The organism is Bacillus spizizenii TU-B-10 (genome assembly GCF_000227465.1).
Classification (GTDB): Bacteria; Bacillota; Bacilli; order Bacillales; family Bacillaceae; genus Bacillus; species Bacillus spizizenii.
Genome location: NC_016047.1, coordinates 3,869,614 through 3,926,402 on the forward strand (window position 1 = coordinate 3,869,614; position 56,789 = coordinate 3,926,402).

The 56,789-nt window shown below is 45.6% G+C and carries 61 protein-coding genes and 1 pseudogene (2 of these 62 only partly in view); 15 read left to right on the forward strand and 47 right to left on the reverse strand.

Translation table 11 applies throughout. The features are described from left to right. From rocG to spsA, 13 genes are all read right to left on the reverse strand, one after another. A protein-coding gene (gene rocG, locus GYO_RS41405; RefSeq protein ID WP_014115588.1) for a glutamate dehydrogenase crosses the window boundary here: on the reverse strand, positions 1–321 show its 5' end (the start). Its footprint begins 954 nt before the window's first position; 321 of the gene's 1,275 nt are visible here — the first part of the coding sequence; its start codon is at positions 319–321; its stop codon lies off the left edge, out of view. A 178-nt stretch (positions 322–499) separates the two neighbouring features. Next, positions 500–964 (reverse strand): biofilm surface layer hydrophobin BslB, encoded by a 465-nt coding sequence (bslB, locus tag GYO_RS41410; protein WP_003222098.1) that lies wholly within the window; start codon positions 962–964, stop codon positions 500–502. 323 nt (positions 965–1,287) lie between these two features. Further along, the gene (locus tag GYO_RS41415; RefSeq protein ID WP_003222100.1) at positions 1,288–1,743 is read right to left on the reverse strand and encodes a dTDP-4-dehydrorhamnose 3,5-epimerase family protein; all 456 of its coding nucleotides are present in this window, start codon (positions 1,741–1,743) and stop codon (positions 1,288–1,290) included. Next, on the reverse strand, positions 1,736–2,587 hold the full coding sequence (gene rfbD, locus GYO_RS41420) for a dTDP-4-dehydrorhamnose reductase (protein WP_041521097.1): 852 nt from the start codon (positions 2,585–2,587) through the stop codon (positions 1,736–1,738). The genes GYO_RS41415 and rfbD overlap by 8 nt, the downstream gene beginning before the upstream one ends. Before the next feature lie 13 nt (positions 2,588–2,600). After that, positions 2,601–3,548: a dTDP-glucose 4,6-dehydratase gene (gene rfbB / locus GYO_RS41425; protein WP_014115589.1), complete on the reverse strand. Its 948-nt coding sequence runs from the start codon at positions 3,546–3,548 to the stop codon at positions 2,601–2,603. Beyond that, entirely contained in the window at positions 3,548–4,288 is a 741-nt protein-coding gene (locus GYO_RS41430) for a sugar phosphate nucleotidyltransferase (protein ID WP_014115590.1), read from the reverse strand. The genes rfbB and GYO_RS41430 overlap by 1 nt, the downstream gene beginning before the upstream one ends. A gap of 24 nt (positions 4,289–4,312) precedes the next feature. After that, positions 4,313–5,332: a PseG/SpsG family protein gene (locus tag GYO_RS41435; protein WP_041521098.1), complete on the reverse strand. Its 1,020-nt coding sequence runs from the start codon at positions 5,330–5,332 to the stop codon at positions 4,313–4,315. A gap of 2 nt (positions 5,333–5,334) precedes the next feature. Beyond that, complete coding sequence (locus GYO_RS41440) at positions 5,335–6,057, reverse strand: glycosyltransferase family protein (protein ID WP_014115591.1); 723 nt, start codon at positions 6,055–6,057, stop codon at positions 5,335–5,337. After that, entirely contained in the window at positions 6,050–7,171 is a 1,122-nt protein-coding gene (locus GYO_RS41445; protein ID WP_014115592.1) for an N-acetylneuraminate synthase family protein, read from the reverse strand. The genes GYO_RS41440 and GYO_RS41445 overlap by 8 nt, the downstream gene beginning before the upstream one ends. Continuing rightward, complete coding sequence (locus tag GYO_RS41450; protein WP_014115593.1) at positions 7,171–8,040, reverse strand: GNAT family N-acetyltransferase; 870 nt, start codon at positions 8,038–8,040, stop codon at positions 7,171–7,173. Before GYO_RS41450 ends, GYO_RS41445 begins: the two co-directional genes overlap by 1 nt. Before the next feature lies 1 nt (position 8,041). Continuing rightward, the gene (locus GYO_RS41455) at positions 8,042–9,211 is read right to left on the reverse strand and encodes a DegT/DnrJ/EryC1/StrS family aminotransferase (protein ID WP_014115594.1); all 1,170 of its coding nucleotides are present in this window, start codon (positions 9,209–9,211) and stop codon (positions 8,042–8,044) included. Positions 9,212–9,232: 21 nt separating this feature from the next. After that, on the reverse strand, positions 9,233–10,657 hold the full coding sequence (locus tag GYO_RS41460) for a CDP-glycerol glycerophosphotransferase family protein (protein ID WP_014115595.1): 1,425 nt from the start codon (positions 10,655–10,657) through the stop codon (positions 9,233–9,235). Positions 10,658–10,661: 4 nt separating this feature from the next. After that, positions 10,662–11,432 (reverse strand): spore coat dTDP-glycosyltransferase SpsA, encoded by a 771-nt coding sequence (spsA, locus tag GYO_RS41465; RefSeq protein ID WP_014115596.1) that lies wholly within the window; start codon positions 11,430–11,432, stop codon positions 10,662–10,664. 319 nt (positions 11,433–11,751) lie between these two features. On the opposite strand from spsA, the gene gerQ reads away from it, so the two are divergent. Beyond that, positions 11,752–12,288, forward strand: a complete 537-nt coding sequence (gene gerQ, locus GYO_RS41475) for a spore coat protein GerQ (protein ID WP_014115597.1) — start codon at positions 11,752–11,754, stop codon at positions 12,286–12,288. 43 nt (positions 12,289–12,331) lie between these two features. On the opposite strand, the gene GYO_RS41480 is transcribed toward gerQ, so the two are convergent. From GYO_RS41480 to GYO_RS41490, 3 genes are all read right to left on the reverse strand, one after another. Continuing rightward, on the reverse strand, positions 12,332–12,703 hold the full coding sequence (locus tag GYO_RS41480) for a DUF423 domain-containing protein (RefSeq protein ID WP_003222123.1): 372 nt from the start codon (positions 12,701–12,703) through the stop codon (positions 12,332–12,334). A 61-nt stretch (positions 12,704–12,764) separates the two neighbouring features. Beyond that, entirely contained in the window at positions 12,765–14,087 is a 1,323-nt protein-coding gene (locus GYO_RS41485) for a purine/pyrimidine permease (protein ID WP_014115598.1), read from the reverse strand. Positions 14,088–14,105: 18 nt separating this feature from the next. After that, complete coding sequence (locus GYO_RS41490) at positions 14,106–14,423, reverse strand: YwdI family protein (RefSeq protein ID WP_014115599.1); 318 nt, start codon at positions 14,421–14,423, stop codon at positions 14,106–14,108. Positions 14,424–14,590: 167 nt separating this feature from the next. On the opposite strand from GYO_RS41490, the gene GYO_RS41495 reads away from it, so the two are divergent. After that, positions 14,591–15,961, forward strand: coding sequence for an aldehyde dehydrogenase (locus tag GYO_RS41495; protein ID WP_041521099.1), 1,371 nt, complete (start codon positions 14,591–14,593; stop codon positions 15,959–15,961). A gap of 27 nt (positions 15,962–15,988) precedes the next feature. On the opposite strand, the gene GYO_RS41500 is transcribed toward GYO_RS41495, so the two are convergent. From GYO_RS41500 to GYO_RS41520, 5 genes are all read right to left on the reverse strand, one after another. Further along, the gene (locus GYO_RS41500; RefSeq protein WP_014115602.1) at positions 15,989–16,666 is read right to left on the reverse strand and encodes a uracil-DNA glycosylase; all 678 of its coding nucleotides are present in this window, start codon (positions 16,664–16,666) and stop codon (positions 15,989–15,991) included. Between the two features lie 14 nt (positions 16,667–16,680). Beyond that, positions 16,681–17,487: a glycosyltransferase family 2 protein gene (locus tag GYO_RS41505; RefSeq protein ID WP_014115603.1), complete on the reverse strand. Its 807-nt coding sequence runs from the start codon at positions 17,485–17,487 to the stop codon at positions 16,681–16,683. An 89-nt stretch (positions 17,488–17,576) separates the two neighbouring features. After that, positions 17,577–18,110, reverse strand: a complete 534-nt coding sequence (locus GYO_RS41510) for a hypothetical protein (protein WP_041521100.1) — start codon at positions 18,108–18,110, stop codon at positions 17,577–17,579. A 47-nt stretch (positions 18,111–18,157) separates the two neighbouring features. Next, positions 18,158–18,793: a permease prefix domain 1-containing protein gene (locus tag GYO_RS41515; protein WP_014115605.1), complete on the reverse strand. Its 636-nt coding sequence runs from the start codon at positions 18,791–18,793 to the stop codon at positions 18,158–18,160. Next, positions 18,786–19,124, reverse strand: a complete 339-nt coding sequence (locus GYO_RS41520) for a PadR family transcriptional regulator (protein WP_014115606.1) — start codon at positions 19,122–19,124, stop codon at positions 18,786–18,788. The genes GYO_RS41515 and GYO_RS41520 overlap by 8 nt, the downstream gene beginning before the upstream one ends. A gap of 143 nt (positions 19,125–19,267) precedes the next feature. Between GYO_RS41520 and GYO_RS41525 the strand changes: the two genes are divergently transcribed. Beyond that, positions 19,268–20,083 (forward strand): bifunctional hydroxymethylpyrimidine kinase/phosphomethylpyrimidine kinase, encoded by an 816-nt coding sequence (locus GYO_RS41525; RefSeq protein WP_041521101.1) that lies wholly within the window; start codon positions 19,268–19,270, stop codon positions 20,081–20,083. An 89-nt stretch (positions 20,084–20,172) separates the two neighbouring features. Here the strand turns inward: GYO_RS41525 and GYO_RS41530 are convergent, their stop codons facing one another. From GYO_RS41530 to scrA, 3 genes are all read right to left on the reverse strand, one after another. Continuing rightward, a complete protein-coding gene (locus GYO_RS41530) occupies positions 20,173–20,421 on the reverse strand; it encodes a hypothetical protein (RefSeq protein ID WP_014115608.1) in 249 nt (82 codons plus the stop codon). A 93-nt stretch (positions 20,422–20,514) separates the two neighbouring features. After that, positions 20,515–21,954, reverse strand: coding sequence for a sucrose-6-phosphate hydrolase (gene sacA / locus GYO_RS41535; RefSeq protein WP_014115609.1), 1,440 nt, complete (start codon positions 21,952–21,954; stop codon positions 20,515–20,517). Next, entirely contained in the window at positions 21,951–23,336 is a 1,386-nt protein-coding gene (gene scrA / locus GYO_RS41540; RefSeq protein WP_014115610.1) for a PTS system sucrose transporter subunit IIBC, read from the reverse strand. The genes sacA and scrA overlap by 4 nt, the downstream gene beginning before the upstream one ends. A 301-nt stretch (positions 23,337–23,637) precedes the next feature. Here scrA and GYO_RS41545 point away from each other — a divergent pair, with 301 nt between their 5' ends. Further along, positions 23,638–24,408, forward strand: coding sequence for a formate/nitrite transporter family protein (locus GYO_RS41545; protein ID WP_014115611.1), 771 nt, complete (start codon positions 23,638–23,640; stop codon positions 24,406–24,408). Positions 24,409–24,446: 38 nt separating this feature from the next. On the opposite strand, the gene sacT is transcribed toward GYO_RS41545, so the two are convergent. After that, positions 24,447–25,277 carry a sac operon transcriptional antiterminator SacT gene (gene sacT / locus GYO_RS41550; RefSeq protein WP_014115612.1) on the reverse strand — a complete coding sequence of 277 codons (831 nt, stop codon included), beginning with the start codon at positions 25,275–25,277 and terminating at the stop codon, positions 24,447–24,449. Positions 25,278–25,316: 39 nt separating this feature from the next. Further along, the gene (locus tag GYO_RS41555; RefSeq protein ID WP_003222155.1) at positions 25,317–25,619 is read right to left on the reverse strand and encodes a hypothetical protein; all 303 of its coding nucleotides are present in this window, start codon (positions 25,617–25,619) and stop codon (positions 25,317–25,319) included. A 528-nt stretch (positions 25,620–26,147) separates the two neighbouring features. On the opposite strand from GYO_RS41555, the gene vpr reads away from it, so the two are divergent. Continuing rightward, positions 26,148–28,568, forward strand: a complete 2,421-nt coding sequence (vpr, locus tag GYO_RS41560; RefSeq protein WP_014115613.1) for a serine protease Vpr — start codon at positions 26,148–26,150, stop codon at positions 28,566–28,568. Positions 28,569–28,605: 37 nt separating this feature from the next. Here the strand turns inward: vpr and GYO_RS41565 are convergent, their stop codons facing one another. From GYO_RS41565 to GYO_RS41580, 4 genes are all read right to left on the reverse strand, one after another. Next, positions 28,606–29,607: an LLM class flavin-dependent oxidoreductase gene (locus GYO_RS41565; RefSeq protein WP_014115614.1), complete on the reverse strand. Its 1,002-nt coding sequence runs from the start codon at positions 29,605–29,607 to the stop codon at positions 28,606–28,608. Positions 29,608–29,782: 175 nt separating this feature from the next. After that, positions 29,783–30,532 (reverse strand): oxygen-insensitive NADPH nitroreductase, encoded by a 750-nt coding sequence (nfsA, locus tag GYO_RS41570; protein ID WP_014115615.1) that lies wholly within the window; start codon positions 30,530–30,532, stop codon positions 29,783–29,785. 105 nt (positions 30,533–30,637) lie between these two features. Next, positions 30,638–31,819, reverse strand: a complete 1,182-nt coding sequence (gene rodA / locus GYO_RS41575; RefSeq protein WP_014115617.1) for a cell shape-determining peptidoglycan glycosyltransferase RodA — start codon at positions 31,817–31,819, stop codon at positions 30,638–30,640. Between the two features lie 210 nt (positions 31,820–32,029). After that, the gene (locus GYO_RS41580) at positions 32,030–33,175 is read right to left on the reverse strand and encodes a GNAT family N-acetyltransferase (protein ID WP_014115618.1); all 1,146 of its coding nucleotides are present in this window, start codon (positions 33,173–33,175) and stop codon (positions 32,030–32,032) included. A gap of 228 nt (positions 33,176–33,403) precedes the next feature. On the opposite strand from GYO_RS41580, the gene ywcE reads away from it, so the two are divergent. Then, positions 33,404–33,667 (forward strand): spore morphogenesis/germination protein YwcE, encoded by a 264-nt coding sequence (ywcE, locus tag GYO_RS41585; protein WP_003227411.1) that lies wholly within the window; start codon positions 33,404–33,406, stop codon positions 33,665–33,667. A gap of 41 nt (positions 33,668–33,708) precedes the next feature. Here the strand turns inward: ywcE and qoxD are convergent, their stop codons facing one another. The 4 genes from qoxD to qoxA are packed head-to-tail and all read right to left on the reverse strand — an operon-like array spanning position 33,709 to position 37,655. Next, the gene (gene qoxD / locus GYO_RS41590) at positions 33,709–34,083 is read right to left on the reverse strand and encodes a cytochrome aa3 quinol oxidase subunit IV (protein ID WP_003222169.1); all 375 of its coding nucleotides are present in this window, start codon (positions 34,081–34,083) and stop codon (positions 33,709–33,711) included. Position 34,084: 1 nt separating this feature from the next. Continuing rightward, on the reverse strand, positions 34,085–34,699 hold the full coding sequence (gene qoxC, locus GYO_RS41595; protein WP_003236031.1) for a cytochrome aa3 quinol oxidase subunit III: 615 nt from the start codon (positions 34,697–34,699) through the stop codon (positions 34,085–34,087). A 13-nt stretch (positions 34,700–34,712) separates the two neighbouring features. Continuing rightward, positions 34,713–36,662 (reverse strand): cytochrome aa3 quinol oxidase subunit I, encoded by a 1,950-nt coding sequence (gene qoxB / locus GYO_RS41600; protein WP_014115619.1) that lies wholly within the window; start codon positions 36,660–36,662, stop codon positions 34,713–34,715. 27 nt (positions 36,663–36,689) lie between these two features. After that, on the reverse strand, positions 36,690–37,655 hold the full coding sequence (gene qoxA, locus GYO_RS41605; protein ID WP_079287695.1) for a cytochrome aa3 quinol oxidase subunit II: 966 nt from the start codon (positions 37,653–37,655) through the stop codon (positions 36,690–36,692). 513 nt (positions 37,656–38,168) lie between these two features. On the opposite strand from qoxA, the gene GYO_RS41610 reads away from it, so the two are divergent. Further along, positions 38,169–38,414, forward strand: coding sequence for a GlsB/YeaQ/YmgE family stress response membrane protein (locus GYO_RS41610; RefSeq protein ID WP_003222176.1), 246 nt, complete (start codon positions 38,169–38,171; stop codon positions 38,412–38,414). Positions 38,415–38,483: 69 nt separating this feature from the next. Here the strand turns inward: GYO_RS41610 and galT are convergent, their stop codons facing one another. The 4 genes from galT to GYO_RS41630 all read right to left on the reverse strand — a co-directional run bounded on the left by galT (position 38,484) and on the right by GYO_RS41630 (position 42,358). Then, entirely contained in the window at positions 38,484–40,025 is a 1,542-nt protein-coding gene (galT, locus tag GYO_RS41615; RefSeq protein WP_014115621.1) for a UDP-glucose--hexose-1-phosphate uridylyltransferase, read from the reverse strand. A 3-nt stretch (positions 40,026–40,028) separates the two neighbouring features. Then, positions 40,029–41,201: a galactokinase gene (locus tag GYO_RS41620; RefSeq protein ID WP_014115622.1), complete on the reverse strand. Its 1,173-nt coding sequence runs from the start codon at positions 41,199–41,201 to the stop codon at positions 40,029–40,031. Positions 41,202–41,285: 84 nt separating this feature from the next. After that, complete coding sequence (locus GYO_RS41625) at positions 41,286–41,669, reverse strand: GtrA family protein (RefSeq protein ID WP_014115623.1); 384 nt, start codon at positions 41,667–41,669, stop codon at positions 41,286–41,288. 17 nt (positions 41,670–41,686) lie between these two features. After that, the gene (locus GYO_RS41630; RefSeq protein ID WP_014115624.1) at positions 41,687–42,358 is read right to left on the reverse strand and encodes a TetR/AcrR family transcriptional regulator; all 672 of its coding nucleotides are present in this window, start codon (positions 42,356–42,358) and stop codon (positions 41,687–41,689) included. 352 nt (positions 42,359–42,710) lie between these two features. Between GYO_RS41630 and slrA the strand changes: the two genes are divergently transcribed. The 3 genes from slrA (at position 42,711) to GYO_RS41645 (ending at position 45,158) form a co-directional block, all read left to right on the forward strand. Continuing rightward, entirely contained in the window at positions 42,711–42,869 is a 159-nt protein-coding gene (gene slrA, locus GYO_RS41635) for a transcriptional regulator SlrA (RefSeq protein WP_014115625.1), read from the forward strand. 442 nt (positions 42,870–43,311) lie between these two features. Continuing rightward, positions 43,312–43,620, forward strand: coding sequence for a DUF485 domain-containing protein (locus GYO_RS41640; protein ID WP_003222190.1), 309 nt, complete (start codon positions 43,312–43,314; stop codon positions 43,618–43,620). Further along, entirely contained in the window at positions 43,617–45,158 is a 1,542-nt protein-coding gene (locus GYO_RS41645) for a solute symporter family protein (RefSeq protein WP_014115626.1), read from the forward strand. Before GYO_RS41640 ends, GYO_RS41645 begins: the two co-directional genes overlap by 4 nt. A 41-nt stretch (positions 45,159–45,199) precedes the next feature. On the opposite strand, the gene GYO_RS41650 is transcribed toward GYO_RS41645, so the two are convergent. The 7 genes from GYO_RS41650 to cidR all read right to left on the reverse strand — a co-directional run bounded on the left by GYO_RS41650 (position 45,200) and on the right by cidR (position 52,311). Next, the gene (locus GYO_RS41650; protein ID WP_014115627.1) at positions 45,200–45,802 is read right to left on the reverse strand and encodes a DsbA family oxidoreductase; all 603 of its coding nucleotides are present in this window, start codon (positions 45,800–45,802) and stop codon (positions 45,200–45,202) included. A gap of 88 nt (positions 45,803–45,890) precedes the next feature. Further along, on the reverse strand, positions 45,891–47,141 hold the full coding sequence (gene efeB, locus GYO_RS41655) for an iron uptake transporter deferrochelatase/peroxidase subunit (protein ID WP_014115628.1): 1,251 nt from the start codon (positions 47,139–47,141) through the stop codon (positions 45,891–45,893). A gap of 18 nt (positions 47,142–47,159) precedes the next feature. Continuing rightward, complete coding sequence (gene efeO / locus GYO_RS41660) at positions 47,160–48,317, reverse strand: iron uptake system protein EfeO (RefSeq protein ID WP_014115629.1); 1,158 nt, start codon at positions 48,315–48,317, stop codon at positions 47,160–47,162. Beyond that, the gene (efeU, locus tag GYO_RS41665) at positions 48,314–49,759 is read right to left on the reverse strand and encodes a ferrous ion permease EfeU (RefSeq protein WP_014115630.1); all 1,446 of its coding nucleotides are present in this window, start codon (positions 49,757–49,759) and stop codon (positions 48,314–48,316) included. Before efeU ends, efeO begins: the two co-directional genes overlap by 4 nt. 155 nt (positions 49,760–49,914) lie before the next feature. Beyond that, positions 49,915–50,583 carry a thiamine phosphate synthase gene (thiE, locus tag GYO_RS41675; RefSeq protein WP_014115632.1) on the reverse strand — a complete coding sequence of 223 codons (669 nt, stop codon included), beginning with the start codon at positions 50,581–50,583 and terminating at the stop codon, positions 49,915–49,917. After that, positions 50,580–51,398, reverse strand: a complete 819-nt coding sequence (gene thiM, locus GYO_RS41680; RefSeq protein ID WP_014115633.1) for a hydroxyethylthiazole kinase — start codon at positions 51,396–51,398, stop codon at positions 50,580–50,582. The genes thiE and thiM overlap by 4 nt, the downstream gene beginning before the upstream one ends. A 7-nt stretch (positions 51,399–51,405) precedes the next feature. Further along, positions 51,406–52,311, reverse strand: coding sequence for a cidABC operon transcriptional activator CidR (cidR, locus tag GYO_RS41685; RefSeq protein WP_014115634.1), 906 nt, complete (start codon positions 52,309–52,311; stop codon positions 51,406–51,408). Between the two features lie 105 nt (positions 52,312–52,416). On the opposite strand from cidR, the gene GYO_RS41690 reads away from it, so the two are divergent. The 4 genes and pseudogenes from GYO_RS41690 to GYO_RS41705 all read left to right on the forward strand — a co-directional run bounded on the left by GYO_RS41690 (position 52,417) and on the right by GYO_RS41705 (position 54,895). Next, the gene (locus GYO_RS41690) at positions 52,417–52,803 is read left to right on the forward strand and encodes a CidA/LrgA family holin-like protein (protein ID WP_003222205.1); all 387 of its coding nucleotides are present in this window, start codon (positions 52,417–52,419) and stop codon (positions 52,801–52,803) included. Continuing rightward, positions 52,785–53,462, forward strand: coding sequence for a CidB/LrgB family autolysis modulator (locus GYO_RS41695; protein WP_014115635.1), 678 nt, complete (start codon positions 52,785–52,787; stop codon positions 53,460–53,462). Before GYO_RS41690 ends, GYO_RS41695 begins: the two co-directional genes overlap by 19 nt. Positions 53,463–53,568: 106 nt before the next feature. Continuing rightward, a pseudogene (locus tag GYO_RS41700) lies at positions 53,569–54,665 on the forward strand (MFS transporter). Positions 54,666–54,697: 32 nt separating this feature from the next. After that, on the forward strand, positions 54,698–54,895 hold the full coding sequence (locus GYO_RS41705; protein ID WP_003222222.1) for a YwbE family protein: 198 nt from the start codon (positions 54,698–54,700) through the stop codon (positions 54,893–54,895). A gap of 28 nt (positions 54,896–54,923) precedes the next feature. Here GYO_RS41705 and GYO_RS41710 read toward each other — a convergent pair whose 3' ends face one another. Beyond that, positions 54,924–56,111 carry a class I SAM-dependent rRNA methyltransferase gene (locus GYO_RS41710; protein WP_014115636.1) on the reverse strand — a complete coding sequence of 396 codons (1,188 nt, stop codon included), beginning with the start codon at positions 56,109–56,111 and terminating at the stop codon, positions 54,924–54,926. A 122-nt stretch (positions 56,112–56,233) separates the two neighbouring features. Here GYO_RS41710 and glxA point away from each other — a divergent pair, with 122 nt between their 5' ends. Continuing rightward, positions 56,234–56,614 carry a glyoxalase GlxA gene (gene glxA / locus GYO_RS41715; RefSeq protein WP_003236077.1) on the forward strand — a complete coding sequence of 127 codons (381 nt, stop codon included), beginning with the start codon at positions 56,234–56,236 and terminating at the stop codon, positions 56,612–56,614. Between the two features lie 37 nt (positions 56,615–56,651). Here the strand turns inward: glxA and GYO_RS41720 are convergent, their stop codons facing one another. Next, positions 56,652–56,789, reverse strand: partial view of a DUF2711 family protein gene (locus GYO_RS41720; protein ID WP_014115637.1) — the end only. Its footprint extends 540 nt past the window's final position; 138 of the gene's 678 nt are visible here — the last part of the coding sequence; its start codon lies beyond the right edge, outside the window — the gene reads right to left on this strand; the stop codon is at positions 56,652–56,654.

Here is a 56,789-nt window from a genome sequence, read left to right on the forward strand (position 1 = left end):
AATCCCGCACTTGAGCGTCATCCATATGGATAATGCCTTGACTTCCTCTTCATTGACTTCAGGATGGAAACGCACGCCTCCCTTTGTCGGACCGACCGCATCATTGTGCTGCGACCGGTAGCCTGTGAACACTTTGACGCTGCCGTTATCCATTTTTACCGGAATGCGGACAGTGAGCATTCTCTGCGGCTCTTTCATAAGTTCATACATATCGCCCGGATAGCCCAGCTTTCGAAGGGCTTCCTTAATGATCGTTTGGGTAGACAGAAATAAATTAAGAGCTTCTTTTTCCTTATCTTTCGAGACTTGCTTTGCTGACATCTTTTTTCACCTCATTGTTTTTTTGACCAGCCAGAAATGTAAGCGCTTTAAAAATTCAACCGGCCAATTCCTTTCTACATTGGATTCACCCTTATTATCATGCAAGATCCGTACCAGTTTTTTTAATCAACAAAAAAAAGAGACTGAAAACATCTCAGTCTCTGATCACATCTATTTATTAACGAGGGTCAATCACCAGCTGCGTTTCAGCATAAAAACTGCCGATTCCCAAACCGTTTACAACATCGCCTTTAATTGTATAAGTGCCTGCGCGCGGAAGGGTTTTACGCACCATGACGAGGTCAAATTCAGTTGCGCCTAACAAATCAAGCGTAAGCGGGAGTCTGACTGTTTTTCCATCGTTTAATATCTGTGTTTCTTTCAGTGTTCTTCCATTCACTGAATCTCTTGTCGTTGCATGAAACCCGTCAGGAAAACGAAATTCTACCGCTCCGAGAGAAAGCACCGCATTTGGTTTATATGTTACCTCAATATCAGAAGTGGTCCACTCTTTTGTGCTGTTGATCGTTTTAGCCTCAATTGATGCAGACTGCGCATGAGCTTGGCCTGAAGGAAGCAAGATTGATAGTAAGACAGCTGAACTGATGAATAATGAAGATACAAATGAAGTTCTTTTTAACATGACATTTCCCCCTCAATTAGTTGTCGGAATTGGCCAGAGCGTCCTCTGCAGAAAAAGTGTTTTGCCATAATTCGCGAATTATCTTACTTTTTCTTAAAAATTAATCTATCATCATTTTCCATGGAAGTAAATGCTTTTTTAGGAATATAAACACTTGGGATTCTTTGAGAATTTCATCCTGTATATACAAGGGTCGAATGGACGATTTACTCTCTTTTTCTAGTCACATCCACCTGTTGATTTCTACCTTTTATCCTATTTTGAAAAAAGGACAAAAAAAAGGCGAAGATGCCTCCGCTCTTCGATTGATCATGTTCCTATCTTTATCTAAATTCGGTATTCCAATTAAAACCGATCGTCTCATCATTCCACGGAATTCTTTTTTCATCAGGCTGATCCGGATTATACGACATGGTGGTGAAGTAGATAATCGTCAGCGGCGTTTCTCCCAGCACTCTGTACCCGTGAGCGACCCCTTTTGGGATCAATAACAGCATCGGGTTGTCTTCGCCCATATAATAGACGTCAGTTTCTCCTTTTGTCTTTGAGTCCTCGCGCAGATCGTAAAGGACAACCTGAGCGTGGCCGGTTGGGAAGAACCAGAGATCATCCTGCTTCTCATGATAATGAAATGCTTTAATCACACCCGGATAGCTTTTCGACCAAGAGGCCTGCCCGAAATGCTCAAGAAGGTTCTCATCATCCCGAACCAGCTCAGCAAAAAAGCCCCTGTCGTCACTATGCTTCGTCAATTTTTTCACCTTGACTCCATCAATCACGCGCACTGCTCCTCTCCTGCAAATACTCCCGTAGCGCTTCCCGCCAATGGCGAGGGCGAATACCGGCTTCTTCAATGGCCCGATGGCTTAGCACAGAGTAAGCCGGACGGGGCGTTTTGTTTCCGTATTCTTCAGTCGTGACAGGCAAAATGACTGTGGCCAGTCCGCTTTCTTCCATAATGGCCTTCGCGAATTCATACCAGCTGCATATGCCTGAATTGCTGACATGATAGATGCCCGGCGGATGGCTGAACAGCTTGATAACCGCTTCTGCTAAATCCTTCGTATAGGTCGGCGAACCCATTTGATCGCTTACAACCCGCAGCTCTTGTTTCGTTTCAGCAAGCCTCAGCATGGTATGAACGAAATTGCTGCCGCCATGTCCGTACACCCACGACGTTCTGATAATCGTGCTGTCTTTTGTTGCTAATCGAATCAGTTCTTCTCCGAGCTTTTTGCTTTTGCCGTAGATGGTGTTCGGATCGAGGGGATCGTCTTCCCTGTATGGCTGGGTTCCTTTCCCGTCAAATACATAGTCCGTGCTGATATGAATATATTGAGCGCCGATGCGGGTTGCCTCCAGCGCTGTATAATAAGCGCCGATTCCGTTAATCGAGTACGCTTTATCAAGTTCTGTCTCGCATTTATCAACCGATGTAAACGCGGCCGTATTGACCACGATATCCGGCTGATAATGGCCAAACGAATGCCGTACTGAGCGCTGGTCAGCAATGTTCATCATCTTCTTTGTTAACGCAATGACCTCATACCCGGCTTGCTTCAGCTGGCGGCACAGTTCCAGGCCAAGCTGTCCTCCCGCACCAGTCACCAATACCTTTGTCAATCGGATCACCTTCTCATCGGTCATTGTCTGTATACCAGCGAATCGTACGCGCAATGCCTTCTTCAAACGGCACTTCCTGCCGCCAGCCCAGTTCGTTTTTCAGCTTTGAAGCATTGATCGCATAGCGCCGGTCATGCCCTTTTCGGTCTTCCACGTGGGCGAACAATTCCTCACAGTCCAGATGCTTCATGATGATGCTCGCCAGCTCTTTATTTGTGCGTTCATTTCCGCCGCCGATGTTATACACCTCGCCGTCGGTTCCTTTTTCTAAAATCAGCTTGATGGCGCGGCAATGGTCCTCCGCAAACAGCCAGTCTCGGATCTGGAGCCCATCGCCGTACAGCGGAACCGGTAGGCCTTGCTTCGCATGACGGATAATCGTCGGAATCATTTTTTCGCTGTGCTGGTAGGGGCCGTAATTGTTGCTGCATCGTGTAATAATGGCTGGTAGCTTGTGGGTTTTTACGTACGATAACACGAGCAAATCAGAGCTTGCTTTGCTGGCTGAGTATGGGTTATTAGGGGAAAGCGGCGTCGTTTCAGTAAATGCGGGATCATCCGCTTCTAAATCCCCATACACCTCATCTGTTGAAATATGAATCAGCTTCTTGGCTTTTCCCTGCAAGACCGCTTCCGCCAATCGGTATGTCCCCATGACATTCGTGGTGATAAACGGCTCCGCTTGGGAAATGCTTCTGTCCACATGCGATTCCGCAGCAAAATGAATCACACCGTCATAGGTCTCATCAAACGCCCGGTCGATATCCTCCTGAACGCTGATATCCCCTTTTACAAAGCGAAATCGGCTGTTTTCCTTTAGTTTTTCCATTTCCTCCGGGTGGCTGGCGTACGTTAGTTTATCTAAAACGGTAATGCGTGCATCCGTTTCCTTCAGCATGAGCTTTGTAAACGTGAGCCCGATGAAGCCGGCTCCGCCCGTAATTAAATATGATTTTGCCATCACTTTTCGTCCTGTCCTTTCTGTAAAGCCTGATGTACAAGCTGAGAGGCGAGATGAAGCGATTCGTGAGTTCCGGCATCGACCCACCAGCCTGATAACACATCATACGTAAGCTGGCTGTTTTCGATGTATAGATTATTCACATCGGTAATTTCCAGCTCGCCGCGCTTCGACGGTGATATTTGTTCAATATACGAAAACACCTCCGCATCATACATATAAATGCCGGTTACACAAAGGTTGGTCGGCGGATGTGCGGGCTTCTCGATAATGGAACGAATCCGCTTGTTTTTCTCATCAATCTCAGCAATCCCGAAGCGTTCCGGATCATCAACTTCTTTCAGCAGCACCTTTGCTCCTTTTCCCTGCTGTTCAAAACGCTCCGTAAAAGGCTTTAATGAATCTTCGAATATATTATCACCTAATAATAAAATGAAAGGCTCTTTTTTCGTAAAGCGTTTTGCATAAGACAGACCATCCGAAATGCCCGATGCGGCAGGCTGGACCTGATAAGTGATTGTGACGCCAAGCTCTTCCCCGTTCCCAAGCAGTTTGAAAAATTGCGGCATATGCTCTTTTTGGCTGATGAGTAAAATGTCTTTTATTCCGGCTTCCTCCAGCTTCATAATCGACCAGTAAATCATCGGATACGGGCCTACAGGAAGCAAATGCTTGTTGACGGCTTTCGTTAAGGGCATAAGGCGTGAGCCGTTTCCTCCGGCTAAAATAACACCTTTCACATTAACACTTCCTTACATGCATTTTTATGCCTTTTGATCATACAAATCTAAAAGAATAGCTGATACCCGTTTGATGCCTTTGCCATCCACGAGCAGCCTTCCTCCTTTGTGCAATGAAAGGCGAAGAGGATAGCTGCTGATGATTCGTGACATCTGATAGATAAGCGTCTCATCCGATACAAGCTCTCCCAAGCCAAGATCAAGAGCGGCGCCTAGCTCAGCGAATGTTTTGGCTGTTGCCGTTTGGTGCTCAACCTGAGAAAGGACGAGGCACGGCACGCCGATGCAAATGGCTTCGTACAGGGAGATGCCGCCGGCGACAATGGCTGCATCCGCTTGTTTCATCATACCCGCCATATCATTTGTTTGCCCGATCACCGTGTACTGCGGCTTCTTTTGAATCTGCCTTCGGACCGCCTCTTGGTGCGGTGAAGCGCTCCCCATCACAAACATCATGTTTTTGTCTTTCATGGCGGGGACTTGGTCGGCTGCAGCCAGCACTTTAAAAACAAGCTGCTTCGGATCACTTCCTCCTAATGCAACAACGATATTGCGGCATTTTTTCTTAAGTGTGTAATCATTTCTTGCGGCTCGGAAGGCGGGGTGAAGAATAAGATAATCCGGCCCTTCATAGATGCGGGTGTTTCCCTGATCGTACACCCTGCTTTTGATATCGCCGTAAATTCCGTTGATGACTGCGTCACTTTGATGAATCGCTTTGGCGTTTTTCTCTTCAAAAAGTACAATTTTTGCATCTGTTTCCGCCTTTATTTTCTTTAACAGCTCAACAGGTGCGCCGAGAATATCAAACAAAACCAGATCAAGTTTCTTGCTTTTTATTTCCCGGAGAATAAATTCGTGCTGCTGCAGCTCCGGCTTTACGATGACATGCCAATGCTCTTCATGAAGAAATGGTTCAGACTCCTGATTCGTATAAAACGTAATCAAGCAGCACTGTTTGAGTTCATCCGCAAGTCTCTTCATCCGGACAACATGGCCCATTCCCTTTTCATAACCCCCGTCTGCGACAATCCCAATATGCATGGCTATTCAGCCTCTCGTTCGTTTGCCGCACCAAGGTTCCGGTTCAGCAGACTTATGAGCTCTGAGGCGGATATATCTGGGCGCTCGCCTGCTTTTTGATAAAGAGCCTTTATCGATTCATAGTCTTCCTTTGTGTCAATGGTCAGCCGGTATTGAGGGCCGCGAAATTGTTCCGGCGCCTCTAAAAATTGAACGTGATAAAGATCTGGATGATCCCTTATATATAACGTGACATGCTCCTGATATTGATCCCCCAACGCCTGAATCCGGCTGATGTCTGTTAACAGCTTGGCGCTGACCGCTTCGCCGCAAATCCCTAACGGGGTATTCAGGATATACGTATAATCCGCTCCTTGATCAAGATGCGCCTTAATCATCATATCGAGCAGCTCTGGATCAACAAACGGATTTTCACCTGTTAACCGGATGACAACTGTCGGTTTGACAGCCTCAATGACCTTCACAAACCTGTCGAGAACACGTTCCTCACTGCCGCGAAAAACGCGAAAGCCATGTTTAACACAGTGCGCCTCTAATATGTCGTCAGTTTCTTTATCAGACGTGGCGATGACAAGATTATCCCGATCCTTTTGATAAAAGGCGCTTTGCCGGACGCGGTGAACGATCATATCGAGTAAGCGATTGGATCCGAGCCGACGCAGCACTTTTCCCGGAAGCCGTGTTGACCCCATTCTGGCTTGAATGATAAAGAGAATGTCATTCATGAAACGGGCTGTCCTTCACTAAAATGTCATCCCAGACAATGCCTGTGTCGGCCGGAATGTCTCTTACAGCCCGAACGCCGCAAGTCAGCAGCTCAAAAAATCTCGGGTGCATCCCCTGCGGCTTTTGCCCGGGGCGAAGCACTGCGATATTGTCTTCACTAAAAGCTTCACCTTTTTGAATCGGAGCCGTTGTAAAAATCCCTCTGTATGCAAAATTTCGGATTTCTCCTTCGATGGCGGTCGTTGTTTTGTATGAACTGCCAAGCAGTTTTTCAGAGACCGGCTTCCTGATTCCTTGTTTCATCTCAGCCTCGGTTTTCCTGATGCTTTCGACCATTTCTTTCAATTCGTCCGGATTTAACGCAAACGAGTGGTCGGCGCCCGGCAGGTTTTTATCGATCGTAAAATGTTTTTCTATCAGTCTTGCTCCGAGCTGAACCGCGGCACACGGCGCTTCTGTCGGATGCTCGCTATGATCGGAGAAGCCGATCACCGCATCAGGAAAAGCGGCGGCAAGCATCGGAATGACGCTGAGGTTGCTGTACTCCGGCGGCGCAGGGTATTTCGCCACACAATGCATAATGGCAATTTGATCATTGCCTTCTGTCCTGATGGTGCTCCAAGCTTCGTGAATATCAGAAATCTCCGCTCCGGCTGTTGAAAATATCATCGGCCTGTTCATACGGGCGACATATTTGAGCAGCGGAAGATGGTTAATTTCATAGGATGCGATTTTAAAAGCGCTCGGCGAGGTGGAATGAAGCAGGTCGGCTGACCCTTCGTCACATACTGTGCTTAAAAAAATTACCTGCTTTTCTCGGCAGTAATCCAATAGCGGAGAAATCCAATCAGCTGGCATTTCCATTGATTGAACCAAAGAAAAAATAGAGACGTCCTTACCCGCCGCTGTTTTGTACAAACCAGGATCTTTCTGGTACATCTTATCAGCCTGGAACATTTGAAATTTCACGGCATCCGCTCCAGCTTCCGCCGCTGCATCAATCAGCGCAAAGGCCTGATCAAGCTTTCCATCATGATTAATTCCTGCCTCGGCGATAATAAATACAGGCGCGTCTTTGCCTACAGTTTTATTCGCGATCTGAAACTCTGCCATTATTTCGCCTCCTTGCCCGGCCAAATATGATAATAATAGTATGATTGTTCAGCGGTGAAGCCCATTCTTTCATAAAGGCGGATCGCCCTTACATTGTGAAGCTGCGTCCCCGCTGTTACCGTTTTATGCTTCTGTGTCTCCGGTTGTTCTATGAGATTCGCCAATAAATGAAACGCGATACGTTTTCCTTCAAACCCCGGCTTTACAGCCATCAAATCGAGAATACATTCATCGTCTCTTGATAAGCCCTGAAGATAGCCGATGACCTCGCCATTATGCTTAGCGGCAATATTTATAGCCGCCCTTCCATTCAGGTTGTTTCGTGTCCACTCCTGAAAAATTTTGTTTGCTGCTTCACGGCTGAGATGAGGATCTTGAAAATATCTGCTTTTTGTAAACGAGTCTCGGGCCAGCTCACATATCGCTTCTGTGTCTCCAGGCTCAGGCGGGCCCAGTTCAAAAAACGGCGCTGTTTTGTCATAAAAAGACGGGGGCTTCGCCAGCTTCAGCAAACTGCCGACAAAGTAAGAGGATGGCTGCTGCTGTATCACATGCGCCGCTCCGATATCTTCAGCCGGAACACGAACAAAGATAAAATCCGTTTCATCCATTTGGCGTACAGAATAAAAAGCTTCAAACAGCCTCTTCAACTGCCCGGCGCTGTTTGCCGCAAGAAGTTTGACGTTCATGACTTTCTTCTGAAGCATCTGGCTTTCCCACAGAGAATCTTCGTAAAGCAAGACGCCTTGGAGCCTGCTGTTTTCAAAAAGGCCGAGGGAGAATTGATACGGAACGTCCAATGTAAGCTGCCTGCTTTGGAGAAGACTCTCAATCGCTTCTTTGGAGACATTTTCTTTTACCGTGTACACTTTAACCAGCCCCTTTTACGATATCCCGCACAGCGTCAATGACATCATCTACATCCTCGTCAGACATTAATGGATAGAGCGGGAGTGACAGGGTTCGTTTATAGTAATTCATGGCGATCGGGAAGTCCGCTTCCTTAAACCCGAATTGCTTTTGATAATACGGATGGGTGTGTACCGGGATAAAATGAACGCTTGTGCCGATATTGTATTCATCCTTTAAAGCCGTAATCATTTCGCCGCGCGTGACACCGGCCTGTTTTTCATCAACTTGCAAAACATATAAATGCCAGGCGTGCCTTCCGTCATCATGAACAAACGGCGTGATCAGCCCCGGAATCTGCTGAAAAGCGGCTTGGTAGCGGCCGGCAATCTCTTCTCTCCGTTTCTGCATATCATCTAACCGTTTCAGCTGATGAAGACCGAGAGCCGCCTGCAAATCAAACATGTTCATCTTATAGCCGGGCGATTCGACTTCATAATACCAGCTGCCATTTGAAGAATAACGGTTCCATGCGGCTTTGCTCATGCCGTGAAGGCTCAGCACCCGGATGTTATCGGCAAGCTCCTCATCGTCTGTCGTCAGCATGCCGCCTTCGCCTGTCGCCAGGTTTTTAGTGGCATAAAAGCTGAATGCCGTCGCGTCCCCGATAGAACCGATCATTCTTTGCTTATAAGTCGTATACACCGCATGTGCTGCATCCTCCAGCACGAATAAGCCATGCTTTTGGGCAATTGCCAATATCGCATCCATATCACAGGACTGCCCGCCGAAGTGGACGGGTACAACTGCTTTCGTTTGCGGTGTGACGGCCGCCTCAAGCTTTGCCGGGTCAATATTGAGCGTGTTTTCGTCAATGTCCGCAAACACAGGGGTCGCTCCTGTATGAATAATCGTATTGGCGGTCGAGCTGAACGTAAGCGGAGAGGTAATGACCTCGTCACCCGGCCCGATCCCTTTTGCTTTCAAAGCCAAAAATAAAGCAGCGGTACATGAATTCAGCGCCACGGCGTGCTTTGCCCCGACAAACGCAGCAAACTCTTTTTCAAACTGCTGAACCTTCGGGCCTTTGGAGAGCCATCCCGATTCAAGCGTATCTGTAACCTCCTGAATTTCTTCCTTGCCGATTAACGGCAATGAGTAAGGAAGAAAATGATTTCTCTTTTGCACCATTTTCTTTGCGCTCCTATCATTTTATTCAGTATCTTCCCGCCTGTAATCAACCCCTGTTTTGGCTTTCAGTACCGAAAATAAAGCGTTTGTTGATTCTGCCACCGGATAATTAGCAGCTGTGAATGCCATACGCGCCTCTTCTGCTTTTTGATGCACGGCGGGACTTCGAAGAACCTCAATCAAGGTGCGCGCCAGTTCATCCGGCTGATCAAACATAAAATCGCCAAGAGACTCATAATACGGATACGAGCGGTTTCCGGATGATTTCCCGATCAGCACAGGCTTTTGAAACAGCATGGCTTCAAGTCCGACTGTTGAGGTTTGCGTCACTGCCGCGTCAGCATACGGCAGCAAATCATACAGATCCAGCTCCTTTTTGATGACTCTGCATGCGTTATGTTTTTTCGCCGCAGCGTGATATAGATCCAGCTTGTTTTTTCCGATTTCCCAAGGATGAGGTTTAATGATAATTTGCAGCTGTTTCTGATCAGAAAGCCCTTCTAGCACACCTGAATAAAAATCTTCTGAAAAGGGCTGGGTCGCAATGAGCACGATTTTTTTAGATGGATGAAAAGCAAGTTTTCGATAGAATGTGGACATGTCCATAGGGGTTCTGTTAAAAATCTGATCGAAGCGGGGATGTCCCGTTACGAGAATCTGCTCAGGTTTACAGCCTTTTCGTTTGAACCACTCCGCTTCATACGCACCAAAAACAGCTTGATAGGTTGTAAAAACAGGAATGAAGGCTTCATCTCCCATCAATGCGCCATGCTGAAGGCAAATGCTGACGGCCCCTTTTCTTCGACACATGAGAGCGAGCACCCTGCTGTAAATATCTTCTGCCGTTCCGACGACAACGGCCGAAATCTTCTCCTGCTCAAACAGCGTATCAACCGTATCAATGGCTTCCATAAATAAAGGAATATCTTTATAAAGCCGGTCGCGAAATGCTTGATCACCGAATGCCGGGTGGTCTTCAAAAGGGGCGAGAATCGAACAGGCTGTTTCGAGATACGGCTTCGGATCGCCTTTTTGGCATGATTCGGCAATCTCACGCTTGCTAATCACAGGCAGATCACAATAATGCGGCAAACTCCATCTGGCCAAAACAGCCGTTTTTTCAGGGTCAAATTGATAGTAATTTTCGTTTGAAAAACGCAGGTAATCAAAGTGCAAAATGACTTTCCCCTTAACAGGTTCATCGTTTGTTTTGACTATATTTTTAATTTTTTCTTCAAAAAACGGCTGAATCTGCCCTTCATCGATATGCTGATCCACCGGTCCGAATAACTCCGGTTCTTCTTCCATCATCACCCTTAGCTCAGGGCTGATGTATTGATAAAAATTACTGATAAGCCCAAGCGGAATCCCCTTGTAGCGAAGTCTGTCAAAAAGCTCCACATACTTCCGGTACAGCACCCAATAGTTGCTTAAATAGGCCGACAAGCTCTCACCCCATTCCAAGCTTTTTTAATGATTCCCGCAGCTCGCGGCAATTGCGTTGCGGAGGAAGGTTCCTGACAAATTCATTTTTTTCTGATTCAAACAGCTGAAAGTGAATCGATTGGTCGGTAATATAATTCAGATCCAGCTCCTCAGCCAGCGGGTAAAACGGATAAAAATGATTGACTCTCCAAAAGAACCGGGCATCCCCAATCCGGTAAAACGCCGGGCTTTCATCCCAATAGGAGCCAAACTCCTCCTTTACCTTCTCAAGCACTGAATACCTGTGCATCACCGAACAATGATCGATGGCGCACGGCGCGTTCCATGTCACTTGGGCGGCAGGCCTGACAGTTTCTTTTATGATGTCGCGATGCTCGTTTAAATGATAGGTTTTGGATGCTGAGTAAATCACAGCCTTTTCAGGATGAGCATCGAGCTCCTGCACCATTTTCAGGAGCCGGTCCGGCATATAGATGTTATCATCCGTTGCATAGGTGATATATTCACCCTCCGCCATCTCAATCGCCTGATTGATCAGCGCCGCGTACCTCGTTTTTTCCGTTCTTTCCTTTACTCCAGATACATCACTTTGATAAAAACGCACTCGGTTATCATTCAAAAAAGGACGGATTACATTCAGCGTCTCTTCATTGGAGTTGTCATCCATAATAAACAATTCAAAATCTGAAAACGTTTGTGAGAGTATGCTAGAAATGGACTTTGCCACATAATCGCTTTTGTTATAGCTCGTCATAATGACTGATACTTTCGGCAAATCCTACACCTCCTTCTTGAAACTTCACACCTGAAACTAACGTTATCTTATGTTGCTTATGCGCAAGTTGCGCTAGGGATACAAACCAATATGCAAAAAGTTTGTGTATGTCTACGAAAAACAGCAGCTGCCCAGATCAAAATCTGTGCCGTCTGCTGCTCTTTTTCCGCATATTCCAAGCATCAGCCTCATAAGGTGAAAGAGATAAAAATCGCACCAGCGACTAAGATCGTTTTCCATCGGAGGTGAGTCATCGCGGAGCGTTCATCTATACATCCGGAACATGTTTTGATTGGTTTTCATAAAAAGGAGGAACGATATGAAACCGAAAAAAAATCAATATCAGCAAATGCAGGGATTTGATAATATGCAGGGGTATCAGCCTCAGTACGGTGCCAATCCGTACCCGCAGCAAGGCCAAGGCGGACAAATGCAGATGATGGGGATGCAGCCAATGATGCCAATGCAGCAGGGGCAGCAAGGACAGCAGGGCTTCGGCTTCCCGGGCCAGCAGCAGGGCGGCGGGTTTCAAATCCCATCGGGGCCGACACCGTCAGCGCCGGGCCAAAGCGTTCCCGGCATGCTGCCTGTTGAGGAATCTTACATTGAGAATATTTTGCGCCTGAACCGGGGAAAAACGGCTACCATTTATATGACATTTGAAAACAGCAAGGAATGGGGCTCGAAGATCTTTCGCGGCGTCATCGAGGCTGCGGGCCGGGATCACATTATCCTCAGCGACCCGAAATCAGGAACACGCTACCTGCTCCTGACAATCTACCTCGATTACATTACATTTGATGAAGAAATTGCGTATACGTATCCATACTCCATGTCGTCCTATTCGCCAAGATAAAGAAAAAGCCAATCACTCATATCATGAGGATTGGCTTTTTTGTTTATAGATATTTGACGGCTGCGACAACGATCATAATCCAAGAAATAATAAACGCCACACCGCCGAGCGGGGTAATCGCCCCAAGAATGGAGACTTGCGTCACACTGAGAATATATAAGCTTCCGGAAAACAGCACAATTCCCGCGAACATCAGCCAGCCGGCTGTCGTGACACTGCCGATGCCGGATAATTTATCGGCGAGAAACGCGACAACGAAAAGCCCAAGGGCGTGATACATATGATACTGGACGCCTGTGTGCCACACCTGAAGATATTTATCAGGAATTTTCCCTTCTAATCCGTGAGCGCCAAATGCCCCAAGTCCCACGGCAAGCAGAGCGTTAATAGCCCCTAATATGATAAACACTTTCATCTATCTCTCCCGCCTTTTCGTTAAACTCATATCATTTATCTTATCGCACCTGAACCAAAATTCAACGTTTGTTCTCCGATGACACGAGATTGTCGGATTTTCTCCTGCGCCAAAGCTGAAACTGGTCTGCCGCTATTGCAGCAAGCGTCCCTAATACGAGCCCATTGCTTAACAGAGAAATCAATACCGGATGCAATCCCTTTAATGCAGTTTCAGGAACAAACATGATACCGACCCCTGTCAGCAGCGAGATGCCGATGACAGACCGCACCCTTTTTAATTCTGCTTTCTCATATGAATCAAATTCTGCAAAGGCCAGACCTCCCATTGCGGAGAACACAACAAAGTTTACCGCAAATCCAACGGGTGACGGCAGGCTCGCAAACGCATTCATAAAAAACGGGATCACGCTGATCACGACAACCAAAATACTGCCGATCATAAACGGTTTTTTAGAAGACATTTTCGTCGTCTCAATAAAACCTGCGGCTCCCGAAATCGGAACCGGAGCAATGGCTCCTGTCAAACCGCTCAGCAGATGGCTGAATGAGGCGGCAAAACCGGCATGTCGTTCATGATGCTGTTCATCCGGCTGTTTGCCGAATTTCTTCACAGCGATGTCCACAACCTTCATGCTCGCCAGCATATTTACGATCAGCAAGATGGTAATAAAAATTGAGGTGATGATCAGGCCGCTGTTAAATAACGGGGCGCCAAAAGGAAACAAGGAAGGCAGCTGAAACAGCCGATCCGGCATTTCAATCGGCTTTGCCGCTCCAGCAGCCGCAAACAGCACCCACCCGCCGAACAGGGCCAATAAAATAGAATATTGCTTGAAAAACATGATGTTCGAATTTGTCATCATAAAGGCGGCAGCGATCACAACAAGTGCCAGGCCAAATACAAGACCGTCCACCCCGTCCTTACGATAGCCGATTCCGAGAATTCCTTTTATAATGGGCTGACTCAGCTGCATCACCAGCAGCAATAAATAGACACCCGTGACAACCGGAGTAAACAATTTTGCAAGCCGGTCAATGACCTTGAAAACACTTAACAAAAAGAAACATACAGCGCTTACAAGAAGAGCTCCCTGCAAACCGCGCAGTGTGTCCCCATATGTCGCAAACACAGTTCCCGTCAGCCCGGCGTAGATCGTATACACTCCCCACCACAAGCCCGCGGGGCTTTCATTGATCGGCAGTCTGTGGCCTTTCAAACACTGAATGACGGCGGCAATTCCCAGCACAAAAAAGGTGCTTTGGATCAATCTCGCAGAATCTGAGTGATCCAGATGAAACGACTGGGCAACCGCCACCGGAACAACAATCGCCGCAGCAATGATAAACGCTGTCCATTGCAGCGCACCAAGAACCAATTTCACGTAGCTCAACCTTTCTCATTAAAAATCAAATAAAGACTCTCCGTTTCCGTCCTCTTCCTGCTTCTCTTTTTCCTGCTTTCGATATTTGTTTAATCCCGCGCTTCCCATCATTTTTTCCATCATCAGCTGGTCTGTCGATGGCGGTGCGGCAGGACTCGGCGTGCTGCTCGGCTGTATGCGGGGCGCGCTCGCGGTCTCCGGCTGATCCAGCACGAGGTCACACAACGAACGGACAACTGCTACGTAACGCTTCAGCTCCTCATCCCGTTCAGCTGTCTTTGCCTTTTTCAGCTCCTCTTCCATCTTTTGAATCAAAGCAGATATATGAATGTTCATCAAGAACCCTCCAAAAAATAAATGTCGTCTTCCTGCATTTTATCAAATTCCTGCCGCGAACGCAGATATGAGTTTGTTATTTTTTCTGACAAACCTTGCGCATTTGACAAGCAGAAGAGATTTTTCACATAATAAATCACCATACCTTACAAAAAAGGAGCGACGGCATGAACAGCATCCCCTCTATCGTCAGCAAGCATAAAGCCTATTTTGCGGCGGGGCATACGAGACCGCTAGAATTGAGACTGGACATTTTGCAGAAGCTGAAACAAGCCATCAAAACACATGAAGCCGATTTAACAGCCGCTCTCTATCAGGATCTCCACAAATCTGAACAGGAGGCGTACACGACAGAAATCGGAATTGTGTTGGAGGAAATCAGCTTTGTGATGAAACGGCTGGGGAGATGGATCAAGCCAAAACGAGTCAAAACACCGCTGACTCATCTAGGCTCCAAGAGCATCATCATCCCTGAGCCGTATGGAACCGTTTTGGTGATTGCGCCTTGGAACTATCCCCTGCAGCTGGCGCTTTCTCCCTTAATTGGAGCTATTGCCGCCGGGAACACGGTCGTTCTCAAACCGTCAGAATATACGCCGGCTGTTTCCGCTGTTCTTTCCAAACTCATCAGCAGCGTTTTTCCGAATGATTATGTCGCTATGGCGGAAGGCGGGCCCGACGTCAGCACAGCATTATTACAGCAGCCCTTTGACTATATTTTCTTTACCGGCAGCGTTGCCGTGGGAAAAATCGTCATGGAGGCTGCCGCCAAACAATTAATTCCCGTTACCTTGGAGCTCGGCGGCAAAAGCCCCTGCATTGTCCATAAGGATGCTGACATACAGCTTGCCGCCAAACGCATTGTCTTCGGGAAATTTACAAATGCGGGACAAACCTGCATCGCACCAGATTATTTATTTGTCCACGAAGACGTCAAAATGAAGCTCATAGAAGAAATGAAGCGTACAATCATTAAATTTTACGGCCCTCAGCCCGAACGTAATCCGCAGTACGGCAAAATCGTCAGCGAACGCCACTATCAGCGGCTGCTCAGCTTTCTGAATGATGGCGTTCCGCTCACAGGCGGACAGTCTGATCCTGATCACCACAAAATAGCCCCGACGATTCTTGAGCAAGTGAAAGATGACTCTCCAGTGATGCAGGAGGAGATTTTCGGGCCGATTCTTCCACTCTTTACATACGGCGATATCGGCGAAGTCATTGAGAAAGTCAAATCGCGCCCAAAGCCGCTCGCTCTGTATGTCTTCACCACAAATAAAGAAATCGAGCGGGCAGTTTTAGAAAACCTGTCGTTTGGCGGAGGCTGTGTCAATGATACATTAATGCACGTCGCGACACCGTATTTGCCATTCGGCGGCGTCGGAGAAAGCGGCATCGGCAGCTATCATGGATTTGACAGCTTCAACACATTTACGCACAAAAAAAGCGTCGTCAAACAAACGAACCGCTTCGACTTCGCATTTCGTTATCCTTCCTCCAAAAACGGACTGCAAATAATTCGGAAAATACTTAAATAAAAAGCGCAGAATATCTGCGCTTCTTTTTTACAAATCCGGTATACACCAATCAATCGGGGCCTCTCCCATTTTCTCCAAGCACGCATTCGCCCGGGAAAACGGCCTGCTCCCGAAAAATCCGTTTCTTGCAGAGAACGGGCTGGGATGCGTGGATTCAATGATAAAATGCTTGGACGTGTCGATCCGTTCTTTTTTCATTTGAGCATGCCGCCCCCACAAAATAAAGACAATCGGCCGCTCTCTTTCATTCAGCACGTCAATAACCCGATCCGTCAGACGCTCCCAGCCTTTTCCCTTATGGGAATTCGCCTGTCCGCGCCTTACTGTCAGCACAGTATTCAGCAAAAGAACCCCTTGCTTTGCCCAACTCACAAGCGATCCGTGATTCGGGATGCTGCACCCGATGTCCTGCTGCAGCTCAAGAAAGATATTTTTTAATGAAGGCGGCTGCTTCACACCTGGCTTTACGGAGAAGCTTAAGCCTTGAGCCTGTCCTGGCCCGTGATACGGATCTTGGCCGAGAATGACGACCTTGACATCATCGTATGGGGTATAATGCAGCGCATTAAAAATATCCCGGCTGTCCGGATAAACCGTTTGCTCCGCGTATTCCCGCTTCAGCATTTCTCTGAGCTCTTGATAATATGGTTTCTCAAACTCTTCCTTCAGCTGATTCCACCAGCTGTCTTGTAAAAGCTGTTTCAAGATTCAGGCCTCCCTTACGAACGATGAAGTCTGGAATAGACAGGTTTGCCATCCCAAACGATCTCACTTTGTGCTTCCCGTCTTTTCATCTCAGGCTCTTCAAGCAGGACGGCAAAGTTCTTCGTCGGCAGTTCCCCGAGTCCGTGCTTTTCACTTAAACGATCCAAATATTGTTTCCGCTTGGCGCCAAGGTCCGCGGACTGATTGTCTCCCGCGTCACTGAAGGCATAAATCACACTCGCACAAGGGACACGCTTCACCCGGTACTCCTTCGCCGCACGCAAATAAAAATCCCAGTCCCAATAATTGTGCACATCAGCATCGAAATACCCGATTTCATCATGCAGAAAACGTCTGTACATGCTGCCCGACGGCACGTATGTAGAGAACACTCTCATATCCTCGTAGTCAGCGGTATAAGCAAATAGCTTCCGCGAAACTGGATATCTTGTTCCGTTTTTCTCTTCAAACGAGACGATTTCCGCATCAGCATGAACAAAATCTGCCGTTTCTATTTCCTTCGCCATTCTCTCCACATGCCCCGGCGTAAAGAAATCATCGTCATCACAAAGCATAATGCAATCGCCAGACGCCTCTTTTACACCGGCATTTCTCGCAGCCACATGCCCCGAGTTCTTTTCTAAATTGATGACAGCAATCGGCAGCTCCGGATACAGTGCTTTGACCGGCACGACCGATTCCCCGGCATCATTCACAATAATAATTTCATACGGCTTCAAGGTCTGCTGCGAAATCGACTCCAGAAGCTCACACAAAGCCGGAATCCGATTATAGGTCACAATTACGATAGAAATCTTCATGATGCTCTCCTTCTCATTTTCATAGTCATGTACTATTAAAACATATATTGGACAGGAGATCAGTGGGAATATCCTACTGAAACGGGATACTAGAATGATAGAAACAGTAATGTGGCTCCGATCAGAAGCACCATGATCAGTATCAGATCTCCAAAGACAGGAAAAAGATCTTTCAGGCGGACGCCATTCGGAAGGATGAGATGCCACAGCTTAGATTGATAGACCGGAAGCAGCACCAGCGCATAAGAAAGACACAAAAAAGTAAAAGCCGGCGGAACAAAAGCACAGCCTGCATCGTCCCAATTCATCACGATGTCTTTCATACTAGATCCATCCAATAAAAACAAAGATATCATGAAGGCAAGCAACACAAAGGACCCCAATTGAACCTCGAACAGGCGCATTTTCTGGTTATATGCAAATCGGACCGCCCAAAACCAGACATAAGCATATGAACATAACAGCATAAGAATGGCACCGGCTGTAAAGACGACATCAGGCAGCCAATCAAGCAGAAAAACAAAAGGCAAGCTGGCTAACATAGCCAAGAGCATGCAGCCACCAGTAAACAAAAATACTGCCCCATGAGCGACAAAACCATATAAACAAGAGCTAATCCTCACGACATACACCTCCCTTACATAGAATTTCTATGTATATACCTAAAAAATCAGGCAAGCTGACGCCTGCCAATATAACAGCCCATTCGGCCGAATAACGGAAATAACAGCGTTGCACAAGCACAAGTTCCGACAAACCAAGGTGTCAGCAAGGATTGAAACAGCGCAGCAGGAATTACATTGAACAGAAAAACAAGCATAAAAATGACGTTTGGCACCATTGAGATCAGAATCGTATGGAAAACAAGCTTTTCTCCGCGTTTTCCAAACTCCCTCACCCCTTGATACCCAATCAGGACCCAGTAGATAATATATGCAGCTAAGATCAGCCACACAGAAACAGAAATGCCTTTCCATATAGCATGAACAATGGGTGATTCAAGCCAGGCATACATCATCGTAATGGCGATGCCGACAGCGAATAGTGCGCTGTTACAGAAAAGATGGAACATCAAAAACGCACGGAACGTTACAGGCTGTTCTTTTTTAAACGAAGAAACAATGTCAGCAGGCGTTCCGAATGCCAGTAATAAAGTCTGCATAGCTTCCGCCTCACTCTTCCCTTCTTGAAGAGAGTGAAGCAGATGATGTTCAATATGGCTCTCAATCTCTTCTATCACTGCCTCGCCTTCAGGAAGCTCCTTAAGCCCGTTTTTGATTTCAGATAAATACGTTTCTTTATCCATTCTGCCCGCTCCGTTTCAGCAATCGGTCCATCATAGCGGAAAATACGCTCCATTCCTTCGTACGTTCCGCCAGCACCTCTTTTCCTTCATCTGTAATCCGGTAATATTTGCGGTCCGGCCCTTTCTCCTGCTTTTCCCAATATGAAGAAATAAACCCTTGGCGTTCAAGCTTGTGAAGAGAAGGATACAAGGTCCCTTCTTTCATCTGCAGTTCATTTCCGCTGCGGCTTCCCATTTCTTTTACAAGCTCATAACCGTACATCGGCCGCTCGTTCAGAAGCGTCAATACCAATATAACAGTGCTGCCCTTCACCAGCTCACGATTTAACATCACAAAACCCCTACCTAGTATTCTTATGTAGCATTTTACGAAAGCCTCTTGATATTGTCAAATGATTCCTATCGTTCTTCTATATTGTGATACAGAGAAAATCTAACTATAATGAAAGACAAAACATGATGGAGGTTCAAGACATGTCTATGCATAAAGCACTCACCATTGCCGGCTCAGATTCCAGCGGCGGTGCTGGGATTCAAGCTGATTTAAAAACATTTCAAGAAAAAAACGTATACGGGATGACCGCCTTAACGGTGATCGTTGCGATGGACCCGAATAACAGCTGGGACCATCAAGTGTTTCCGATCGATACTGATACAATTCGTGCCCAGCTTGCAACGATTACGGACGGCATCGGTGTGGACGCCATGAAAACAGGAATGCTGCCAACCGTTGACATTATCGAGCTTGCAGCAAAAACGATCAAAGAAAAACAATTAAAAAATGTGGTGATTGACCCGGTCATGGTTTGCAAAGGAGCTAATGAAGTCCTTTATCCGGAGCACGCCCAAGCCCTGCGTGAACAATTAGCGCCGCTAGCCACTGTCATTACGCCGAATCTGTTTGAAGCCAGCCAGCTCAGCGGCATGGATGAACTAAAAACAGTTGACGATATGATCGAAGCCGCGAAAAAAATTCACGCACTCGGCGCCCAATATGTTGTCATTACAGGCGGAGGCAAACTCAAACACGAAAAAGCCGTTGATGTTCTCTACGACGGAGAAACAGCGGAAGTCCTTGAAAGCGAAATGATCAATACGCCTTATACACACGGCGCAGGCTGTACCTTCTCAGCAGCCGTGACAGCGGAGCTCGCCAAAGGTGCGGAAGTCAAAGAAGCCATTTACGCAGCGAAAGAATTCATTACCGCTGCTATTAAAGAATCCTTCCCGCTAAACCAGTATGTCGGACCTACGAAGCATTCTGCGCTGCGCCTGAATAAACAATCATAAACAAAAAAGGCTGCCTTACAGAAAGGCAGCCTTTTTTATATGACCGAATACTTTTCACAGAAAAACTGCCGATCCCATCGGCAGCCTGTTTATTTGACTTTTAAATTGTTCGCAGATTTCCTCAAAAATGCTTCGATCGACTGAACAAAAAGTGCATATTCCTTCATTTGCTCATATGCTCGCGAAAGAATTTCCGCCGTTTCACTGTGCGGTGTTGTCCCGCCAAGCATTTTTTTCAGCTGCAGCAGCACATCCTTATATTCTTCCCGCTTATCTTCAACTTGGTCCGCAGCCTTTTCCAAACATTCCGGTGTTATCTTCTGTTCATGTATATTCAAGAAAACAACTCCTTTTACAGAAAAAAATAATAGGTTATCGTTGAAGAATAGCACAGATGGCACAGATTTCACATAAGAAAATAGAAGTATTTTCTACATAAGTGTCCAAATTCCGACGTTCATTTTAGATTTCCCGGTCGAACTGGCTGTTACTTCTTGATTTCCCGGGAAAGGAAAATATCTCGCACTAAAGACCTCTTCTCCGTTATTGATAAAGATTTCCACAGATGACGCGTCGAGAAACATGTGTACGGTATGCAAATCCTTGATGTGGCAATGTCTCGCTTCTGTTCTTTTTCCGTCAAAGCTCTTTCGTTCCAGCGTAACAATCCCCTCGTCTTTTTGGAAGGAAAACGTAGCCGTTCCGCGGATACTGATTGAAAAGCCAGACTCCGTATGAATGTCTTCCAGCAGAATCTCAGTTCTTTCAGGGTTTTCAACTGGAAGCGTACCAGATGATCCATGCATGTTGATTTGTATGTTCTTCTCATTCCTGCGCATGGCTTTCAGCTCAGGCAGCGGCTGCTGAATCAGCTTCTGCCCTGATAGCGTCAGCTGTCTCGGCAGCGTCATACAGTGGATCCAGTGATAGTCAATCGTCGGATGAGACCCTTCATCCTGATCAGGCACAGCCATCCATGCAAACAAAATCCGCCTTCCTTGATCATCTTCAAGTGTTTGCGGCGCATAAAAATCAAAGCCTTGATCAAGCTCCGTAAAATCACCATGCTTCAGTTCAGGCTTGTTAAAATCGAGACGTCCGACAAAATAACCTGATTGATACACGTTCTGATAACGAAAACCATCAGCCTCAAGCCCTTGAGGCGAGACTATCAGCACGTCGGACCCCTGAAGGGAAAACAAGTCAGGGCATTCCCACATGTACCCAAAATCGTCCAACCCGTTGAAGCCCGCGCCGGTTATCGGGCCGAGAAACCTCCACTCTGTCAGGTTATCAGAAGCAAACAACACAGCGTGTCCTTGCATATTCTCCGTTTGCGCACCGATCACCATAAACCATGTGCCTTCATGCTCCCATACCTTCGGATCGCGAAAATGCGCCGTGTATCCCTCTGGGAGGCGGGCGACGACACCTTTTTTCTCAAAGGACAATCCGTCGTCAGATACAGCAAGGCACTGATACGTTTCCCGATTCCCATCCTGATCCCTGACATTGCCTGTGTAAAACAGATAGAGCTGATCGTCTTTCGTGACAGCGCTGCCCGAGTAGCAGCCGTTTTTATCGAACCAATCACTTGGAGCGAGCGCAATCTCTTCCCGCTTCCAATTCACAACATCCTGACTCGTATAATGTCCCCAGAATTTCGCGCCGTGCCCCGTCTGAAACGGCTGCCACTGGAAAAACACATGATAGCTGCCCTTCCAATATATCACGCCATTCGGGTCATTCAGCAGACCAACCGGCGGCATAATGTGAAAATGCTGGCGGTGCGGATCGCTATTAGCAATAGGTTCATTTTTCTCCACTTCTTCATAAGCCCGGCGACGAAGCTCCTGATCATGTGCTGTCATTTTTTTCTCCCCTCATCCTCATTAATTTTCATGATAAACGCTGCAATGAACGCTGACACTGCCGCAATCGCCATTCCAATCAGATAGTTGATCAAGTTGCCAAAGCCAAACGGCGCCGCAATAGCGATCATCGGAATACCCGTTAACCCGTAAGCGTTTGCAGCAACATGTGTAAAGACGACATATGCACCGCCCAATGCGCCTCCGATCATCGCGGCGATAAATGGTTTTCGGTAGCGAAGATTGACTCCGAATATAACTGGCTCAGTAATGCCGAGAAAAGCGGAAAATGCAGCCGGAAGCGCGATTTCTTTTGTCTTTGCCTTTTTCGCCATAAAGAAAACGGCAAGGCCGGCCCCGCCCTGTGCGACATTCGCCATTGACCAGATCGGCAGCAAGTAGTTTTTGCCTATATCTGCAATAAGCCCTGCCTCAATCGCATGGAAGCTGTGATGAACACCTGTCAGCACGATGAGTGAATACGTGCCCCCGAAAATCAGACCCGCAACAAAACCGGCATGGTCATATACATAAGTTAAAGCAACCGTAATGCCGGAGCCAAGTGCTCTGCCCAAAGGACCAATCGCGATAAAAGCGACAAACCCGGTGACAATCACTGTAACAAAAGGTGTAACAAGCAAATCTACCGCATGCGGAACCACTTTTCTTGTCCATTTCTCTACCTTGCTCATCACATAAACCGCCAACAGGACAGGGATAACAGTTCCCTGGTAGCCGAGAAGCGCGATATCAAATCCGAAAAGATGCATATAATCAGGTGTTGCTTCCGCCAAACCCCATGGATTCAAAAGCGTCGGATGAATCATGATACCCCCGATGACCGCTCCCAAGTAAGGGTTGCTGCCAAACTCTTTTGAAGCACTGACCCCGATTAAAATCGGCAAGAAAATAAATGCCGCACTTGAGAACATATCGAGCAGCTGCAGCAGTGCAGAATCCTTGCTCATCCAATGAAACGCATTGATCATACCCAGTAATCCCATTAATAGGCCGCTGGCCACAATAGCCGGGATGATTGGAACGAAAATATTAGAAAGCGTTTTCGCAAATCTCGCAGCGGGATTCAGTTTTTCTTTTGCTGCATCCTGATGATTTACGTGTTCTTCACGCTCAGTATCGGCTTCCTTAGAAAAAGCATCGTACACCTTATTGACAAGGCCTGTTCCGAAAATGATCTGGTACTGGCCAGAGCTGCTGAAAGCGCCTTTTACGCCATCAAGCTCTTCTACTTGTGCTTGATCTATCTTTGATTCATCTTTCATCACTAAACGCAGTCTTGTTGCACAATGAGCCGCGCTGATAATGTTATCTTTCCCCCCGAGAAGTTCAATGAGGCGTTTGGCAGTCTCTTTGTAATCCATCTGTTTCTCCCCCTTTTATTTAAACAAAAAAGACCTAAAATTCGCCAACGAATAAAGGACACAGCGATCCTTTTTCATTTACGCAAATTTTAGGTCTTGCCTGCTTTACCAGTCACAATCCCGCTTATTTAGATTGAGAATACGCTTTCATCATAAATCATGACAGCGTTTTCGTCAACTATTTTTTTAGTTAAAAAGTTTGATAAAACATTTAGACAAAAATTCGTAAAAATTATTTGTGAAACATTTCACAATATCATGTTATACTATGCTCAACCACAGAGAAAGCAGGAAAAAGACAATGGAAACTCAAGCATTGCAAAAGGTTGAACAGTACGCTTTGAACAAACAAAACATATTTGTTTCTAGCAAAATCCGTTATGTGCTCAGATCCATTTTGGCCAGCATGTTTATCGGATTCGGCATTACAGCCGCAAGCAAAACAGGCAGCTATTTCTCTATGGCGGATTCTCCGTTTGCTTTTCCGGCAGCCGCCGTCACATTCGGGGCCGCTATTCTGCTGATTGCTTACGGGGGCGGAGATTTATTTACCGGCAACACCTTTTATTTCACATATACCGCGCTCCGAAAAAAAATCCGCTGGCGCGACACTCTGTACCTATGGATGTCAAGCTATGCCGGCAATTTGATCGGCGCCATTCTATTTGCCATTCTGATCAGCGCGACAGGACTTTTTGAGGAGGCTTCTGTTCATTCCTTTTTGATTCATCTGGCAGAGCACAAAATGGAGCCGCCCGCTTCCGAACTGTTTTTCAGAGGAATGCTGTGCAATTGGCTTGTGTGCCTCGCCTTTTTCATTCCGATGTCTCTCAAAGGGGAAGGAGCAAAGCTGTTTGCCATGATGCTTTTCGTTTTCTGCTTCTTTATTTCCGGCTTTGAACACAGCATTGCCAATATGTGCACATTCGCCATCTCACTTTTGATCGAGCACCCTGATACAGTGACAGTAATGGGAGCAGTCAGAAACTTAATTCCCGTTACGCTCGGCAATCTGACCGCGGGAATGGTAATGATGGGCTGGATGTACTACACGCTCAATCCCGATAAATAAAAAAACTTCCAGAGATCACTCCCTGCAAGTCAAAGCGGTTATTCCGAGAGATCTTGAAGACGCTGGACATGCAGCGTGATATAACCGGCCTCGGAGTCCGGCAAATGTAATTGATATTCACTTTTCAAAAACTCCGCCAGCTCCAGCGCACATTGATAGGCAAATGAATACTTTTTTTGGATGAAATAAAGCATCTCCTCGTCCATACGATGGAGCGCTTCATTTGATTCCAACCGGCTGACCGCGTATCGCAAATGCGTGACAAGGCGTTGATAGGAAATGCTGTTTTCATCCACCTTTCGATTAAAGTATTGTTCTATTTTCTCTATCATTTCTTTGATCATGGTCGTATGCTTCAGCGCTGAATACATGCTCTCCGCATCCATTTTCGCCGTATGGATGTGAAGGGCAATATAACCCGCTTCATCTTCAGGAAGAGACACGCCCAATGTCTCTTTTACATGTCCGATCGCCCACAGGCCGATCTCGTATTCTTTTTTATAGAGCGCTTTTATCTCATGCAGCAATTTATTCTGCACAAGCAGCCCATTTTGAATCCTTTCGATCGCAAAGGACAAATGGTCAGAAAGCGCGATATGAATGTGGTCGCTCAGCGGCGCCACGAGCTCTCCTTCCGCATGGCTGATGATATCCTCAGCTATTTCAATATGCTCCTCCGGCAGCGTTTGCAGAATTTGTTTAAACTTTTCATTCTCGTCGTGCACGACAAAGATCTTTTCCACTTTATTCATAGGGATGAGGTCATTTTTCTTTTTTTGAAAAGCGATCCCTGGCCCCATCACGATTTTTTCCTGATCATCCTCTTTTATCAAAGCCGCATTGTTGTTTAGTACTTTATAGATTTTCAAGAGGCTATCTCTCCCGCCAATTAGCTTTTGACTGGGATTTTACCTCCTTTTGACCGCCATGTAAAGATGCGGGCCAGCTCTCTCCTGCTTTGGCGATTCCTTGAAGGCTTGCAAACATCTTCTTTTATAAAGCGCGGCGGCTTTCGCTTTCTGCTTTTCTTCCTCATTCACAGCCATCCGCCACTCATAAAACGAAACAAGTCCCGCGGCCTGCACCGCCGCTTTTCTTTGGTATGTACGCTGAGCCGAATAGACTGCGGCAGCCGCAGTTTTTCTGTCCGGCGTCACCCAGTTCATTAAAAAGACCATCCACACCCGTAAAGATACAAGCAAACGTTTCATAGAAAAACATCCCTCCGCTTCTTTTTGGCAGGCAGCCTTTTAGCAGCCCGTTTTCTCAGCCGCAGCCCACGGGAAAAGACGGCCGATTTCTTTTCTCGCAAACTAGCGGCTCTAGCAAAACTCATGACTCTATAATAGACTGCGGAAAGAGAATTCTTTGTCACAATATGAGTGAAAAAACCAACTAGTTTTTAGAAGTTTTGTTGAAAGCTGAAAGAAATGAAATGAAAATTGGAGAACTGCTTTAAAAACTTTATACACAAGTTATCCCAAAGATAAGAACAACTTAATCACAATAGATATCCACATGTCCACAAACCCTATCTATATTTTGTATAAGAACATATATTCCCAACTATATATATACACAGGTTTATTCACTTATACACAGGGTTCTGTGTATAACTCCTTCCTTATACACAAACAAAATCCAATAAATGGTCCAAATGACACAAGGATTTTTTTGAATTTTCAAGAAATATATACTAGATCTATAACATTTTTTCTAAACACAAAGGGGGAAACACATTGAAAAAGGGGATCATTCGCTTTCTGCTTATAAGTTTTGTTGTATTTTTTGCGTTATCCACAGGTATGACAGGAGTACAGGCAGCTCCGGCTTCTTCAAAAACGTCGGCTGACCTGGAAAAAGCCGAGGTATTCGGTGATATCGACACGACAACAAGCAAAAAAACAACCGTTATCGTGGAATTAAAAGAAAAATCCTTGGCAGAGGCGAAGGAAGCGGGAGAAAGCCAAACGAAAAGCAAGCTAAAAACCGCTCGCACCACAGCAAAAAACAAAGCCCTCAAAGCGGTGAAAAACGGGAAAGTTAACCGGGAATATGAGCAGGTTTTCTCAGGCTTTTCTATGAAGCTCCCAGCTAATGAGATTCCAAAACTTCTCGCGGTAAAAGACGTTAAGGCAGTATACCCGAACGTCACATACAAAACAGACAATATAAAGGATAAAGACGTCACGATCTCCGAGGACGCCGTATCTCCGCAAATGGATGACAGCGCGCCGTATATCGGAGCAAACGATGCATGGGATTTAGGCTACACAGGAAAAGGCGTCAAGGTGGCCATTATTGATACCGGGGTTGAATACAATCACCCTGATCTGAAGAAAAACTTCGGACAATATAAAGGATACGATTTTGTAGACAATGATTACGATCCAAAAGAAACACCAACAGGTGATCCGAGAGGCGGAGCAACTGACCACGGAACACATGTAGCCGGAACTGTGGCCGCAAACGGAACGATTAAAGGGGTTGCGCCTGATGCCACACTTCTCGCTTACCGCGTGTTAGGTCCTGGCGGAAGCGGCACAACAGAAAACGTCATTGCCGGCGTGGAACGTGCTGTACAGGACGGAGCAGATGTGATGAACCTGTCTCTCGGAAACTCATTAAACAACCCGGACTGGGCGACAAGCACAGCGCTTGACTGGGCCATGTCAGAAGGCGTTGTCGCTGTTACGTCAAACGGCAACAGCGGACCGAACGGCTGGACAGTCGGATCACCTGGCACATCAAGAGAAGCGATTTCTGTCGGTGCGACCCAGCTGCCGCTCAACGAATATGCCGTCACTTTCGGCTCCTACTCTTCAGCAAAAGTGATGGGCTATAACAAAGAGGACGATGTCAAGGCGCTCAATAACAAAGAAATTGAGCTTGTTGAAGCGGGAATCGGCGAAGCAAAGGACTTTGAAGGAAAAGATCTGACAGGAAAAGTCGCCGTTGTCAAACGAGGCAGCATTGCATTTGTGGATAAAGCGGATCATGCTAAAAAAGCCGGCGCCATCGGCATGGTTGTGTATAACAACCTCACTGGAGAAATTGAATCCAATGTGCCAGGCATGTCTGTGCCAACGATTAAGCTTTCATTAGAAGACGGTGAGAAACTCGTCAGCGCCATAAAAGCTGGTGAGACAAAAACAACATTCAAGTTGACGGTCTCAAAATCGCTCGGTGAGCAAGTGGCTGATTTCTCATCACGCGGCCCTGTTATGGATACGTGGATGATTAAGCCTGATATTTCCGCACCAGGCGTCAATATCGTCAGCACCATCCCGACACACGATCCTAACAACCCATACGGGTACGGATCAAAACAAGGAACCAGCATGGCATCGCCTCATATTGCCGGAGCGGTTGCCGTTATCAAACAAGCCAAACCAAAGTGGAGCGTTGAACAGATCAAAGCCGCCATCATGAATACCGCTGTCACCTTAAAGGATGGCGACGGAGAAGTGTATCCTCATAACGCCCAAGGTGCAGGCAGCGCGAGAATCATGAACGCGATCAAAGCCGACTCGCTCGTCTCACCTGGAAGCTATTCATACGGTACATTCTTGAAGGAAAGCGGAAACGAAACGAAAAAAGAAACGTTTACGATTGAAAACCAATCTTCCATTAGAAAGTCATACACACTTGAATACTCATTTAACAGCAGCGGCATCTCCACATCCGGCACAAGCCGTGTTGTGATTCCGGCACATAAAACCGGAAAAGCCACTGCAAAAGTAAAAGTCAATACTAAGAAAACAAAAGCTGGCACCTATGAAGGAACGGTTATCGTCAGAGAAGGCGGAAAAACCGTCGCTAAGGTACCTACATTGCTAATTGTTAAAGAGCCGGATTATCCGAGAGTAACATCTGTCTCCGTCAGCGAAGGGTCTGTACAAGGCACCTATCAAATTGAAACCTACCTTCCTTCAGGAGCAGAAGAGCTGGCATTCCTCGTCTATGACAGCAACCTTGATTTTGCAGGCCAAGCCGGCATTTATAAAAATCAAGATAAGGGCTATCAATACTTTGACTGGGACGGCACGATCAATGGCGGAACCAAACTTCCTGCCGGAGAATATTACTTGCTCGCCTATGCCGCAAACAAAGGCAAATCAAGCCAGATTCTGACTGAAGAGCCTTTTACCGTTGAATAATAAGAAGCCCTGCCGAATCGGCAGGGCTTTTTTCAGATTAATTGGCAAATGCTTCCTGCAACAAGCGGTAAGAACGGAGCTTATCTTCAAAATGATGCGTAATGGTCACCGCCATGATTTCCTCAGTTCCATACGCCTTACTCAAAGCTAACAGCTGCTCCTTAACCTGTTCTTTCGTGCCGACAATCATTCGATTTCGGTTATCCGCAATTCGTCTCTGTTCATAGGGGGAGTACGTATTTTCCCGAACAGCTTCATACGAAGGAACTCCTTTTAAAGGAATGCCCTGCTCCCCTGCCAAAAGCGTAAAATCAAGCACTGCCGCAAGCTCCTCTGCCTTCTCCTCCGTGTCAGCACAAAGAACAAAAACAGCGACTGCCGCTCGGGCTGTGTCTCCTAACACAGACGGTTTAAATCGTCTCTTATACTGTCTAACCGTATCCTCTCCGCCCTCTCCATTGATAAAGTGGGCAAACATATAGCCAGCGCCTGAATCAGCGGCGAGCAGTGCGCTTTCTCCAGATGAGCCGAGCAGCCACACATCCGGCGCGGTAGAAATATGCGGCGCAGCCGTCAGATTCGGAAAACGGTGTTTGTCATCCGCCAAATCATGTAAATACATAGTCAGTTCCTTGATTTGCTGCGGATACTGATCAGCATTGCGTTTTCCTCCGTCATTCAGCGCCCATGATGCAATCGGCATTCCCCCCGGTGCTCTGCCAACCCCAAGATCAATTCTTCCCGGTGTCAGCCCCTCCAGCACACGGAAATTCTCAGCTACTTTATAAGCGCTGTAATGCGGCAGCATGACTCCGCCTGATCCAACACGGATTCGCTTCGTTTTCGCTGCTATATGACTGATTAGCACCTCAGGGCTTGACCCTGCCAGCCGCCTTGAAAAGTGATGCTCAGAAACCCAAAATCTCTTATATCCAAGGTCCTCAGCAGCCTGTGCAAGTGCAACGGTTTGCTGTAAGGCTGTTTCTGTACTGCTGCCCTCTGATACTGGAGATTGATCTAATATACTCAATGAAATCATCCCTACCACCTCATCCTCATCGTATCACTGATCCCTTATTTTTTCTCCAAAGCCGCTCACACTGCTTATCAGTGTTTCCCGATCATTCGCCATTTATTTGTGATAACATGTCTCTATTTGTCGGAATATGTTACACGTGAAACATAAAAACCCCTCCGAAGCGGAGAGGTTTGCTTTAGTTTTTATTAAAGCCTTTTTCTTTCACATAGTCATTTAAATAGGTACGCGGTTTCTGCTTCATAAAGTTCAGAATCTGATCAGACCACGTTTCTTCCCGCTTTCCGTTTGTTCTTTCTCTATAATAATCAGAAATGGTTTGGTCATACGCATTCATGGTTTCGCGGAAATCATCTGTGTTTACATTATACGTATTCTCATGATAGACAGCCTGCTTTGGCAATCTCGGTTTTTTGCCGGATAGGTTTGCAGGATGGCCTACTGCCAGACCGAAAAGCGGAAGCACATGGTCAGGCGTTTGCAACACCTCTGTCACCTTGTCCAGTTCATTCCGAATGCCGCCGATATAGCAAATGCCAAGCCCCATAGATTCAGCGGCAATGCTCATATTTTGCGCTGCCAGCGCTGCATCAATCAAGCTGACCATAAACATTTCCGTATTCTCGAGCAGCTCAGAAATATTTTCGCCTTTTTCCTCAGCCAGTTTTTGGTGGCGGTGCAAGTCCGCGCAAAATACAAAAAAGTGCCCGTTGTTCTCAACGTAAGGCTGATTTCCGGCAAGCACAGACAGCTCACGTTTTTTCTCAGGATCGGAAACCCCGATAATCGAATACGCCTGCACATAGCTGGACGTAGACGCAGCCTGCGCACTTTTCACTAATATATCAATTTCTTCAGCAGTCAAAAGCTGATCAGTAAAAGACCGGATCGACCGATGATTTAAAATGGTTTCGATTGTGTTATTCATCACAAGAACCTCCTTATCTCTATTTATCATATCCGAAAAATAGTGAACTCAAAAGCGAAATGCTCTTTAATAAAAAAGACAGCCTCTGCCAAGGCTGTCTTCATATTAAGAATTAAAGAGATAACTTCTGTATCTCGTCAGCTGCACACTTGCGTTATACACAATCCCGAAGCCGATTAGCGTGGAAAGCGTCGAGCTTCCCCCGTAGCTGACAAACAGCAGCGGAATCCCGGTAACAGGCATAATACCGATGTTCATTCCGATATTCTGGAATGTATGGATCACTATTAACGCCGTAAAACCAACGCAAAAGAAAGATGCGAAACGGTTATACGGATGTATTTTGTCAATCAGAACGACAAGCCTGTAGATTAAGAAGAAGAACATAATGACGACAATCGCACAGCCTAAAAAGCCAAATGACTCACCTATTATAGAAAAGATAAAGTCAGTTGTACTTTCTGGAACATAAACCTTTAAATTAGAAATACCATTTCCTATAATGCCGCCAGATCCTATTGCCATAATGGCTTGATCAACTTGCCAGCTGTCATTTGAATCTTCCTGCGTCTCATTAGAAGCTGAAACCCAAGAAGTGACCCGCTTAATTTGATAATCCTGTATCCCAACTGATTTAGCAACGTCAGGAAAGTTTATTATGACTAATAAAATAAGTGAAATGAATAAGATACCTGAACCAGCAATGATCGTTATCAGTTTCCAATTTATACCCGACATGAAAATCATGACAAGAACGATAAACATACATATTCCTGCTGTCCCTGCATCTTGCATCAGGATAAGGCCAACAGGGATAACTGCGACACCCGCAATCTTTAATAAGAGGTGAATATCATCCCTAAGCGTCCGAACTCCTTTAGGATTGGCTTTTCCGATGACTGAAGCAAGCATCATAATCAAACCGACCTTCATGAACTCTGAGGGCTGTATTGTTATTCTCCCAATCCTAAACCAACTTTTTGCTCCTTTAATGACCGGTGCAATGGACTCAGGACTGATCTTAAGAATAATCAAAGATAAAATACCTATGATAAAAATATATAAACTTAACTTTTCAAGTTGCTCTAAATCAAAGTACAACAGAACTGTAATCGCAATAGCTCCCAAAAGATAAAAGACAATTTGCTGTATCCAATCCGTGTTCCCATACTGCCCAAATTGACCGGCAGCATAAATTGATACTACGCTTATAATAAAAAACACACCAAATATAAAAATCAAATCCCCCTGATAAAAGGGGTTTTGCTGCTTCTTATATCGACTCATTCTATCCCGCCTTACATTTTCATCGGAAAATCACTAATGTTTATTATACATGAACCAAGTTCAAGATGACACGTGAAGCTCGCTTCCTTTTCAGTTTTTTGCGCATTTGCGGCGCTTTTTCAGCTACACGAAATATGACGTATCATAAACCGAAATGTTTCGATTGACACAAAACTTTTCAAATGAAAATAACCCCTTTTAAATAAGGGGTTAAAAGAAATCCATAAGAAATGGAGGTTTTGACTGAAAAACATCATCAAGCCGTTTGATTTCCGATACCGGCCCATTTATCATGCCTGTTTCATAAAGGAAACGGGCATTTCTGGCGCCTAGAAAGAAAGCGGTTAAAGAAGATATGCTGCATTCTATTAGATGGTCTGATGACTCTTCTGGAATGATCTGCACTTGCTCCGAGTCGACGCGGAAAGTCTGTTGATTCCATGGGGCCCATTGATCCGTAACCTTAAAGTCAAAGGGTGCTGTCATGCGAGATTTTGGATATTCCCGAAAAAAACCTTCAACGTCAACAATGCGCGCCATACTATAAGGATATATGTCTTGTTTGACTCGGGGTTCGACAGTTAAAAAATCAAGATCTTCCTCCATCCGTACAGTCAGTTCCACTTCATTCAGCATCGAATCATGCTGGCAAATAAAATTCCACAAGCCTCTCTGTGCCTCTCTGTTCAAATAAACAAATTCCTTAACTCGCATCGTTTTATTTTTGATGTCATACACAAGATATCCACAGGGCACCCCATCTTCAGAGATATACATCGCTTTCATCCCATGGACCTTCTCTGTCCAATGCTCCTTTGAACGTTTCATCAGCCCATTATGCTTCGTTCTGTACTGATTATAGATAGCATTCACTGCATCTGTTTCATCTTTTTGAAGCCTCTTCACGTACCCAGAGACATCGCCTAGCTTTTGAAACTGTTCTTTGAGGTAGCTCAGGCGTTTTTGATAGAAACAGAGCTCCCAGCCAAATTTACGGTAAAAGGAGATCAGGAACGGATGCAAAAAGCTGATGATTTGGTTTTCTTTCTTCATGACCGTTAAAGCGTTTCGAATAAGCTCCTTTACTGTACCTTTTCTTCTGTATTCAGGCCAGGTTGCCACCCCGGCAATACCGCCCATCTTCATCTCCTGTTCCTCCAACATCACAGAAAAGGGAATGATGTGAAGCTTAGAGAGGAGTTTCTCTTGTTCTTTGATTCCGATGATATAATGGTTCTCTAAAGCTTTTACTTTCTCTTCTCGTTCCTCATCACTGAGTTCTTTCTGAAAAGCATATTCAGACATGCGGATCACTTCTCGCCAGTCTTCTTTTTCAAGCTTGACTACCTGATACATCTGCATCCCCCCTGTTTTTTTAAAAAAGCTCCGTACATTCTCCTAGCGAAATGAACTTAAAAATAAGACGATAGGTCCAGACCAATTCCACAAAAACCTGTATCAATTTCTGGAAAACATGGTATAATAATTGTAACAAAATGTTCAAAAAACAATCACAAAAAAGACACAACTCAGTTCCTCTATTTCATTTTTGTAAACGTTATCACAAAATGAAAGGAGACGGGTATGATGGACATGTTTTTTGCTTATTTATTGGTTGCCAGCGCAACACCTCTCTTTATATGGCTTGATAACAAAAAAGTCGCACTCTCAGCTATTCCGCCAATCATCTTAATGTGGGTATTCTTCTTCTTTTACGCAACAGAAAGCCTTTCTCCACTCGGACACACTCTCATGATTATCTTGTTTGCCGTCAACGTCATTGTCGCTCATATCGCCGCATTTATTATTTACGGTCTTCCGTATCTTCGCAGAAAGCGAAGCAGCTGAGGACAGCAAAAAACCCTCTTCTAACGAAGAGGGTTTTTGTATTATTCGTTGTGGCCTGAATGCTCTGAGTGTTCAGCGCCTCCAGGAGGATTTCCGTCCATATGGTCACCATGGTGATAGTGAGCCGCGAAAATCCAGATGGAACCAAGTACGATAACGATCGCACCGAAGAATCCGAACAGCGTGTTTCCGACTTGGATACCGCCGTTTTCGCTCTCTGTCATGTGCATGAACATGAGAAGCTGCAGCGCCGCTTGGATGAAGGCGAAGCCGAAAATGATCCAAAGTTTTGCTGATGAGCTCAGGTCAGTATACACTGCAACCCATAGAGCCAGCAGGGTCAAAACGATAGACAGTGCAAAACCTACAATGTGCTTCCATGGAAAGTGACTGTGTTCAGCAGATTTGTTTGCCATTTTACAGACCCCCCAATCCCATGAGATAGACACCTGTAAAGATGAAAATCCATACAACATCTAAGAAGTGCCAGTACAAGCTTGAGATAAAGATTTTAGATGAAGTTTGCGGAGTTAAGCCGCGTTTCTTCAACTGAATCAGAATTCCTGTAATCCAGAAAATACCGATTGTTACGTGAGTTCCGTGAGTTCCAAGTAAAACAAAGAATCCAGACCAGAACGCACTTGTACCGAGAGATGCTCCTTCATGTACATAGTGGACAAACTCGTTGATCTCGCATCCGACGAAGCCGGCGCCGAGAAGAAGAGTGATAATTGTCCAAATGACTACGCCTTTTAAACTTCCGCGGCGCATTTCATGAACAGCGATCCCGCAGGTAAAGCTGCTGATAAGCAGCAAGAACGTCATAATCATTACCAGATTCACTTCAAACAGTTCGTCCGGTAAGACACCTCCTGCTGTTCTGTTTTGAAGAACGAAGAAGGTTGCAAATAGTGTTGAGAACAACACAATTTCTGCCCCTAAAAAGATCCAAAACCCGAGAATATTAAGTCTGCCGGTTTCAGATTGATATTCCATAGGCGCGTTAGAATTGCCGTGTTCTGCATGTTCCATAACTCACGCCTCCTTATTCGGAAATCTTTCTTTCCGTCTCTTTTATTTCATCAACACTAATGTAGTAGCCGTTGTCGTATTCGAATGAACGCAGAACCATGCAGAGCAGGACTCCGATCAATCCGACTACGCCCATCCAGTACCATTCAAAGACAAGTCCAAAGCCGGCGATACCGAAGGCAACAGACATAAAGAACGGTCTGCCTGAGTTGCTTGGCATATGGATTTTCTTGAATTTGCTTTCAGGGTATAACTCGATTTTTTCTTCTTTCATATGATGGAATGCATCCTTAGATTTGACTTCAGGAAGCACCGCAAAGTTGTAATGCGGCGGAATCGCAGAAGAAGTCGCCCAATCAAGACTGCGTCCCACACCCCATGAATCTCCGCTGATTTCACGAGTTGAGTAGCGGAAGCTGTAGTAGATGTTATAGCAAAGGATTAAGAATCCTACACCCATCATAAAAGCTCCGACAGTTGAAATAAAGTTCAATGTTGTCCAGCCGTCATTCGGTCCGTATGTGTAAATACGGCGAGGCATGCCTTGAAGCCCCAAGAAATATTGCGGGAAGAAACAAATATTGAACCCGATCATAAAGATCCAGAAGAACCATTTTCCGATTCTTTCGTTCAGCTTGTGGCCGAACATTTTTGGATACCAGAAAATAAATCCGGCGAAACAAGCAAATACAGTACCTGCGATCAGCACATAGTGGAAGTGAGATACAAGGAAGTACGTATTATGGTATTGATAATCCGCTGCTGCCATCGCAAGCATAACCCCTGTAACCCCGCCGATTACGAAGTTAGGAATGAACGCAAGCGCCCACAGCATAGGCGTTGTAAAGCTGATTCGGCCTTTATACATGGTAAAGAGCCAGTTAAAGATTTTAACCCCGGTCGGAATCGAGATAGCCATTGTCGTAATTGAGAAGAAAGAGTTAACGGACGCACTGTTCCCCATTGTGAAGAAGTGGTGAGTCCAAACTAGGAAACTCAATACGGAGATGGCGATAATAGAACCAACCATCGCTGTGTAACCAAACAATTGTTTTCTTGCAAAGCTTGAGATAATCTCAGAGAAAATACCGAATGCCGGAAGAATAACGATATATACTTCAGGATGTCCCCAAATCCAGAACAAGTTTGCCCAAAGCATCGGCATACCGCCTGCTTCCAATGTGAAAAAGTGAGCACCGAACAAACGATCAAATGATAAAAGTGCTAAAGCTACTGTAAGTACAGGGAACGCAAACACGATAATAACCATTGTGATCAGTGTTGTCCATGTAAACATCGGCATACGCATCAGTGTCATGCCTTTTGTTCTCATTTTTAAGATTGTTACCATAAAGTTGATCCCTGTCATCAGCGTACCGATACCGGCAATCTGAAGTCCGAGGAGATAGTAGTTCTCACCCGGTCCAGGACTCATGTCATTACTTGCAAGCGGCATGTAACTTGTCCAGCCTGCGTTCGGAGAACCTCCGATTACGAAAGAAATATTGAAAAGCATTGCTCCTACGAAGAACGTCCAGAAGCTCAGGTTGTTCAAGTAAGGAAATGCAACGTCGCGAGCACCGATTTGAAGAGGTACAACAACGTTAATAAGACCGATCAAAAACGGCATCGCCATGAAGATGATCATGATCGTACCGTGAGTCGTAAAAATTTCATTATAGTGGTTTGAGTCTAAAAAACTGTTATTCGGAAGCGCTAGCTGGGCACGCATCATCAGACCGTCGACACCGCCGCGGAATAGCATAATTACAGCAGATATAATATACATGATTCCGAGTTTTTTATGGTCAACAGTTGTTATCCATTCAGACCAGAGCCATTTCCATTTCTTGAAGTAGGTAAGAACAACAATGATGGCAATGGTAGATAGTGCAATGGAAACTTGTGCGCCAAGAATTAATGGGTCACCAGTTACAAAAAATTCATCCCATTTAAATTTCATGCGGGCTTCCTCCTTTCCTGATCAATATCATTCTTCTGTATCATCAGACTTCTTAAATTCATTTTCTTTTACGTTTTCAAACGGATCTGTTTTAGAGTGAGGTGAAACGGCTTGGTAGCCAAGGCGTTTGCGGGCCTCCATCGCGTATTCTGCATCTTGTCCGTGATCAACGTATTTTAAGTGGGTAGAAGAGAACGTTAATTCGTCCACATTTTCAGGAAGCATTAATTGATCATACTTCTCTTTTGTCAGCTTAGGAGCCTCATTTTGAGTCTTTTTCACCCAGCTGTTAAAGTCTTTTTCTGTTACAGCATTCACATCAAACTCTTGGTCGGCAAAATGTTCGCCTGTGAAGTTCGCGTTGCGGCCTTCATAAGTTCCCACTTCATCAGCCTGTAAGTATTGATCCATCAGCATTCCTGCCATCGCGTATTTTTGTCCTCCAAGCTGAGGAATCCAAAGCGAAGCCATTGAATCTGCAGATGAAATTTTGAACAAGATCGGGCGGTCGACAGGAATGTTTAAGTAGTTGACCGTTTCAATATCCTGTTCAGGGTAGCTGAATACCCATTTCCAGTCTACCGAAGTAGCATAAACAACAAGAGGTTCTTTGTCTTTTGTTGCTTCAGGAGCTTTTTCTAACGAATATATCGTCTGTACGGTTGGCACAGAAAGTGCAATGACGATTAAAATTGGGATCACTGTCCAGACTACTTCTAAGAACGTGTTACCGTGAATTTTTGGGTTATAAGATCCATTATCTTTGCCTTTACGGTCGCGGTATTTTACTAAAATAATGGTAAATAGAACAAAGACAACCCCGACGATAAACAGCATAAATCCGATAGATAACAGGATTAAATCACTTTGCTGTTCAGCTACAGGCCCTTTCGGATCTAGTACTGAAGCATTGCTGCATCCCCCAAGGACGAAAACCACAGTTAACAGCGCTAATACAAGTAACGGTTTTAATGCTCTGAACAAGAAGATCACCATCCTTCCTATTGATGTAATAAATCTGAAGTGCATACTTCCTCAAAATCTTTTCTCTACTTTGTTATGCTATCAAAAACTTCACTTATTAGCTTTATTTTTTTATAAACTTCATCCCATTTTCGCTTAAATGTCATAAAATCGACAAAAATTGCTCCAACTTTATTCACATCTATCGCTTAAGATGAAAAGTTTCTAGTTATTTCCGCATATAAGTAAAGAAAGATGATGAAGAACTAATTCTGACAAATAAAGGTTTACCACAATAAAAAACTTAGGTCAATCAAAAGTTTCATTTTGTTAAACTTTCTAGAAAGGAATTATTTTTTCCTTGTCTAGCATCTTTTCACACGGCTACCATTTTAACGCAACCAATTTTGAAAGAAAAGGCTTATTAAAGCGGCGATATGTTCTGAACTGTTCCCATTTTTTATGAGAGCATCCAATTGTTTATCTTATACAAAAAAGAGGAATGATATAAGCAAATAAATATAAAATAGGATGTGTTGTATGATGAGTTTTATTATTTCCCTTATCGTCGCAATTATTATCGGATGGCTTGGCAGCCTGTTTGTTAAAGGAGATATGCCGGGCGGAATTATCGGGTCTATGATCGCGGGTCTTATCGGTGCGTGGATCGGACACGGGCTGCTGGGTACATGGGGCCCGAACCTAGCCGGATTTGCCATTATTCCAGCGGTGATCGGCGCAGCCATTGTTGTATTTCTAGTAAGCCTGTTAGCCAGAAAAAGAGGATAAAAGTAACAGTGCCCAAAGCATCAGCGTTTTGGGCATTTGTTTTGCAAAAAAATCGGAAAAGCCTCAACCCTAACGGTTGAGGCTTTTGACTGGTTTGACGCCTAAATGATCGATAAACCTTCTGAAGGCCTGTTTTCCTTCCGTTGTCTGTTTAAATACACCGGCGTGTTCAAGAATACGCGCGAATACATGTCCAAGCTCTTCCTTTATGACTAGATCCACATTCTCTTTTGTTATCGTTCTTTTTTCCATCATCCGAAGAGCCCACTCCTTATGCTTTGCTGTGAGCGGATTTTGTTCTAAAGCGGATTTCGGATCAGCGGAGCATAGCGCCGCTGCCGTTTCTTTCATTTCTTTCTGTAAACGGCCCGGCAATATCGCCAATCCCATGACCTCAATCAGGCCGATATTTTCTTTTTTAATATGGTGAACTTCCTGATGAGGATGGAATATTCCTAATGGATGCTCCTCATCTGTCCGATTGTTTCTCAGCACGATATCGAGTTCATACAAGTCTCCCCTGCGTCGCGCAATCGGAGTGACCGTATTATGGGGCGTATCGCCTGTATAGGCGGCTATGCCGGCTTTTTCATCGGAATACGTTTGCCACGTGCGGAATAGATGATCAGCAGCTTCGGCGACATGATCCGGTTTGTCTCCTTGGAGCCTGAGCACGGACATTGGCCACTTCACTAAGCCCAGCGACACGCCGGGATAATCATTTAATTCATAAACGTCTTCCGCTTCTGCACGCGCCATCGGAAAATCGTGTGCCCCTCCCTGGAAATGATCATGGCTTAGGATGCTGCCGCCGACAATCGGCAGGTCCGCGTTTGAACCAATAAAATAATGCGGATATTGTCCGAGAAATGACAGCAGCCTTTCAAATGTTTTTCTGCTGATCTCCATCGGTTCATGCTCACCCTTTAAGACAATGCAATGCTCCGGATAATAGACGTATGGCGAAAACTGCAAGTACCATTGTTCGTCTTTAAGGATGACCGGAATGATTCTGTGGTTTTGGCGGGCTGGATGATTCACGCTTCCCTCAAACCCAACATTTTCTTTACAAAGCAAACACATTGGGTAATTTGTCTGCGCCTGTTCTTTTGCAGCTGCAATCGCTTTCGGGTCTTTTTCGGGCTTTGATAGATTAATAGTCATTTCCAACTCGCCATATTCGGTCGGCACCGTCCAATGAACATTTTTGGCGATCCTGTCAGACCGGATATAATAGACATCCTCTGAATATTGATAGAATTCCTTTGTGGCCTGTTTTGGGCCGTATAATGCTTTTGTCTCTTCAAACTTGCGTATGACCTCAGACGGAGCAGGTACGAAACATCCCATCAGCTTTGCGCTGAGCAAGTCACGGTATGTGTCTGTATCCGCTTCCATCCGACCGGTTTCCGCAGCCCATTTGTAAATAGGAGCAAGCAAATCCGGCAGGCTTTGTGCCTGCTTGATGCAAGTGTGGGAAACCGGCTCGGGGTGTTTGATGTCCAACGCTTCATAAAGGCGGTTTCTCGTATATTCCCGATCCCAGATCGAAATGAGTTTTCGTTCCAGTCCATACTCCAGCAGCTGTTCCAGATGTTCAATGATACTCATGTGTCATTCCCCCTTTAGCTCTCTCGCTCCCTCTCCGATATCAGCGACATAAAAATCCGCTTTGAGCCCTGTTTTTTCTTGATATCTGTCTCCAACCTTTTGGATAAAATCATCAACAAACGCATCTTTTACAATGCTGATGGTGCAGCCGCCGAAGCCCGCTCCCGTCATTCTTGAGCCAATCACACCTTCGTGGTCCCACGCCGCAAACACAAGCTCATCAAGTTCAAGGCATGTCACTTCATAATCATCCTTCAGTGAAAGGTGGGATTCCTTCATTAACCGCCCGATTTCATCTACATTATTTTCCTTGAACATATGAGCCGTCTTGATAGCACGGTGATTTTCGTATACGGCGTGCTTTGCCCGGCGTCTGTTCGTTTCATTTTGGATCAAGCTGGAATGCGCGTCGAAATCAGAAGGCTTGATGTCGCCCAGCGAGGCAATATCAAGTGTTTTTTGCAGATCAAGCAAGGCGTCATGGCACTCTTGGCGTCTCGTATTATAGCTTGAGTCTGCCAATGTCCTTTTTTTGTTCGTGTTCGCGATGACCAGCGCGAGGCCTGAGACATCGAGTTTGCTATATTCATAGTCCAGCGTGTCGCAGTTCAGCAGCATCGCATGGTGTTTTTTCCCCATTCCGATTGCAAATTGGTCCATAATCCCGCAATTAACACCGATAAATGTGTTTTCCGCATGCTGCGCCATTTTCACAAGCTCAAGCGCATCCACTTCAGGATGAAAATAGCTTTGGAGCACAACTCCCATCAGCAATTCAATAGAAGCGGAGGACGACAGTCCCGCTCCGTTTGGAATATTCCCTGAAAACACAATGTCAAAGCCATGAGGAACTGAATAGCCCCTTTGCTGAAATTCATAAATGACGCCTTTCGGATAGTTCGCCCAGTCGTCTTCTTTTTGATAGCGGATGTCGTCAAGGCAGCATTTCTTGATCCCTGCGTCTTTAAAGTTGTCTGAATACATCCGTACAACCCCGTCGTTTCTTTCTGCAACAGCAGCATATGTACCCATAGTCAGCGCGCACGGAAACACATGCCCGCCGTTATAATCTGTATGTTCCCCAATCAGATTCACTCTTCCAGGTGCGAAAAAAAACCGTAACCCCTCTTTTTCTCCGAATACACTTGCAAATATCCCCTTTAGCTCTTCCCGCATGTGCAATCACCTTTCATTGTTTTATTTTTTTATTTCCCCTTATTTCTTCAGTGAAAACTGTAGATCATACGCTGCTGTCCCCTGTTATACCCCTTCCTCTTTTGTCTTTTTAAAGACGAGCCATTTGCTTGCGGCATAGTTAACGACAACAATCACCGCGTTGTCGAGTATTTTGGCAAGAGTTTCATTTGTATTGAACTGGCCGACAAGAATGATCATCATGCCTAAATCTATGCCAAGAGACAGGACCCGAACGCTGAAAAAGGCAGTGATCTCTTTTATCAGGCTCTGCAGGTCATGTGTTTTTTGCTGAAATACATATAATTTATTTGTTATGTAAGCAAACAGCACGGACAAAATCCAAGCGGCTATAGTAGCGGCTTTGTAATCCATATTCATGATCTCTACCAATATATAAAAGCTGGCGATGTTCACAATGGTTGTGAAAACCCCCATAATGATATACATAATCATTTCTCTATACTTCACTGATGTTCCTCGCTTCCTGAAAAACTTTTCAAAATTCTTGGGCTCACTTGCTCTCTGTCCAGAGTAAAAAAAACAGAGAGTGCGTCTAAAAAGCTGCGGAATGTGGCGGGCTGACCCAATACATACGATTGTTTGATGATTCCGTCGAGCACTGCACATATTATTTTAGCCGTATATTCCGGATCAATACAGGCGTCAATCAGCTTTCTCTCCTTCAGCCACTTAATATATAACGCGTTTTCTTCCACCCACAATTCGTACAGCCGGACATAGGCCTTGCATTTCTGAAGGACTTTGTATGTCGGCATATTCATGGCAAATGAGGTAATCTCCCACGACGGCTTATTTATGTAATAGGAATAAAGCAGCTCTGCGGCATGTTTTGCAGCCTCGTCCAATGTCAGCGGTTTCACTGAGACCTGCTCCATTTGATCAAGATACCCTATGATGATCTCTTTTTTCATCTGTCGTTTTTCGAGAAGATGCTGCAGAAAATCCTCCTTGCTGACAAAATGAACATAAAACGCTCCTTTGCTGTACCCGGCTGCTCTGCTGATATCCTCTACAGAAACCGGATCATACGCTCGGTCAATCAACAAATTCAAGCCAGCGTCTATAAAACTTTGAAATGTTGCTTCTCTTTTCATTTGAAATTTGTTTTTTTTCATATTTTTCTCCAGGCGGTATGATTACCCTTATCTTACAACGGATCAATCTTTAGCGGTATTTATTTCTTTGGACGCTTATGCTATTCGGTTTTCCCGGGGTCATTTTTAATAGGCTGAATGATTTATTTTCATTTACATACTATCCAGTCAGTATTTAATTGTTTATTATTATAAATAAGATTCATTGGTTATATTAGTCATTTTTTTAGGGAATAGGTAGGTGGTTTTTCCTTCAGTTTGTGAACACCGAGCAACTATGTGTGAAATTTGTTGTACTCGCCTCATCATCGCGCCGGCTCATCTTTATTGCCCGCATGTTGCAGGAAAACATTTTATACAATTGGAGGTTACTATGAAAACTCATGTTAAAAAAGATTTGGACAAAGATTGGCATATGTTAATGCAAGAAGCTAGATCCATTGGGTTAGGCATTCGTGATGTGAGGCAGTTTTTAGAATCTGAGACAGCATTGAGAAAGAATAATCACAAAAAAACCGTCCGCCAAGACTAATCCGAACAGGCGGATCTATTACCTCTGGCTTTTCTATCATCTGATCTGAGTTTTCACCATTTCCTCTATTCGAAAGCGATTGCTGCGCCGAGCTTGAGGACAAACGGTGTGTCAGCTAACATACGACAGACAGCCGGTGATGCAATCACCTCTTGGCACATGCATTGTCATAAAGAGGTGATGCGAACATCTATTAACCGGGCTCTGGTAAACAGCAGCTTTGCTGAGAACAAGCTGCATTCGGTGAGGTTTTGAAAGCAAACGCGTTTTATACGCTGCCGAGCTGGAAAACCTTCGCCTGTCTTTATACCTCTATGTTCACCTCTTCACGACTTCCTTCTTTTTTCATCCTCCAGATGTTATTCAGCATAAATCAGACTTTCAGTACATACCTATTGGTGTACCTTTTTGCTTACGTTTAGCGAATAAAAGGAGGAAAGCCATGTACAAAGCTGATTACAAACAGATTGCTGCAACGCCGTCTTTTCAAGCTTTTTTAAAGCAGAAACGCGCTTTTATTGTTCCTTCAGCGATTTTCTTTTTTGTCTTTTATTTTTCACTTCCTGTTTTGACGTCTTATTTCACCTTTTTGAATGCACCGGCCATTGGAGCTGTTTCATGGGCTTGGCTGTTTGCCATCGCCCAATTCGCCATGACTTGGATACTGAGTACGGTGTATTCCCGAAGGGCGGCTCATTTCGATCGGTATGTAAGCGCTTTAAAGGAAGATCTGAAGGGTGAACAGACATGAATATGACTGCTTTTCTATTATTTTTAGCAATTGTCGGCCTGACGCTTATCATCACGTATTTTGCCGCGAAGAAGACGAAAACGACGAGTGAGTTTTATACGGCGGGCGGCGGGCTCACCGGTGTTCAGAATGGACTGGCAATTGCCGGCGACTACATGTCCGCGGCCTCGTTTCTCGGGATTGCCGGAATGATTGCGTTATATGGATTTGATGGATTCTTTTACAGCATCGGTTTTCTGGTGGCTTATCTCGTTGTCTTGTACATCGTGGCGGAACCGCTTCGGAATCTTGGGAAGTACACGATGGCGGACATGATTGCGGCTCGATTTAAAGAAAAGAAAATCCGCGGCGTCGCGGCTCTTAATACCATTGCCATCTCTACTTTTTATATGATCGCCCAACTCGTGGGGGCGGGCGCGCTGATCAAACTGCTGCTGGGGCTGGATTATACCGTGGCGGTCCTCATTGTCGGAGTGTTGATGACCATTTATGTCGTGTTTGGCGGCATGATCGCGACAAGCTGGGTTCAAATTATTAAAGCCGTTTTGCTGATGGCCGGAACACTCGTCATTTCAATCATCGTGTTTTCGAAATTCGGCTTTAACCTCAATACCATGTTTGAGCAGATGAAAACGGCAACTCCGCTTGGCGCTGATTTCTTAAACCCCGGAAATAAGTACAAGGTGCCGCTGGAGACCTTGTCGTTAAACCTGGCACTCGTGCTTGGAACTGCCGGGCTCCCGCATATTTTGATCCGGTTTTATACTGTTAAGGATGCCAAGACTGCCCGGACATCCGTTGTGTCAGCGACATGGATTATCGGTGTGTTTTACATTATGACGGTGTTTCTCGGCTTTGGCGCCGCTGCGTTTGTCGGTTTTGACGCGATTACGGCGGCTGATCAAGCGGGAAATATGGCGGCTCCGCTTTTAGCGAAAGCGCTCGGGGGAGATTTTCTGTTTGCTTTTGTATCAGCCATCGCCTTTGCTACCATTTTAGCTGTCGTGACAGGATTGGTGCTGTCTGCCGCCTCAGCATTTGCCCATGATATTTACAGCCAGATTATCAGAAAGGGAGAAGCAACTGAAAAAGAACAGATGAAAGCGGCCAGATGGGCTTCTGTCGCCGTGTCAGTTCTCTCGATTCTCCTCGCGATTTTTGCACAGTCCTTAAATGTGGCGTTCCTTGTCGCACTTGCGTTTGCGGTGGCGGCCAGCGCAAACCTCCCGCTGATTGTGTTTACGGTCTTCTGGAAGAGATTCAATGCTACAGGCGCTTTGTGGGGCAGCCTGACAGGCCTGATCAGCGCGCTTGTGCTTGTATCGATGAGCCCTAGTGTGTGGGACCCGTCCGGAGGAGCTATATTTACCGGCGATCCGCTTATTCCGCTTTCTAATCCGGGCATTATTTCCATCCCGCTCGGCTTCCTCGGTGCATGGATCGGAACGGTGCTGTCGTCAAATAAAACAGTTGATGAAGAGACGTTTGCGGAAATACAGGTGAAGGCACATACTGGCATTCATATGGAACAGGAGTAGGAGTAGGAGTAAAAAAGCTCTCTTGTATAGAGAGCTTTTCCTTACTTTTTCTGCTGTTCGTCAGAAATCGCTTTTTCAAATACGTCCTTGCCGGCAGCACCCGGTATCACAGTGTCGCCAATGATAAAGGTTGGAACGGCAGTGATGTCGGCCTCTTCATAGGCGTGCTTCAAGGCTTGCCGCTGCACGTCCTGATATGTTCTTGTTTCAAGTGCGGATTTGAATGAGGCTCCGTCTAACCCCACTTCCTTGGCAAGCTTCGTCAAGATGTCAATGTCGCCGATATTTTGGCCCTCTTGGAAAAATGCCTGAAAGACACGGGTGTTGTATTCATGTCCTTTATTGTATTCCTTTGCAAAGTGGAAGCCTTCAAACGCCAGATCTGTATATGGATGAGGCGAGACGTTTGGAAAATTGATCTCGACTCCTAATTTGTCCGCCATTGGCTGAATCGACGTCTGCCACATGTACTGTTTGGAAGGATCATTGACCGGGTCAAGCTGTGGAGATGGGCTTGGGCGCAGCTCAAACGGCATCCACTCGACTTCAACATCCTTTCCTTTTATCGCTTCTTCAAAAGCGGCTTTTCCAATGAAACAAAATGGGCAGACGTAATCTGAATAAACTTTGATGTGTACTGTCATGATAATCTCCTTTCGTATAGGTTGATTTTAAACTGTAACAATGAAAGTTACAACTGTTTTTTTAAAAAGAAGCCGATAAAGGCTTCTTTTATGATTCCAGCAAACGCTGGGCAATATATTCTCCTTTTTTGCAGCCGCCTGGGCATGCATATAAAGCAGAACCGATTGTTTGCGTATATTCGTTTAATGCATCCTTTGCCGAAAGGGCCTTAAGCATGGGGATGAACTGATTGTCGGGATTTTTTTGAAAGCTGATAAACAGGAGACCCGCATCCATATAGCCGGTTTTGGGATCAAGTCCTTCTGTGAAAGAGAAAGCTCTTCGCAAAATTTGTTTTCCCGTAGATTTCGCAAGGCTGACGTGTGAATTTGCTGGGATTTGATTCAGCTTCACGGGGTCTGTTTCCTTTTTCTGACCGAAAGGCGCCCCCGAGCTTTTTCTGCGGCCGAAGGTATCTTCTTGGTCCTTGAGGGAAGAACGGTCCCATATCTCAAGGAACATTTTGATTTTCCGAAAAGCCATATAGGTGCCGCCCGTCATCCAGTCAGGCTCACCGGACTGAATCCACACAATGGAGTTCATCAAGGTGTCATCCTTCGTGCTCTGGTTGCCTGTTCCATCTTTAAACCCGAAGAGGTTGCGCGGGGTTTCGCCATTTTTTCCTCCGCTTAAAAAGCCTTTGTTCACAAAGCGGACCTCACAGGTGCCGGTCGCTTGATTCAGCAGATTTCTCAGCGCGTGAAACGCCACTTGTTCATCGTCTGCGCATACTTGAATGCAGATGTCTCCGCCTCCCTGTTTTTCATCCAGGTTGTCATTCGGCATTGCTGGAAGAGCGGCAAGGTGCTTCGGTTTTTTGTTTTTCAGCCCAAAGCGGTCCTTTCCGTCTTTTTCAAAAAAGCCAGGCCCGAATCCGAATGTAACCGTTAAGTTCGAAGGGGATAAATCAGCAGATTCACCTGTATCCTGCGGCGGCAAATATTGATTTTTTTGCTCAGCCGACATTTTCTTTCCAGACGTCAGTATCTGTGTCAGACTTGTCCAGTTTCTGAATAATGTAATGATGTCGCTTTTCTCTTTTGCTGTTACATCCAGCGCGGCAAAATAGACATACGTTTGATGGGCAGTTGTGATGCCGGCCTGATGCTTTCCGTAAAACGGAACGACCTGCTCATCCTCTTTTTCATCCTTATTTGATGACTTAGCCGCAGTCTGCACAAGCGGAGCCAGACCGCTGAGTCCGCTGGCGCCGATCGCAACAGCTGCACCTGCCATCGCCCCCCATTTTAGGATATCCCGTCTATGAATTTGTTCTGGCTTTTTTTGTTCATCGCTCATGCTGTTACAAAACTCCTTTTATAGCACATTCGCAATCTTCGACATGGTTTCAGAAAGAGTCGTCAGCTTTGTGCTCAGCTCTCTGATTTGATCTTCACTTAATTTATCATAAGACGTATAGGACTGATCATTTGTTTTGTATTTTGCCATTAAAACTTCAAATTCGCTGAACTCCGTATCCAGTTTTTCCGTCAGGTCAAAGTGATCTTTAACAAGCGCGCTTTTTACTGTTTGATAAACAGCTTCGGAGCCTTCTACATTCGCCATGAGGTCGACTAAATCGATTCGTGAGTAGCGCTCTTCTTCTCCCGTGATTTTCGAAATGCCGGCTTCGTTCAGAAGCTCCATCGCGCCTGCTACAATTTGTTCAGGTGTTAATTTCAGTGATTCAATTGAACCGTCAAGCTCTTTTACATCCTTGAGAAGCTGGTCAGCTGTTGCCTTTTCCCCGGAAATATCTTGATCCTTCCAAATGGCTTTCTCAAGCTTATGGAAACCTGTCCATTTGTCCCCTTCTTCTACGTCGTTTTCACGGGCATCAATTTTTGGATCAAGATCTCCGAGGCTTTCAGCGATCGGTTCGATTCGCTCGTAATAAACACGTGCTTTTCCATATAATGTTTTAGATTTTTCGATATCGCCGGATTTGACGGCGCTTGTAAATGCTTCAGTCGCTTTGACAAGCTGATCGCTCTGCTCTTTGACATAGTCTTTATATTCGTCCGCTGCTTTTGCCAGCTGATCGCTTGCCTTTTTGCTGCTCTTCTTCGCTTCTGTCAAGTCCTCTAAGGACGCTTTCAGCGACTCGGATTCTGTCTTGATTTTGTCTGTATCCGGTTTGTCTTTCTGCGCTTCTGTATAGATGGGCTGAAGGTGCTTTTCGATCTCTGTATATTCGAACGGATAGTCGCCGCGAATATCATTTTCAAAGGAAAGCCAGTAGCTGTTTAACTCTTTCCCCTTCTTTTCAATCTCTTTTTGGTCGCCTTTTTCCGCTGAATCATTCAGCTTGGAAATGATGGTCTCCATTTTATCTACGGATGCGGTGATCTCTTTAGTGACCCCGCTTTTTTCAGATGAAGCTTTTTCTTTGGATGAAGATGTGTCATTGGCTCCGCAACCTGCACACAGCGCAAGGATGCATCCGGCTGATACAGCGATTTTTGTGAAATTCATTTTGTCAGTTCCTTTCCGTTTGTAAAATGTTTTGCCATTTCTGAGACAAGCGCAATCAGTAAAAAGAGTAAAATCAGCAATTGTGGAATCGTACTGTACACGGACGGATAAATTCCAAGCACCGATACAGACGGCAGCCAGCTCTCCGCATCAGACGGGAGAATGCCCGCCAGCTGAAGGCTGTGAACGCCTGTTCCGAGAAATTTCACGCACATATACAGGACGACCGCCATGGACAGCAGGAAAAACGGCTTTAATGGAATACGCATTCCGAGCTTGATCATTAAAACACCGACGATGACGAGAACAATAAGCCCCGCGGCAGTTCCGCCGATCAGTTCAGTGAGCGGAAGCTTCCCGACAAGCCCGATGAAAAAAATGACTGTTTCGAGCCCTTCTCTTACAACTGCCAGAAATGCAATGAGCGCAAAGGAAAGCAGGCTTCGTTTTTTCAGTGCCTGTGACTTCTGGATATTGATTTTTTCTCTCCATTTATCCATTGAGGCGTTTCTGTGCAGCCACACCCCGACATATAAAAGCATGACAGCCGACAGTACGCCGGTAATTCCGCCAAGCAAGAAGTTGTTTTCTCCGAATACGCTGGAAGAGAATAAAAGCGTGACACCGATGCCGGCTGTCAGGGACACAACCATTCCGGCGGACGCCCCGCCCCAGATCCATGCCGAGGAACGCGTGACACGGGCTTTCTTTGTCATGGTTAAAAGCGCCCCGATGACTAGCAGGGCCTCCATCCCTTCACGAATCGGGATCAGCGCAGCATCCCACCAGCTGTAGCTGCTTGAAGCGATCGGCTCGAGCAATTGAATCATTTCGTCAATTTGCTTTGATACCTTTTCGGGATGGCTGCCGATCTCAGCTTTCATCAGCGCCAGGTTTTCCTCTGATCTCGTATAGGCTTCTTTCGATTGGGAAACGACGTCTCCCTCAACAGCGAGCCAGGATGTAATTAAATTGTCGATTGCAGATGACGCTTCATCCAATTGTTTTTTTTCTATTAACTGTTTTGTGTCTTTCAGGCTTTGTATATAGGCTGTTAAGGACGCCCTTGATTGACCCGAGGATGTCTTTTTCAGCACGACAGCCTGCTGATAGGTTTCTAAATGGGAAGAAAGCTCTTCAAGCTGTGTTTTGAGCTTGTCTGCGTCTTGATTAATAAAAGAAAGAGAAATCATCGCGATATTTGAGTCCATTTTGCTGTGGGAAGATAGATTTTCTTTCTTAATAGAAGGTTCTTCTTTTTTCCACTTTGCCTTGAATGTTTCAAACGTTTGTTGTGCCGAGTCCATATCTCCGCCTTTTACGGCTTCGATCATTTGCTTGTTTAATTGAATCAGCGCAGCAATCGGATCGTCTTCCGCATGTGCCGCAGAACCGAAAACCATCAACAAGCTAAATAAAATAAGCGCCAGCCCCCGAGTCATCATGCTCCTCCTATAATTGAAAATGATTATCATTGTATAACATAATCATAGCCAGTTCCTGTTCTTTGTCAATTAAAATTTGAAGGTCTGAAAACCTTGATATAAAGCAAAAAGGCTGTCCTTTATAGAACAGCCTTTTGAAGGAAGAAGAACGTTTATCTTCTTGTTTTATACGTTTGAATTTCTTCATGAAACTTGCGTGCGGCACCCTCTGGATCCTCCGCCTGACTGATGGCGCTGATCATACTGACACCGTCGGCCCCCGCTTGGATAACAGGTGCGGCATTTTCGATTGTGATGCCGCCGATGCCCACAATCGGAATGTCGATACCTTGACGGCGGACCGCTTCGATGAGAGATACACCTTGTACAGCCCTCGTATCCTTTTTCGTTTCTGTCGGGTAGATTGGCCCGAGTCCGACATAATCCGCGCCATCTTCTTCGGCTTGCTTCACCTCAGACATTGTATGGGTGGAAACGCCAAGAATCATATCCCCTATAGCGTCTCTTACTTCTTTTGCGTTGGCGTCTTCCTGGCCGATATGGATACCGTCAGCCTCCAGTTTCAGAGCCAACTCCACATCATCATTGACAATGAAAGGAACACCGGCTTCACGGCAGGCTTCTTGCACTTTTTTAGCAAATTCAATCCTCGCCTCTCCTGTCAGCGCATCCCCGCCCTTTTCACGAAACTGGTACAGAGTGGCGCCGCCTTTTAACGCTTTTTGTACGACCGTGACAGGATCGGCTTTCGTATTGTTTGACCCCATAATGAAGTAAACAGATAATAACTCTTTCATCATTTCCCGAGAAATACGTGTCATGAGACAGTCACCCTTTCTATTGTCGCCAGTTCTTGGACGTCTTGTTCAGTAACAGATGAAAGCTTGTTCAGCAATTCAATCTGAAAGCTTCCCGGACCTTTGTCAGCTGTCTGCTGTGCGGCAAGCTGAGCTGCGACCCCATACGAAGAAATGGCAGCGATAGCAGCAAACATTGGATTTTCTTCCACAGCGCAAAACGCACCGACAACAGAAGTCAGCAGGCATCCGGCGCCTGTCACTTTCGTCAGCAGCTTGTGGCCGTTATGAAGGGTATATACGTTTGACGTGTCGGCAATCACATCCACTTCACCGGTAATCGCGATGACTGTGTTTAGCTTATGTGCCGCCTGCTGGGCGAGCAGGATGATGTCTCCTCCGTCTCCTCCCGCATCAACACCTTTGATCAGCCAATCGGTCACACCAACGGTATTGGCAATTTCCGCAGCATTTCCTCTGATCGCAGAGAGGCGCACCTCACGAATGATGTCACGCGCCGATTGAGTACGGAACGGTGTTGCTCCGGCGCCGACAGGGTCAAGAATGACAGGAACACCATGTTCATTAGCTGATTTTCCCGCGATGATCATCGCTTCGACAGACTCCTTGCTCAGCGTTCCGATATTTAAAACAAGTGCACCCGCAATCTTCGCCATGTCCGCGACCTCTTCTTTCGCGTACGCCATAACAGGTGATGCGCCGAGGGCGAGCAGGCCGTTTGCTGTAAAATTCGTTACGACATTATTGGTTATGCTGTGCACCAGAGGGCTATGCTGGCGGACAGCAGTAAGACATTTTGCTGCTGATTGTGCATCCATGTTTGCATCATCCTTTACTCTCTTTTTTTGGGTCCCATAAATACGATTTCGTATGTTCGAGCCAAGCTCTGGCCGCAAAGGACAAGTAGCGGTCTTTTCTCCAAATAATGGCGAGGTGCCAAGGGATGACCGGATCGACAAGCGGAATGACTTTCACTTTTTCCGGGTCAAGTCCGCGGCAGATTCGTTCCGGCAAAAGCCCGATTCCAAGGTTGGCTGACACCATCTCACTGATAAAATCCCATTGTGAGGTTTCATAAATGATATGAGGCCGGAATCCAGCTTTGATACATTCTGTCATAATTCGATTGTGCAGGACAAAATCCTCCCTGAAGAAAATAAAAGGCTCGTCCTTCAACTCACGCAGCCTGCACTCTTTTTCGCCTGCCAGCCGGTGGGAAGGATGAACGACAAGCATTAAGGTTTCTTTTACGATTGTAAACGAATGAAAGATGTCTTCGTTTGCAGGAAGAACGACAACGCCGATATCAAGTGAACCGTCCCCGACACCTTCTTGGACTTTTATAGAACCGTCTTCGACTAGCTGAAAGGTGATATTCGGATAGTTTTCACGGAAATCGCCGAGCACTCTCGGAAAAAATCCCGATCCAATCATCGGCGGCAGTCCAATCCGTACGTGCCCTTTCTTGACCTCCATAATATCATTTAATTCTGACGTCAGGTTTTGAAATGATTTAATAATTTCCTGCGCCTGCACATACATGCTCTGGCCGGCGTCAGTCAGATCCACCTGCCTGCCGTTTCGGTAAAACAGTTCAATCCCGAGTTCTTCTTCTAAATTTTTGATCATTTTTGATATCGTCGGCTGAGAAACATAAAGGGATTGGGAAGCCTTCGTAAAGCTTTTTAAACGGGCGACTTCCAAGAAATATGTTAAATGGCGGATATCCATGGGTTTCACCCTTTCTATAGACAAAAGGAATACTTATTATTCTTTATATATATTTTACCTATAGAGAGACCTTATGTACAATATGAATATAAGGGAGGCATCAATATGAAAAAACTGTTGCTAACCGTTATTCAAATCGCTCTGTTATTTATATTTGCTCGGCTGATTAATTGGGTGACAGCCCTTCTTCATATAAATATTCCCGGCAGTATAATTGGGATTGTGATACTCTTCACATTATTACACTTTAAAATCATCAAGCTTGAATGGATAGAGCTTGGCGCGGCGTGGCTTCTCGGGGAGCTGCTTTTATTTTTTATCCCGTCTGCCGTCGGAGTGATTGAATACGGAGACATTATGTCGAAATTTGGTGTCAGCATTCTGCTTGTTGTCATCATCAGCACATTTGTCGTGATGGTGTCTACAGGAACGCTTACACAAATCATTGCAAAAAGAAAGGAGAAAAAACATACGTGTTCATCGGAATTGTAAGTTTGTTTTTAACGGTTTTGGTGTATTTAGGAGCAAAAAAGGTATATCAACGCTTTCCGCGTGTCTATACGTCGCCGCTATTGGTGACGCCCGCTGTGTTAGTCGGTCTGCTGCTGCTGGTGAATGTCCCGTACGAGTCATATAATCTCGGCGGCGGATTGCTGACCGATATGCTTCAGCCGGCCACCGTGGCATTCGCGATCCCGCTTTATAAATATTTCCCTGTTTTAAAGAAATACGCAGTGGAAATTATTTTGAATGTGGCCGTCGGTTCATGTATCGCGATTATTTCAACCGCTCTTATTGCGAAATGGCTTCACCTCGGCACCGGCTTAATTGACAGCCTCGTCCCGAGATCAGTGACAACGCCGATCGCAATGAACGTATCTGAAATGATCGGCGGAATGCCTGCCGTTACAGCCGTGTTTGTGATTTTAACCGCTCTGTTCGGCACAGTGATCGGCCCGATAGTCATCCGCTATTTCCGCATTGATAATGAAATTGCGCGGGGCGTGCTGCTCGGCACAAGCGCACACGGCGCGGGAACGTCAAAAGCATTTGAACTCAGCTCTGTGTCCGGTACGATTTCCAGCGTGTCAATGATCTTAGCTGCGATTATGACGCTTTGCGCAGCGCCGTTTTTACTTTCATTTATGTAAGAAAAAACTGTCCTCTTAAGGGCAGTTTTTTTTATGTGCTTCCCCTTATTGAAAAGCTGGCGGATTCCAATATAATGTAATTTGTGGATACCAAAGGAGGCACCCCATGCACAACTTGCAGGTGAGACGGCATTACGCCGCGTTAAGAGGTTTTTATTTGTTTGCTTTTCTTGGCACGGGCAGCATTATTCCCTTACTCAGTATGTATTTAACGAAAGAACAGCATGTAAGCGGATCACAGGTCGGCTTGATCATGTCACTCGGCCCGATTGTGATGATTTTCTTTCAGCCGTTTTGGGGCATGCTGAGCGACTATACGCAAAAAACGAAAAGCCTGCTGGCGGTTTGCACATCAATCACAGGCATCATGGGATTAGGCTATATTGCATTTGACCGCTTTCCTATGTTTATTTTGATTGCAGCCTGTTTTGCAGCCTTTCAAAGCACGATTATTCCATTATCGGACAGCATTTCACTAAGGTACACACAAGAAACAAACGGCAACTACGGCGGAATCCGCCTGTTTGGTTCTCTCGGCTTCGGCGTCGCAGTGTTTGTCATGGGACAAGTGACGAATCAGCTGTATCCCATTCACGTGATCTTTATCTTTGGCTGTGCCTTTCTGTGCATTGCCGCCATATTGGCCTCACAAATGCCGGGCCAGCAGAAAAAAAAAAACAAAGGTCAATATCCGCAAAGGATTCCGGGAGCTTATCACTTTCCGCTATCGGCATTTTATTTTTCATCGGCGTGATTTCGGAAATTCCATTTATGCGATTTGCCCAAACATTTATAGATAAAATGAGGCTTTTAAACGTCATTATGCTGTCAGGCGGGGTCTCATTATTCAGGTGGGCGCTCTATTTCACAGCGCCTTCATTATGGCTCATTTATGCGACGGTCTTTCTTCAGGGAGTGGCCATCGGTTTATTTATCCCCGCGGCGCTTCAATACGTAAAAAAGATTACTCCTAGCCACGTTGAAGCGACGGCGCTGACCATGTACGCGGCCATCGGCAATGGATTCGGCAACTGGTTCTGTACATTTGCAGGCGGCTACATTTTTGACTACGTGTCCATCTTCGCAGTCTACTTGCTTTTTGGCATGCTGAGCATAGCAGGCTTTGGGCTGACATTATATTTAATGAAGGCAGAAAAAAACAAAAATACACTTCATCAGCCGGCTGTTACTTTTAAACCATAATGACTATAATGAAAAAAGAAAGGATGTGCGCTATGAACGGGCAAGAGCGAAGCAGCATTTCAAAAGGATTACAGGTGGATATTGTATTGAAAGCAGATCAAAAAACAGGAAAACTGACGCGAGGGACAGTGAAGGATATTTTGACGAAATCGAGCTTTCATCCGCACGGCATTAAAGTCCGGCTTGAAGATGGCCGCATCGGCCGCGTCCAGAAAATCATTTCTACATAGAAAAAAGCTGCTCCTGAACAGGGCAGCTTTATTTTTTCTGCAGAAAGACCACTTTTAGGTAGTTGCCTTCCGGAAACGCTGAAATCGTTTTAAAATCCTCCGGCAGCGTAAATTCCTCAATGATTGTGTAGCGTTCATTTGTTTCTTTAAAGGCGGCATCAATAAAGCCTTTGAATTTCTTCATGCTGAAGGCGCTGCTGTTTGTGGAAGCAACGATGATGCCCTTGTCAGCTGTGATGGCGATCGTTTCTTTCAGCAGGTTTTTATAATCCTTGGCCGCGCTGAAGGTGCGTTTTTTTGTGCGGGCAAAGGAAGGCGGATCGAGAATAATCAGATCAAAGAGCAGGTCCTTTTTCGCCGCATACGAAAAATACTTAAACACGTCCATCACTTTAATGTCGTGTGCCTCGTAATCCAGCTTGTTCACGCTGAATTGTTCGATCGTTTTGGCCAGGCTTCGGTTTGCCACGTCCACGCTTGTTGTTTTCTCCGCTCCGCCAAGCGCCGCTGCCACGGAAAATGCACCCGTATAAGAAAACGTATTTAACACTGTTTTTCCTTTTGCATAGCGGTCTCTAATGGCCTTGCGCACATGTCTTTGATCCAAAAAGATGCCCGTCATAGCGCCTTCATTCAGGTCCACCGCGTATTGAATGCCATTCTCCTGGATAATGATCGGGAACTCGCCTCTTTTCCCTTTCACGAAGTCATCATCTTCAACGTATTGTCCAGCCGTGTCGAAGCGTTTTTTCTCGTAAATCGCTTTATAATCAAGATCCAGCTCATCCAAAGCGGAAAGCAGCATGTCTTTAAAGGTGTAAATGCCTTTGCTGTACCATTGAACCAGCAGGTAGCCGTCATAATAGTCGATCGTGACGCCGCCGACGCCGTCTCCCTCACCGTTGAACAGGCGGAAAGCCGTTGTATCTTGGGCAGCGAATAGTTTGGCGCGTGCTTGGACCGCTTTTGATAATTTGCTGAGAAAAAATGCTTGGTCAATCTGTTCTTGTTTATTGCGGGTAAGCGTCCAGCCGACCCCTTTGTTTTGCAGGCCATAATAACCTCGCGCGAGAAACTCGCCGCTCTCTGACACGATATCAACGAGGTCTCCTTCTTTCACGTGCCCCGCACTCCCTGCGAGAGCTTCCTTATCGATGAGCGGATAGCCTTTTTTGATTTTTGCAGTATGCGCTTTTTTTAGGGTGAGTAGCTTCATATCTATTCGTCCTCTTTCTGTATGCTTTCTCTTATCGTACCACAAAACGCCAAGTTGTCTGCATTGACAGAAAGGAAAGGTTTTTCTACGATAGACAAATAAGAGTTACGAGGAGGAGCAGCATGGCAAAACGAATTGATCATACAGGCATTATGGTAAGGGATATCAACGCGTCCATCACATTTTATGAAGAGGTTCTCGGCATGAAATTGAAGGATCGCATCACACACACGAACGGTGTGATTGAGCTTGCTTTTCTCGGTTTTGAAGACGGTCCGGAAACGGAAATCGAACTGATTCAAGGTTACAGCAGCGAGCTTCCTGTCGAAGGAAAAGTGCACCACATTGCCCTGCTGACGGATGACATCGCGGCTGAATATACAAAAGCGGAAAGAATGAACGCGAAATTTATCGACGAGGAGATCACAACACTTCCAAACGGGTACCGTTACTTCTATATCGAAGGTCCTGACGGTGAGTGGATTGAGTTCTTTCAGAGATAAAAATAAAGAACGTACATTATGTAATGTACGTTCTTTTTTATCTATACCAACTGATATACGTTGACTCATCGCAGATCATGGCTTCCCAGCCCATACGCTGAACCAACTCATTGATATTTTCACCTTTCGCTAAAAAGACATTAATAAATGAGTCATATACACTCATAAACACAAA

What these genes read in the sequence shown, in the direction of transcription:
- slrA (WP_014115625.1), top strand. Translation starts at nt 42,711, where the DNA reads ATGAAAACTCATGTTAAAAAAGATTTGGACAAAGATTGGCATATGTTA.
- GYO_RS41445 (WP_014115592.1), bottom strand. Translation starts at nt 7,171, where the DNA reads ATGGCAGAGTTTCAGATCGCGAATAAAACTGTAGGCAAAGACGCGCCT.
- rfbB (WP_014115589.1), bottom strand. Translation starts at nt 3,548, where the DNA reads ATGGCAAAATCATATTTAATTACGGGCGGAGCCGGCTTCATCGGGCTC.
- qoxD (WP_003222169.1), bottom strand. Translation starts at nt 34,083, where the DNA reads ATGGCAAACAAATCTGCTGAACACAGTCACTTTCCATGGAAGCACATT.
- cidR (WP_014115634.1), bottom strand. Translation starts at nt 52,311, where the DNA reads ATGGATATCCGCCATTTAACATATTTCTTGGAAGTCGCCCGTTTAAAA.
- GYO_RS41645 (WP_014115626.1), top strand. Translation starts at nt 43,617, where the DNA reads ATGAATATGACTGCTTTTCTATTATTTTTAGCAATTGTCGGCCTGACG.
- gerQ (WP_014115597.1), top strand. Translation starts at nt 11,752, where the DNA reads ATGAAACCGAAAAAAAATCAATATCAGCAAATGCAGGGATTTGATAAT.
- GYO_RS41490 (WP_014115599.1), bottom strand. Translation starts at nt 14,423, where the DNA reads ATGAACATTCATATATCTGCTTTGATTCAAAAGATGGAAGAGGAGCTG.
- efeO (WP_014115629.1), bottom strand. Translation starts at nt 48,317, where the DNA reads ATGAATTTCACAAAAATCGCTGTATCAGCCGGATGCATCCTTGCGCTG.
- GYO_RS41515 (WP_014115605.1), bottom strand. Translation starts at nt 18,793, where the DNA reads ATGGATAAAGAAACGTATTTATCTGAAATCAAAAACGGGCTTAAGGAG.
- GYO_RS41625 (WP_014115623.1), bottom strand. Translation starts at nt 41,669, where the DNA reads ATGTATATCATTATGGGGGTTTTCACAACCATTGTGAACATCGCCAGC.
- bslB (WP_003222098.1), bottom strand. Translation starts at nt 964, where the DNA reads ATGTTAAAAAGAACTTCATTTGTATCTTCATTATTCATCAGTTCAGCT.
- GYO_RS41555 (WP_003222155.1), bottom strand. Translation starts at nt 25,619, where the DNA reads ATGAAACGTTTGCTTGTATCTTTACGGGTGTGGATGGTCTTTTTAATG.
- GYO_RS41480 (WP_003222123.1), bottom strand. Translation starts at nt 12,703, where the DNA reads ATGAAAGTGTTTATCATATTAGGGGCTATTAACGCTCTGCTTGCCGTG.
- GYO_RS41690 (WP_003222205.1), top strand. Translation starts at nt 52,417, where the DNA reads ATGAAAAAACTGTTGCTAACCGTTATTCAAATCGCTCTGTTATTTATA.
- GYO_RS41565 (WP_014115614.1), bottom strand. Translation starts at nt 29,607, where the DNA reads ATGATTTCATTGAGTATATTAGATCAATCTCCAGTATCAGAGGGCAGC.
- ywcE (WP_003227411.1), top strand. Translation starts at nt 33,404, where the DNA reads ATGATGGACATGTTTTTTGCTTATTTATTGGTTGCCAGCGCAACACCT.
- qoxC (WP_003236031.1), bottom strand. Translation starts at nt 34,699, where the DNA reads ATGGAACATGCAGAACACGGCAATTCTAACGCGCCTATGGAATATCAA.
- GYO_RS41455 (WP_014115594.1), bottom strand. Translation starts at nt 9,211, where the DNA reads ATGGTGCAAAAGAGAAATCATTTTCTTCCTTACTCATTGCCGTTAATC.
- glxA (WP_003236077.1), top strand. Translation starts at nt 56,234, where the DNA reads ATGGCAAAACGAATTGATCATACAGGCATTATGGTAAGGGATATCAAC.
- GYO_RS41620 (WP_014115622.1), bottom strand. Translation starts at nt 41,201, where the DNA reads ATGCGGGAAGAGCTAAAGGGGATATTTGCAAGTGTATTCGGAGAAAAA.
- GYO_RS41580 (WP_014115618.1), bottom strand. Translation starts at nt 33,175, where the DNA reads ATGTATCAGGTAGTCAAGCTTGAAAAAGAAGACTGGCGAGAAGTGATC.
- GYO_RS41495 (WP_041521099.1), top strand. Translation starts at nt 14,591, where the DNA reads ATGAACAGCATCCCCTCTATCGTCAGCAAGCATAAAGCCTATTTTGCG.
- rodA (WP_014115617.1), bottom strand. Translation starts at nt 31,819, where the DNA reads ATGAGTCGATATAAGAAGCAGCAAAACCCCTTTTATCAGGGGGATTTG.
- nfsA (WP_014115615.1), bottom strand. Translation starts at nt 30,532, where the DNA reads ATGAATAACACAATCGAAACCATTTTAAATCATCGGTCGATCCGGTCT.
- GYO_RS41435 (WP_041521098.1), bottom strand. Translation starts at nt 5,332, where the DNA reads ATGCATATTGGGATTGTCGCAGACGGGGGTTATGAAAAGGGAATGGGC.
- efeU (WP_014115630.1), bottom strand. Translation starts at nt 49,759, where the DNA reads ATGACTCGGGGGCTGGCGCTTATTTTATTTAGCTTGTTGATGGTTTTC.
- GYO_RS41505 (WP_014115603.1), bottom strand. Translation starts at nt 17,487, where the DNA reads ATGAAGATTTCTATCGTAATTGTGACCTATAATCGGATTCCGGCTTTG.
- GYO_RS41705 (WP_003222222.1), top strand. Translation starts at nt 54,698, where the DNA reads ATGAACGGGCAAGAGCGAAGCAGCATTTCAAAAGGATTACAGGTGGAT.
- thiM (WP_014115633.1), bottom strand. Translation starts at nt 51,398, where the DNA reads ATGGATGCACAATCAGCAGCAAAATGTCTTACTGCTGTCCGCCAGCAT.
- GYO_RS41630 (WP_014115624.1), bottom strand. Translation starts at nt 42,358, where the DNA reads ATGAAAAAAAACAAATTTCAAATGAAAAGAGAAGCAACATTTCAAAGT.
- GYO_RS41650 (WP_014115627.1), bottom strand. Translation starts at nt 45,802, where the DNA reads ATGACAGTACACATCAAAGTTTATTCAGATTACGTCTGCCCATTTTGT.
- sacA (WP_014115609.1), bottom strand. Translation starts at nt 21,954, where the DNA reads ATGACAGCACATGATCAGGAGCTTCGTCGCCGGGCTTATGAAGAAGTG.
- GYO_RS41610 (WP_003222176.1), top strand. Translation starts at nt 38,169, where the DNA reads ATGAGTTTTATTATTTCCCTTATCGTCGCAATTATTATCGGATGGCTT.
- GYO_RS41525 (WP_041521101.1), top strand. Translation starts at nt 19,268, where the DNA reads ATGTCTATGCATAAAGCACTCACCATTGCCGGCTCAGATTCCAGCGGC.
- efeB (WP_014115628.1), bottom strand. Translation starts at nt 47,141, where the DNA reads ATGAGCGATGAACAAAAAAAGCCAGAACAAATTCATAGACGGGATATC.
- GYO_RS41710 (WP_014115636.1), bottom strand. Translation starts at nt 56,111, where the DNA reads ATGAAGCTACTCACCCTAAAAAAAGCGCATACTGCAAAAATCAAAAAA.
- scrA (WP_014115610.1), bottom strand. Translation starts at nt 23,336, where the DNA reads ATGGATTACAAAGAGACTGCCAAACGCCTCATTGAACTTCTCGGGGGG.
- GYO_RS41640 (WP_003222190.1), top strand. Translation starts at nt 43,312, where the DNA reads ATGTACAAAGCTGATTACAAACAGATTGCTGCAACGCCGTCTTTTCAA.
- GYO_RS41440 (WP_014115591.1), bottom strand. Translation starts at nt 6,057, where the DNA reads ATGAATGACATTCTCTTTATCATTCAAGCCAGAATGGGGTCAACACGG.
- qoxB (WP_014115619.1), bottom strand. Translation starts at nt 36,662, where the DNA reads ATGAAATTTAAATGGGATGAATTTTTTGTAACTGGTGACCCATTAATT.
- thiE (WP_014115632.1), bottom strand. Translation starts at nt 50,583, where the DNA reads ATGACACGTATTTCTCGGGAAATGATGAAAGAGTTATTATCTGTTTAC.
- galT (WP_014115621.1), bottom strand. Translation starts at nt 40,025, where the DNA reads ATGAGTATCATTGAACATCTGGAACAGCTGCTGGAGTATGGACTGGAA.
- GYO_RS41545 (WP_014115611.1), top strand. Translation starts at nt 23,638, where the DNA reads ATGGAAACTCAAGCATTGCAAAAGGTTGAACAGTACGCTTTGAACAAA.
- GYO_RS41520 (WP_014115606.1), bottom strand. Translation starts at nt 19,124, where the DNA reads ATGTTAAATCGTGAGCTGGTGAAGGGCAGCACTGTTATATTGGTATTG.